Below are 56,796 nucleotides of genomic sequence, written 5' to 3'. Positions count from 1 at the left end.
GAACACGGGCCTGACCGGCACCGAGATCGCCGAGATCATCCAGCTTCCGCCGGCCCTCGAGAACGCCTGGAACGCGCGCGGCTACTACGGCTCGGTCAGCCACAACGTCAAGGCGGTCTACCAGCGGTACATGGGATGGTTCGACGGCAACCCCGCTCGACTGTGGCCGCATCCTCCCGCCGAGCAGGCGAAGCGATACGTCGACGCGATGGGCGGCATCGATCGTGTCGTGACCCTCGCACGCACCGCCTTCGACGGCGGCGACTACCGGTGGGCGGCGACGCTGCTCGATCACGCGATCTTCACCGACGCCGACCACGCCGCAGCCAGGGAGCTGTACGCGCAGACGCTGACGCAGCTCGGCTATGGCTCCGAGAACGGCACGTGGCGCAACTTCTTCCTCTCCGGAGCGACCGAGCTGCAGTCGGGGAGCTTCGGAACACCCCAATCGACGAGTGCGCCGACGATCGTGGCGCAGCTGACGCCGGAGCAGCTGCTCGACGCGTTCGCCATCACTGTCGACGGGCCGAAGGCGTGGGATCTCGACCTCGTCACCGACCTGACCTTCACCGACCTCGGCCGCAGCTTCCGGGTGACGCTGCGCAACGGCGTGCTGATCTACCTCGAGAGGGAGCCGGGATCGGATGCCGCGCTGCACCTGTCGCTGACGAAGGCCCGCATGATCGCCCTCGCCGCCGGTGACACGTCGTCGCCGGGGCTGCAGATCGACGGCGATGCAGGAGTGCTGGAGTCGCTGTTCTCGGTCCTCGACCCCGGCGATCCCGACTTCGAGATCGTGCTGCCTTAGGAGGGGTGCCGGCCCGCGCCGAGCTGTCGCCCGTCCCCGAGGACATCCAGCGCCAGCGAACCCAGACGCCGCCGCTCCCGCGGCTTTCGCCTTGACCCATTCACCTGTCACGCGATGTCGCATCCCCGCCCCATACCGACAACCCTCGGCAACCGAAGCCCCGCCTGCCTTCGTCTTGACCCATTCACCTGTCACCGGATGTCGCATCCCCGCCACATATCGGCAGCCAGCGTCAACCGAACCCGCGCAACCGACGTTCACCTGTCACGGGATGTCGCATGCACGGTCCGAGACGACAACACCCGTCAACCGAAGCCCTTCCGGCCGTTGAGCGAGGAGCGGAGCGACGAGACGACACGCGGGCCGCGGATCAGCGCACCGGCAGCAGGTGCGTCGGCGAGGGCACCGTCGTGCGGTGCCGGATGCGCCCGGGCACTCCGGTACGCGGATCGAGGGTGAACGAGACCACCTCGTGCGAGCGCTCCCCCTCCACCAGCAGCGTGTCCCGCACCACGACGTGGTTGCGTGGCCACACCACGCCGGTCTCGACAAGCGCCACCGGCTCGAGCGCATCGCCCCCACCCCGCACGCGGAGCACGGCCATCGTGTCGCTGCCACGCAGGCCCGCATAGACGAAGGCGGCGTCGCGCCCCAGCGCGATCTCCGCTCCCGTGTCGCCGGCGAGGCCGCCGAGCGGCACGCCGCCGAGGACGCGCCACGCTCCGGTCGCATCCGGGGCGAGCACGAAGACCTCGCGCGAGAACTCGGTGACGACGTACAGGTGCCCGCTCGGATGCCAGACCGTGTGCCGGGGGCCGGAACCGCGAGGAAGCGCGACCTGCTGATGCGCACGCAGTCGCCCGTCGACCGGCCGCCACACCCGCACGAGATCGAGGCCGAGGTCGGTCGTCACGACCGTGCCGTCCGGAAGATAACGGGACTGGTGCGCGCGGGAGGGACGCGCCGAGGGCACCTCACCCGCCTCTTCGGCCGTCGCCCCGAGGACCTGAGTACGGATGGCGTCGACGTCGGGTTCGGCGTCGTAGGGGTCGGATGCGGCAGGCGCACGACGCGGGTCGGTCGGGCGGCCCTCCGCGTCGAGCGTCATCCGCACCACCGAGCCGTCGCCCCAGCAGGCGGCGAGCAGGCTGCCACCGTCGGGCGCGACCGCGACGTGACACGTCGCTGCGCCGGCCGGAACCGCGGCGCCGAGCGGCACGAGCGTGGATTCACCGGTGCGGGCGTAGGCCTGCACGGCGCCGGTCTTCTCCAGCGCCGCATAGATGACGTCGCGGGTGGGATGCGCCGCGAGCCACGACGGAGAGTCGGCCGCCACCACGTCGCCGCCGAACCCGAGGGCGCCGTCGACGTAGGCCGTGTCGGCCGAGCCGGCGTGCAGCATCCCTATGCCGGTGGCCTCACCGCCCATGTCAGCGGTGTAGCCGCCCGTGAAGAACCGCATGCGGCGAGCCGTCAGACGAGGTCGTGCCGCACGACGACCGCGTCTCGAGCCGGCCCGACGCCGATCACCGAGATGCGGGTGCCGCTCATTGCCTCGAGCGCGAGCACGTAGTCCTGCGCGTTCTGCGGCAGATCGTCGAAGTTGCGGGCGCCGGAGATGTCTTCCTTCCACCCGGGGAAGTACTCCAGGATCGGCTTCGCGTGGTGGAAGTCGGTCTGGTTCACGGGCACTTCGTCGAAGCGCGTGCCGTCGACGTCGTACGCGACGCAGACCGGGATGCGGTCCAGGCCGGTGAGGATGTCGAGCTTGGTGAGCACCAGGTCGGTGATGCCGTTGATGCGCGTCGCGTAGCGGGTGATGGGCGCGTCGTACCAGCCGACGCGGCGCGGGCGGCCGGTGGTCGTGCCGAACTCGAAGCCGCGCGAGCGCAGGAAGTCGCCGTTCTCGTCGAACAGCTCCGTGGGGAACGGCCCCGAGCCGACACGGGTCGTGTACGCCTTCACGATGCCGACGATGCGGTCCAGGCGCCCCGGTCCGACGCCCGATCCGGTCGCGGCTCCCCCGGCGGTCGCCGACGACGAGGTCACGAACGGGTAGGTGCCGTGGTCGACATCGAGCATCGTGGCCTGGCCGCCCTCGAAGACGACGACCTCGTCGCGCTTCAGTGCCTCGTCGAGCAGGAGGCCGGTGTCGGCGACCATCGGGCGCAGCCGCTCGGCGTACGACAGCAGCTCCTCGACGACCTCGTCGCACGTGATCGCGCGGCGGTTGAAGACCTTCACGAGCAGGTGGTTCTTCTGATCGAGCGCGCCCTCGACCTTCTGACGCAGGATGTTCTCGTCGAACAGGTCCTGCACGCGGATGCCGACACGGTTGATCTTGTCGGCGTAGGCCGGGCCGATCCCGCGCCCGGTGGTGCCGATCTGCCGCTTGCCGAGGAAGCGCTCGGTGACCTTGTCGAGGGTGCGGTGGTAGTGCGTGATGATGTGCGCGTTCGCGCTGACCTTCAGACGCGATGTGTCCAGGCCCCGGGCCTGCAGGGCGGTGAGCTCGTCGAAGAGCACCTCGAGGTCGACGACGACGCCGTTGCCGATCACGGCGTTCACGCCCGGGGAGAGGATGCCGGAGGGCAGCAGGTGCAGCGCGTACTTCTCATCGCCGATGACGACGGTGTGGCCGGCGTTGTTGCCGCCGTTGAACTTCACGACCCAGTCGGTGCGGTCACCGAGCAGATCGGTGGCCTTGCCTTTGCCCTCGTCGCCCCACTGGACGCCGACGATCACGATGCCTGGCATGGGAGAGCCCCCTCGAATGGCGGTCCGACGCCGCACGACGCCGGCAGGACGCGCACCGGCGGTGCCACCGTCCCGTCCCAGTCTAGTCAGCCGCACCGACGCGCCCCGCGGCGCTGTCAGGCAGGACCGATGCAGATCTCGCGCTCGGCGCGCGAGACGCAGGTGATGAGCTGGTCGGAGCGTTCGTGGTTTTCCAGCACGATGTCGCGGTGCTGCGCGGTCCCCGAGATCAGGCGCACGCGACACGTCCCGCACGTTCCCGACCGGCACGAGCTCGGAACGGCGATTCCGTTCTCGGTGAGCCGGTCGAGGAGGGACTGGTCACTGCCGACCGACACGCGTTCGCCGGTCGGCTGCCACACGGCGGTGAAGGGCTGGGCGAACGGGTCGACCGCGCAGACGCCGACGAAGTCCTCGAAGTGCAGCCGCGCGGGACGCCAGTGCATCGTCAGGGCCTGCACGGTGCGCATGAGCGGCGCCGGTCCGCAGCAGTAGACCTCGCTGTCGGTGGGGTCGGCCAGGAGTGGCCACAGGTCGAATCGTCGCCCATCGTGCTCGCGGGTGGCGTGCACGACGACATCGGGCGCATCGAGCTCGTCGAGGTAGGCCGCAGCGGATCGGTCCCTCACGAGGTAGACGAGAGTGCTCGCCACCCCCGCCTCCTGCAGGTCGCGTCGCATTCCGCGCACGGCGGTGATTCCCACTCCGCCGGCGATGAGAACCGCCCGGCGCGTCGTCGGATGAAGGTCGAACCCCGTGCTCGGAGAGGAGATCCGCACCGGCGAGCCGGTGGCGGCACGGTCGTGCATGCTCACCGAGCCGCCCTCGCCGTCGGCACGGCGATCCACCGCGATCGTGTACGCCCGCGGACGAGCGGCGGTCGGAGCGCACAGCGAGTAGCTGCGTCGATGGCCGCCGGGAGTCTCGACGTCGATGTGCGCCCCGGCCTCGAATGCGGGCAGCGCACCACCATGGGCCGCGGCGAGGGTGAACTCGTCGATCGTCGGGGCCAGACGGCGGCGGCCGGTGACGACGACCGGGATGTCGGTCTCACCGCGGGTCATGCGCACCCGGCTCCGATCCCGGCGGGAACCGCGACCGGCAGTCCCGGCGCCAGGTCGCCGCCCGAGAGGATGTTCGCGTAGATGCCGAGGTCGGTGTGGCCGTAGTGCTGCTTCAGGAGGCGGGGGATCGGCAGGTCGCGCTCGGTCGTCTCGAGGTTCACCTCGGTCGCCGCGCACCGCGCGGCCATCATCTCTCCGCGCAGCACGACCTCGCCTGCGCGGAACTCCTTCCCGATGAGGTCGCGCTCGATCCACGGCTCGCCGAGATCGACGTAGAGGTTGGCCCGGAAGCGTCGCGGGTCCACCTCGTGCGCGATGCGCTCTTCGAGATCACGGATCGACGCGAGGTTGACGAGGTGGCACGCCCACGTCAGATGCTCGGAGACCGAGGCCGTGTAGGAGAAGTTGAAGGTGCGATTCGCGCGGCGCACCAGGCGGGGTCGGTCCGCCTCGTCGAGGTCGAGCACCCGCGCGAAGAAGCGCTCGGCCTCCCGCACGTCGGTGTCATCTCGCAACGACACATCGAGCACGACGTGCTCCTGCACGTGCACACGCAGTCTCTCGGTCTCGGGATCCAGATGCGTCGAGACGCCTGCCAGACGCGGGAAGACCGTCAGCCCGTAGGCCTCGGCAGAGGTGAGCGGTCGGTCGCCTGATGCGGCCTCGGCCGCCTGACGCTTCGGCAGCGCCCAGCACCGGTCGAAGGGGAATCCCCGATCGGGGTCGACGGTCACCCGCTCGAGTCTCTGTCCGGACAGACCGCGGATCGGATAGATGTACAGGTCGCTGACCGCGCCGGCATCGACAAGGTCAGGGGTCGCGGCTGACTCTTCCACCGTCAAAACGGATGAACACCTCGCAGTGATCGACGTCGCCACCATTATCCCGGCATCGGCGCGATGCTCGCGTGCTCGCCGCGACGGCCGGAGCCGCGTGGGACGCGGATGGGAATACCCGGCGCTCGCGCCGCATTACCACCCGTGACGGCCGATGTGCCGTTCACCGCCGCACGCGAGAGAATCATCCCTGAACATGTCTGCCTCCGACCATGCCCGCTGGCTCGACCAGCGCGCCCGCACCGTGACCGCCGCCACCGGAAACCTCGCTCTCGTCGAGACCCGCTGGAGCGGCGCCACCCGCCCCGACGTCGACGCCGAGCGGGCCGTCGCCGGCCCGACCGTGACCGTCACCGAGCTCTCGCGCACGTCGATCGACACGGGTGAACCGGAATACGGGCTGCGTCGCTGGGATGCCGATTCCGCGGCGATCCGCGCTTTCGAGCACATCGATGCCTTCGGCTACGACCCGGACTGGGTCATCGAAGGCCGCTTCACCCCGGTCGAGGGCGACGGGTCCGCCCGCACGGTGCCCTTCGAGCACATCCGCGACAACGGCGGCACCCGCGATCTCGTCGTCCCCGGCGACATCCATGTGACGATCCGCGGCGAGGAATTCACCCTCGCGGCCTTCGACGACGGCGGCACGCTGCTGCTCGTGTTCGCCGACGCGACGAACGGGTCGGAGACCTACGGGCCCGGACGATTCCTCTTCGTACCGCGCGATGCCGACGCGGCGGGCGATGCGGGAACCGTCGTGCTCGACTTCAACCGCGCCTTCGTCCCGCCGTGCGGGTTCTCGGCGCAGTTCAACTGCCCCCTGCCTCCGGCGTCCAACCGGTTCCCCTTCCGGGTGCCCGCCGGCGAGAAGAACGTCGTGTTCCGCGACGGCTTCGACATCTCCGCGGCCTGAGCCGCATCCTCCCCCGCACCACAGCATGCACAGCACTGGAGTATCCGTATGAGAAAGCCCCTGCTCGCCCTGTCCGCCGTCGCCGTCTCGGCGCTCGTGCTCGCCGGATGCAGCACCGGTGGCGACGCCGCCGGCGACGCCTCGTCGGACGACGCCACGATCTCCATCGGCTCGCTGTACGAGCCGCAGAACCTCAGCAACACCCAGGGCGGCGGCCAAGGCGTCACCGAGGCGCTGAACGGCAACGTCTACGAGGGTCTGTACAAGCTCACCGACGACGGCGAGGTCGAGCCGCTGCTGGCCGAGTCGGCCGAGCTGAGCGAAGACGGCCTCACCTACACCGTCACGCTGCACGAGGGCATCACGTTCCACTCCGGCGCGCCCCTCACCTCCGCCGACGTGAAGACCAGCGTCGAGGCGGTCATCGCCGAGGACTCCCAGTCGGCGCGCAAGTCCAGCTTCGGACCCATCAGCGAGATCACCACCCCCGACGACCAGACGGTCGTGTTCGAGCTGTCCGAGCGATCGATCTCGTTCCCCTACAACCTCAGCTACGTGTGGATCACCGGTCCCGAGGCGAGCGCCGAGACCACCGACGGCACCGGTCCGTACACGCTCGACGAGTGGCGCCAGGGCTCGACCCTGACCCTCCTCCGCTGGGACGACTACTGGGGCGAGGCCGCGGCGAACGCCGAGGTCGTCTTCACCTACTTCACCGACGCGACGGCCGAGAACAACGCCCTGCTCAGCGGCGAGATCGACCTAGTCACGAGCATCCAGAACCCCGACTCGCTCGCGCAGTTCGAGGACAACGCCGACTTCACCGTCAGCGAGGGCACCTCGACCACCAAGGAGCTGCTCGCCTTCAACGACCGCGTGGCCCCCTTCGACGACGCCCTCGTGCGCAAGGCCGTCTACTCCGCGATCGACCGTGAGCAGCTGCTCACCTCGATCTGGGGAGACTACGGCACGCTCATCGGCTCGATGGTCCCCCCGACCGACCCGTGGTACGTCGACCTGACCGACGTGAACCCGTACGACCCCGAGCTGTCTCGCGAGCTTCTGGATGCCGCCGGCTACGCCGACGGGTTCACCTTCACCCTGGACACGCCGAGCTACGACCCGCACCCGGTTGTGGCCGAGTTCCTGCAGGCGCAGCTGGCCGAGGTCGGCATCACCGTCGAGATCAACACGATCAGCGCCGACGAGTGGTACACCAAGGTCTTCGCCGAGCGTGACTTCGAAGCCACCCTGCAGGAGCACGTCAACGACCGCGACGTCGTCTGGTACGGCAACCCCGACTTCTACTGGGGCTACGACAACGCCGACGTGCAGCAGTGGGTCGCCGAGGCCGAGCAGGCCGAGACGGTCGAGCAGCAGACCGAGCTGCTCACGCAGGTCAACGAGCAGATCGCCGAAGACGCCGCGAGCGTGTGGCTGTACCTGTACCCGCAGATCGTCGTCGCCGACAGCGACCTGTCGGGCTACCCCGTCAACGGCCTGAACTCGCAGTTCTTCGTCTACGACATCGTCAAGAACTGACCCGCCGCCGGTGCCGGGCGCACGCGCCCCGGCACCGGCGCATCCTCCCCTCATGCTCATCTACCTGCTGCGCCGTTCCGCCCTGCTCGTACTCTCGCTCGCGGTGGCGATGGTCGTCATCTTCGTGCTGCTGCGCCTGCTGCCCGGCGACCCCGCGAACGCGCTGCTGTCGGTGGACGCGACTCCGGAGCAGATCGCGGCGGCACGCGCGCAGGTCGGCTCCGACCAGCCGGTGTGGCAGCAGTTCGCCACGTGGTCGGCGCAGCTGCTGCGGGGCGACCTCGGGGAGTCGTTCATCAGCTCGCGCGAGGTCGGCCCCGAGATCTCCGCGCGGCTGGGGGTGACCATCCCGCTGACGCTGCTGTCGTTCGCCCTCGCCCTCGTGCTCTCCCTGGTGATCGGCGTCACCGCGGCGATGAAGGCCGACCGGTGGTACGGCATCGCCCTGTCGGGCTTCTCGCAGCTCGGCGTGGCCGTGCCGGTGTTCTGGGTGGGCGTCATCCTCGTGTGGATCTTCGCGCTGCAGCTCGGGATGCTCCCCTCCGGCGGCTTCCCCCGCGACGACTGGGAGGACCCGGCCGACGCCCTCCGCTCCCTCGCCCTGCCCGTGATCACGATCGCGTTCGTCATGAGCGCGTCGCTGTCGCGCTACGTGCGCTCGGCGACGGTCGACGTGCTGGGCAGCGACTACCTGCGCACCGCCCGCGCCGGCGGGGCGAGCATGCGCGAGGCGCTGCTCCGGCATGGTGTGCGCAACGGCGCCGTGCCCGTGATCGCCGTGCTCGGCATCGAGCTGTCCACGACACTGCTGGGCGCCGTCGTCGTGGAGAGCGTGTTCACCCTTCCGGGGCTCGGGAACATGCTGCTGACCGGTATCGAGCAGCACGATTTCGCCAACATCCAAGGCGTGCTCGTGGTCAGCACGCTGTTCGTCGTGCTGGTCGGCTTCGCCGCCGACATCGCTCAGCGCCTCATCGATCCGCGTCTGCGTACGAGCATCTCGGGGAACCTGCGATGACCGCGCCCGTGCAGACCGCTTCCGGACCGGCCTCCACCGCGCCGCGAGCCGCTGCCGCGCGCCCGCCGCGGCGCCGGCGCGCGACCCTCGTCATCGGCCTCGTCCTCACGGCGACGGTCGTCGTGGTCGCCCTCGTGTCGCTCGTGTGGCTGCCCTATCCCCTCACCGACATCAGCGGCGGACGCCTGAGCGCTCCCAGCCCCGCGCATCCGCTCGGCACCGATCGCCTCGGCCGCGACCTGCTGTCGCAGCTGATGGTCGGCGCCCGCATCGCCCTGGCCGTCGGGGCCGGCGCCGTTGCGATCGCCGCCGTCCTCGGCACCGCGATCGGCCTCGCCGCCGCCTTCGCGCGGCCGTGGCTCGATGACACCCTCTCGGCCGGGCTCGACGTCGTGATCGCCTTCCCGGTGCTGCTGCTGGCGATGCTCGTCGTCGCCGTGCAGGGTCCGTCGCTCGGCTCCGCGATCCTCGCGATCGGCCTCGCGATGTCGGCGGTGATCGCTCGCCTCACGCGCATCCTTTCGCGCCGCGTGCTGCAGGAGCAGTTCGTGACGGCCGCGCGCACGAGCGGCACGCGAACCGCCGGAATCGTGTGGCACCACATCCTGCCGAACATCGCGCCCACCCTCGCGGTGAGCCTCGCGCTGCAGTTCGGCGTGGCGGTGCTCGCCGAGGCGAGCCTGTCGTACCTCGGCCTGGGGGCACCTCCGCCGAACGCGTCGTGGGGCCGGATGCTGCAGGAGGCGCAGGGCACCGTGCTCACCGCCCCGGTCGGGGCCATCGCGCCCGGCGTCGCGGTGATCGTGCTCGTGCTCGGGGTCAACTTCCTCGCCGACGGCCTGCGCGATGTCGCCGATCCGACGAGACGGAGGGGCCGATGACCCTCCTCGATGTCTCGCACCTCGCGCTCCGCGCCGGCGACACGACCCTCGTCGACGACGCGACCTTCGCCCTCGGCGCCGGCGAGCGCGTCGGCCTGGTCGGCGAGTCCGGCTCGGGCAAGTCGATGACCGCTCTAGCCGTCCTCGGCCTCCTTCCCGATACCGTCGTCGCGACCGGATCCGCCCGGCTCGACGGACACGAGATCGTCGGATCGACGGATGCCGCAACGCGCCGCCTGCGCGGCCCCGTCGCCGGGATCGTCTTCCAGGAGCCGCTGTCCGCCCTCGACCCGCTCATGCGCGTGGGTCGACAGATCGCCGAGCCGCTCCGCCGTCACCGCGGACTGCGCGGTGCCGACCTGCGCGAGGCCGTCTCCCGCTCGTTGGCCGACGTCTCACTCGTCGACGCGCGGATCGCGCGGGCCTACCCGCACGAGTTGTCCGGCGGGCAGCGCCAGCGCATCGCGATCGCAATCGCCCTCGCGGCCGACCCGCGTCTGCTGATCGCGGACGAGCCGACCACGGCGCTGGATGTGACGGTGCAGAACGACGTGCTCGCCCTCCTCGAGCGCCTGGTCGCCGAGCGCGACATGGCCCTGCTGTTCATCAGCCACGACCTCGCCGTCGTCTCGCGCATGGTCGATCGCGCCCTCGTGCTGCAGCACGGACGCGTGGTCGAGGAAGGCGCCGTGAGCCACGTGCTGCGCGACCCGCAGCATCCATACACGCGGGCGCTCGTCGACAGCGCCCGCTATCTCGACGCCGCACTCGATGCGACCCCGGGGGCAGGAGGCGAATCGCCATGACCCTTCTCGCCCTCGAGAACGCGGCGTTCGGCTACGGCGCCACCCCGGTGCTCGACGACGTCTCCCTCTCGGTCGGAGCCGGCGAGGCGGTCGGCCTCGTGGGAGAGTCCGGTGCCGGCAAGTCCACCGCGCTGCGCCTGCTGCTCGGCCTCGACTCACCGGACGCCGGCCGCGTCGTGTTCGACGACGCTTCGCTCGATCGCCGCGACCGTCGGCTCATGCGTCGTTTCCGTCGCACGGTGCAGCCGGTGTTCCAGGATCCGTACTCGTCCCTCGACCCCCGCCAGCGCATCGACCGCATCGTCGGGGAGCCGCTGCGCTCCCTGCGGATCGCGTCGGGCGACCGTGCGCGCGCATCCGTCGCCGAGGCCCTCGCCTCGGTCGGCCTCGACGCCGACACGATGCGGCGATACCCGCACGAGTTCTCCGGGGGTCAGCGTCAGCGCATCGCGATCGCGCGCGCCCTGGTCTCGCGCCCGCGCGTGCTGCTCGCCGACGAGCCCGTCTCGGCGCTCGACCTCACCACTCGTGTTCAGGTGATCGACCTGCTCGCACACCTGCGCCGCGAGACCGGGCTCGCCCTCGTGCTGGTCTCGCACGACCTCAGCGCCGTCGCCGCCGTCTGCGAGCGCACCGCGGTGCTGCGCGACGGGCGCATCGTGGAGCAGGGAGCGACGGTCGACCTGCTCACCGCGCCGCGCACGGCGTACGCGCGGCAGCTCGTGGCCGCGGTCCCCCGTCTGCCACGCTGACCTCGCGCACCGCGCACCGCGCACCACGCACCACGCGTTTCCCCTGTCACCATCGGTCGCTTCAGCGCGCTGTGGGGGCGTTCGGTGACGAGCGAAGGCGAACTCGCCGCCTCAGCGGCCCCGCGGCGGGATCTGATCCACGCCGTGACGGTTGGGCTTGTCGGGCTCGGCGGCGGTCTCGGGCGAGACACCGGCCTCGCCCTCAGGGGCGCCGCCGTCGGGATACGTCTCCTGGGGAACGTCGTGCTCGCGCTCGTCGCGCGGCGGGAGGTGGTCCTTCGGCTGTGGGAGGTCGTCTTCATCGCTCATGCCGTCACGATCGACGACCTTCCGCTTCGGTGCCAGGGGGTTGCGCGCGCCCAGCTCCCGTGTTTTCCTCGCGCGTCCGGCCAGGTGCTCAGCCGGCATCGGCGCGGGAGCGGGCACGCACCGTGATGATCTGGGCGACGAAGATCACCGCCGCGACCGCCGCGGCGATCACGACCGTGAGCAGATCGCTCTGAACCTTGAAGATCGTGAACGGGACCAGGATCGCCAGGTCGAGGATGATCGTGATCGCCGGCAGCCACGGCTTCGCGTCGATCTCGTCGCGGAGATGACGGATGACGCCCCACTGCACGGCGATGTCCATCGTCAGGTAGAGGAACGCACCCATCGATGCGATCTGCGTGAGATCCAGGAAGGCCGTCGCCACGATCGCGAGGCCGGCGGTGATGAGAAGCGGCTGCCGCGGGATGCGATCGGGCAGCGCGGGCGCCTGCCGCATGTCCTGCAGCATCGCGTACAGGCGCGACACGGAGTACAGGCTCGCGAGCAGACCGGAGAGCGTCGCGACCACGGCGATCGCGACCGTGATGCTCACGCCCCACGCGCCGAACAGCGGCTCGGCAGCCTGTGCGAGCGCGTAGTCGCGCGCATCCACCGCCCCCTCCGCGCCGATGCTCGCATCCACCGACAGCGTGATGAGCAGGTAGAGCACGGTGCAGATGAGGATCGACAGCACGATCGAGCGGCCGAGGTTCCTGCTCGGGTCGCGGATGTCATCGCCCTGGTTCGTGATCGTGGTGAACCCCTTGTAGGCGAGCACGCACAGCGTCGACCCGGCCAGCAGGCCCCACAGGCCTGATGACTCGCCCGAGCCCCCGCTCGAGAAGAGGCCGCCGGACGCGGCGGCGCCGATGAGCCCGGCGACGGCGAGCACCCCGATGCCGAGGATCTTCAGCACCGCCGTGGTGGTCGCCGACCCCTCGACGAAGCGGTTGCCGACGAGGTTCACGATCGTCGCGGCGACGATCGCGGCGATCCCGAGCACGGGCACGAGGACGGGGGAGTCCTGCAGCCCGAACGGACGCAGCAGATAGGTGCCGAAGGTGCGCGCCAGCAGGCTCTCGGCCACCACCATCGAGACGTACATGAACAGCGAGAACGACCCGGCGATCACGCCCGGGCCGTACGCGCCCTTGAGCAGCATCGCGATCCCGCCCGACGACGGGTTGACGCTCGAGTACCGGATGTAGGAGTACGAGCTGACGCCGGCGACGACCGCGCCGATGAGGAACGCCAGCGGGAACCACGGACCGACGATGCCCGCCACCTGTCCGACGAGGGCGAAGATCCCCGCGCCGATCATCACGCCGGTTCCGAGGGAGATCGATCCGACCAGCGAGATCTTCTTCGTGTCCGCTGCCATGGATTCCTCTCGCGTCGGGTGCCGTGCACGCGGAACTCATGCCGCGCCGCCGGCCACGCTAACGTGCGGGAGGCGGTCGGGCGGACCCCCTTGCGCGCAGTCAGGCACCGCGTGCTACAGAAAGGGGGCGCGGTGGCGGCGCCGGTCTGGCAGGGTGTGAGCGGGTGCGCAACGAGCGCGCCCTTCTCATGAGGGGGTTTCATGGAAGTCGCCGGACTCGTCGGCATTCTCATCATCGTCGGGATCGCGGTCGTCGCGGTCATCATCGTCGGCCTCATCCTGCTGCTGTTCGCACGCAGCTGGATCAAGGTCGCCCGTGCCGACGAGGCGCTGGTCATCTCGGGTCGCAAACAGAAGGTGCAGAGCACCGTGCTGGATGCCGACGGCTCCAGCCGCTCCGAACTCTCGGAGTCGCCGGTGACGGTCATCGTCAACGGCAAGTCGCTCGTGAACCCGATCACGCAGCGGCACGAGATCATCTCGCTGCGATCGCGGCAGGTGATGCTCAACGCCGAGGCGCAGTCGCTCGACAATGTCACGTTGAACGTCGACGGCGTGGCGATCGTGAAGATCGGCTCGGATCCCTTGTTCGTGCGGCGGGCCGCCGAGCGCTTCGCCTCGCAGGACGCCGCGATCGAGCAGTTCACGACCGAGCAGCTCGAGGGAGCACTCCGCGGCATCGTCGCGACGCTGTCGGTGGTCGAGCTCATGCGCGAGCGCAAGAAGTTCTCGGATCAGATCGCCGCCGACGTCTCGCACGAGCTGGCCGAGCAGGGTCTCATCCTCGACTCGTTCCAGATCAAGGGCATCACGGACTCCGTCGGCTACATCCAGTCACTGGGCTCACCGGAGATCCAGGCCAAGCGTCAGGCCGCCGAGATCGCCCAGACCAACGCCGACCGCGCGATCAACCAGAAGAACATCGCCAACGACGAAGCGAACCTCATCGAGCAGACCGCGCTCGACACCAACACCGCCAACGCGGCGGCAGGTGTCGGTCGCGCCCGCGCCGAGGCGGAGCAGGCCGAGCAGCTGGCGCGCGCGAAGGCCGAGCAGGCGGTGCTGCAGCAGCAGGCCGAGAACAAGCAGGCCCAGCTCGACGCCGACGTCAAGCGCGTCGCCGACGCGCAGCGCTACGAGGCGGAGACCCGCGCACAGGCCGACCTCTACACGCGCGAGCGCTCGGCCGAGGCCGCCGCGATCGAGCAGGTCAAGCAGGCCGAGGCGCGCACGCGCATCGCCGAGCAGCAGGCGGAGGCCGACAAGGCCCGCGCCGCCGGTGAAGCGGCGGCCGCCGAGGCGAAGGCCGCCGGTGAGGCCGGTGCGCTGCGCGCACGCGCCGACGCCGAGGCCGAGGCGCGTCGCCTCACCTCGCAGGCCGAGGCCGGGGCGATCCGTGCCGAGGGTGAAGCCCGTGCCGCGGCTGTCCAGGCCGAGGCGGAGGCCATCGCGTCGAACCAGGAGGCGTTCCTGTCGCAGCGCGTGCTCGAGGTGCTGCCGGCCATCATGACCGAGTTCGCCAAGGGCTACGCCGCGATCGGCAACGTCTCGATCATCGGCGGCTCCGGCGACGACGGCGCATCCAGTGTCATCGGCGGCGACAGCGCCAAGGCGATGCGATCCGTCTTCGACAGCGTCGAGGCGGCCACCGGCATCGACCTCGCCGCGCTCATCCAGGGCCAGACCTTCGGCCGCGGCGTGGGCGAGGGCCTCGCCGAGGCGACGAGCCGCGAGCAGGCCGCACCCACCCGCACGAAGCCCGCGGACGCCGGCGCCGAATGACCCTGGCCGGTGACCCCGGCCTGTGACCCCGAGGTCGGAGAATCGGCCCGATGTCGGAGGATTCCTCGCAGATCCTCCGACATCGGCGCGATTCTCCGACCTTGGCGGGCCGCGAAGCGGATAGCGTGACGCCCATGTCACCCGAACGCGTCTGGACGGTACTGCGCGGCGTGATGGCCGTGGTCATCCTCGCCGCCGTGGTGCGTCAGCTGGCCGCATCCATCGCATCCGCCCTGGAGTACGGCCGCGACCTCGGCGTCACCGTCGCGAACTTCTTCAGCTTCTTCACCATCCTCTCCAACGTGTCGTCGGCGATCGTGCTGACGTGGGCGGTCGTCTGGTTCCTCACGCGCGGGAGGGATGCCGGCGGCGAGCGCCGCCGCGAACCGCGCGCCCTCGCGATCGCCCTCGTGTCGGTGACGACCTACATGGTGATCACCGGCGTCGTCTACAACATCCTGCTGCGCGGCGTGGAGCTGCCGCAGGGGTCCGAACCGGTGCCGTGGTCCAACGAGGTGCTGCACGTGGTCGCTCCGCTGTTCCTGCTCGCCGATGCGTTCGTCGCAGTGCGGCGCCGCCCGCTCGCCTGGCGCGACACCCTGTGGGTGCTCGGGTTTCCGATCGCATGGGTGATCTACACGCTCGTGCGCGGTCCGCTCGTGACAAACCCGACGATCGGCCCGGGGTACTGGTATCCCTACCCGTTCCTCAACCCGAACAACCCCGGCCTCGTGCCGCCCGGATACGCGGGAGTCGCGGTGTACGTCGTCGGGATCGCCGCAGCGATCGTCGTGGTCGCCTACGGCGTCGTATGGGTGGGCCGGCGCCGCGCACGCGTGGATCGGCCGGTGCACGCGGATCGGTAGGGTGGAGGACATGTCGAAGGTCCTCCAGTCCCTGCCCGTCGGCGAGCGCGTCGGCATCGCCTTCTCCGGTGGTCTCGACACCTCCGTGGCCGTCGCGTGGATGCGCGACAAGGGCGCGATCCCCTACACCTACACCGGCGACCTCGGTCAGTACGACGAAGACGACATCGCGTCGATACCGGGCCGCGCCACCGAGTACGGCTCCGAGGCCTCGCGACTGCTCGACTGCAAGACGATGCTCGTCGAGGAGGGCTTCGTCGCGCTCGCGTGCGGGGCGTTCCACATCCGCTCGGGCGGACGCACCTACTTCAACACCACCCCTATCGGCCGCGCGGTGACCGGCACGATGCTCGTGCGGGCGATGAAGGAGGACGGCGTCGACATCTGGGGCGACGGCTCCACCTACAAGGGCAACGACATCGAGCGGTTCTACCGCTACGGTCTGCTCGCCAACCCCGCGCTGCGCATCTACAAGCCGTGGCTGGATGCCGACTTCGTCACCGAGCTCGGCGGCCGCCAGGAGATGAGCGAATGGCTCGTCGAGCACGGCTTCCCGTACCGCGACTCCGCCGAGAAGGCCTACTCCACCGACGCGAACATCTGGGGCGCCACCCACGAGGCGAAGACCCTCGAGCACCTGAACGTGTCGCTCGAGATCGTCGAGCCGATCATGGGCGTGAAGTTCTGGGATCCGTCGGTGCAGATCGACACCGAGGAGGTCACGATCGCTTTCGACGCGGGCCGCCCGGTCGCCATCAACGGCGTCGAGTACTCCGACCCGGTCGACCTCGTGCGGGAGGCGAACACCATCGGCGGCCGCCACGGCCTCGGCATGAGCGACCAGATCGAGAACCGCATCATCGAGGCGAAGTCGCGCGGCATCTACGAGGCGCCGGGTATGGCGCTGCTGTTCATCGCGTACGAGCGCCTGGTCAACGGCATCCTCAACGAAGACACCCTGGCGACCTATCACGAGCAGGGCCGTCGGCTCGGGCGTCTGATGTACGAAGGACGCTGGCTCGAGCCGCAGTCGTTCATGCTGCGCGAGTCGATCCAGAAGTGGGTCGGGTCGGCGATCACCGGCTCCGTCACCCTGCGTCTGCGCCGCGGCGAGGACTACACCATTCTCGACACGTCGTCTCCGATGCTCTCGTACGCCGCCGAGAAGCTGTCGATGGAGCGCGTCGGGGATGCCGCTTTCGGCCCGACCGATCGCATCGGCCAGCTCACCATGCGCAACCTCGACATCGCCGACTCGCGCTTCCGTCTCGAGCACTACGCCGCCGCCGGGTTCATCGGCGGCGCGACCGGAGAGCTGGTCGGCGAGCTGGAGAAGGGCGGCGCGCAGGAGATCACGGAGCACGCCGTCGACTACGACGCCGACCGCGAGGAGCTCGCCGAGGCCGTCGACGAGGCCAACGAGGCCGCGTCGTTCGATTTCGGCGCCGACTGACGCCCGCATCGTCCGACTGATCCGCCCCGCGACGTCGGACTGCTCCACCTGCGACGTCGGAGATTCGGCCCGATGTCGGAGGTTTTCGGCCGAATCCTCCGACATCCGCGTGATTCTCCGACATGCGTGCGGGTGTGATGCCCGCATGGGCCCGGGCCGGGGATGGCGCTCGGGCCAGGGGCGGCGCTCGGGTGGATGCCGCTCGCGCGGGTCAGCCGCCGGCGCCGGGGGGCGTCTGGGTCGACCCGCCGAGCTCGTCGACGATCAGGCCGGGCTCGTCGACGGTCCCGTTGCGATAGGCCTGCCGGCCGATGACGTGGGCCGACAGCGGAGACGTGGCCATCTGGATGAGCACGACCGGCAGCAGGAAGGCCACGACGGGCCACGAGCGCAGCGACAGCGCGACGGCGATGCAGATGAGGATGAGGCCCAGCACCTGCGGCTTGGTCGCCGCGTGGAGGCGGGAGGGCACATCCTTCAGCCGCAGCAGGCCGATCGCGGCCGTCAGGCACAGCCCGGCGCCGACGAGGATGAGCACGAGCGCGACGACGTCGATCCAGCCGTCGGCGGGGTAAGCCGATCCCACCGTCTCGGCGGCAACGGCGAAGGGCAGCGACGTCGTCATCGTTCCACGTTGTCCCTTCTCGCGACGAAGCGGGCGACCGAGATCGACCCGAACACCCCGACCGCGGCGATGATGAGCATGACCGGCAGCGAGCGCGTGTGGCCGTTGAGCGCCATCTCGGCGCCGAGCACGCACAGGATCTCGGTGAGCAGCACGTCGGATGCGACGACACGGTCGAGGATCGACGGGCCGACCACGATGCGCCACAGCGCCAGCAGCGCAGCGGCGGTGAAGACGGCGTAGATCGCGAACAGCAGGATGTCGGTCATCGTCCCTCCCGGTTCCGGGCCGGGCGGGCCGCCTCCGCGGCCGTGCGCTCGGCCTCGCGGATCTGCTCGACCTGGGCGCGCGATCCGACGGCGCGGACGATGCGCCGCTCCCACACCAGCACGTGCTCGCGCTGGTGCTCGACGTCGGCGAGGTTGTGCACGCCGAGCACGTGCAGATACATCACGCGTCTGTCGCGGTCGATGTCGATCACGAGCGATCCCGGGATGAGCGAGGCCGTGATCGCGGTGTGCGTCATGATGAGGTCGTCGGCCACGACCGAGGGCACGGCGATGATCGCCGACCGGGGCACCGGCCGAGGCGAGATCACCTGCCACGCCACGGTGAGCGAGCCGCGCACCAGGGCGGCGAGGAACGTGACGATGAAGATCGCGCCGTACCAGAGGTTGACCCGGCCCGACAGCTCGACAGCCGGCAGCCGGAAGACGCGCGTCACCAGCAGTGCCGCGACGAGGCCGGTGAGGAACGCCAGGAGCGTGAACTGCCCCCACAGCAGCATCCAGACTGCGACCAGCCACAGCAGGAACGGCAGCTGACGCCAGGCCCGCGCCAGGGCGCCACGGCGGGCCGTGCGTCGATCCACGGGTGTCGAGGTCATGACTCCGACTCCTGCTCGTCCTGCTCGAGCTGCACGAGCGTCATCGGCTCGAGGAGGGCCGATCCGATCCGCGTGCAGACGTCGTAGATGGGCCCGGCGAACACCGTCAGCGCGACGGTGATGGCCACCATGCCCGTCGTCGAGGCGGTCATGATGCGCGGGATGACGCGTCGCTCGGTCTGCACGGACGCCTCCGGGGCGGCATCCAGGTACGAGATGCGCGCTTCGGTCTCGGCCGAGTCGTCCTCTTCCCGCCAGAACGACAGGTTCCACGCCCGCATGAGGGCGTAGAGGGTGAGCAGGCTGGTGACGATGCCGCCGACCATCATCACCATCATGATCGGGGTCCCCACCTCGGCGGCGGCGTCGAAGAGCGCGAACTTGCCGATGAATCCGGAGAACGGCGGAAGGCCGCCGAGGTTGATGGCCGGGATGAAGTAGAGCGCCGCGATCAGGGGCGCGCCGCGCATGAGGCCCTTCACGCGCAGGATCGAGGTCGACCCCGCCTGCCGCTCGACGAGGCCGACGGCGAGGAACAGCGTGGTCTGCACCACGATGTGGTGGACCATGTAGTAGATCGTCGCGCCGATCGACAGCGGTGTCGCGATCGCGAGTCCGAACACCATGTATCCGATGTGGCTGACGAGCGTGAACGACAGGATGCGCTTCAGCTCGGCCTGGGCGAGGGCGCCGAGGATGCCGACGATCATCGTCGCCAGCGCCGCGATCAGCAGCAGCAGGTTGAGGTCGTTGTCGAGGAACAGCTGCGACTCGGTGCGGATCATCGCGTAGACGCCGACCTTGGTGAGGAGCCCGGCGAACACCGCCGTCACCGGGGCGGGAGCGGTCGGGTACGAGTCGGGGAGCCAGAACGACAGGGGGAAGACAGCGGCCTTGATCGCGAAGGCGAGGAGCAGGAGCAGGTGGAGCACCGTCTGCGTCTCCTGAGGCAGCTCCCCCATCCGCTCGGCGATCTGCACCATGTTCACGGTGCCGAGCGCGCCGTAGATCATCGCGATCGCGGAGAGGAAGAGGATGGAGGACACCAGCGACACGACGATGTAGACGACGCCGGTGCGGATGCGGGATTCCGTGCTGCCCAGCGTGATCAGCACGTACGAGGCCACCAGCAGGATCTCGAAGCTGACGTAGAGGTTGAACAGGTCACCTGCGATGAACGCGTTGAAGATGCCCGCGGCGAGGATCAGGTACGACGGGTGGAAGATCGACACCGGGGTGTCGTCGTCGCCGTCCGCCGCGCCCTGACCGACCGAGAAGAGCAGAACGGCCAGCAGCACGATGCTCGAGACGACGATGAGCAGCGCCGACAGCCGGTCGACGTAGAGCACGATCCCGAAGGGGATGGGCCAGCCGCCCACCGAGACCGCGAGCGGGTTGCCGCCGATGTCGACGACGACCAGCAGCACCGCCGCGATCGCACACACCACCGTGAGCGTGACGACCGAGACCCCCACCTGCACGCGGCGATGCTTTCCCGCGATGAGCGCGATCGCCGCGCCGAGCAGTGGCAGCGTGACCAGGAGCGGAACGAGGGCGATCATGCGCCGTCCTCGCTCTCGGATGCCCGCGAGGGGTCGGCGGGGCCGCGCCGCGGGCGATCGACGGGGGCGTCGTCGCGCACGCCCGGGAAGTCGCGGCTGTGCACGACGCGGATGGGTGAGGTCGCGGTGCCGATGAAGTCGGTCGTGGCGTCGTCGTCTTCGAGCTCGGTCTCGTCGTCCATGACCTCTTCGGCCTCGGCGTCGCGGGCCCGCACGGCGAGGTCGGCCTCGTCGTCCTGCACCGTGTCGGCCTGCCCGAGCTGCCAGGAGCGGTAGATGAGGGCGAGCAGGAAGGCCGAGATCGCGAACGTGATGACGATGGCCGTCAGCGTGAGGGCTTGCGGGAGGGGATCCGACATCTGGTCGGCCTCGCCCGCGCCGTAGAACGGGGCGATCCCGGGCTGGCCGATGACGATCAGCAGCAGGAGATTCGCCGCGTTGCCCAGCAGCAGGAAGCCGATGAGCACACGGGTGAGGCTGCGCTCGAGCATCGCGTAGACGCCACAGGCGAAGAGCACGGCCATGATGACGATGAGGACGAGCGAGACGGTCACCGGACGCTCACCGCCTCGCTGCGCTGGGCGGTGGCCTGCCGGTCGACCTCGGCGCCGAGGCTGCGGAGCACATCGAGCACGAGTCCGACGACGACGAGATAGACCCCCACGTCGAACAGTGTCGACGTGACGAACTCGACGTGACCGAGCAGTTCGGTCTCGGCCTCGATGAACCAGCGGGTGAGCGGCGGCGCGCTGAACACCAGGGGCAGGATGGCGCACCCGACCGCGATGGTCATGCCGATGCCCAGCAGGCGTCCGGCGTCGGTCGGAGCGGCGGCGCCGAGTTCGTACCGTCCTCCCGCGACGTATCGCATGACGAGGGCCATGCCCGCGACGAGCCCGCCGGCGAAGCCGCCGCCGGGCAGGTTGTGCCCCGCGAAGAGCAGGTACAGCGACACGATGATGATCGTGTGGAAGAGGATGCGGACGACGACCTCGAGCATCATCGAGCGGTTCTCCGCCCGCACGCGCGTGCCGCCGAGCAGCCAGGCCAGGCGGCGGCCCTCGGAGCTGTCGGTGCGGGGCTTCACGCCCTCGTCCGTCTCGATGAGGGGCTGACGCCGCGCGTCCAAGCGCGGCAGCGGCTCGGTGAACTCCGACAGCGTGTCGGAGCGGTGGGTGACGAAGACGAGCGAGGCGACACCTGTCGCCGCGAGAACGAGCACCGTGAGTTCGCCCATGGTGTCCCACCCGCGGATATCGACCAGCGCCACGTTGACGACGTTGCGACCGTGCCCGATGTCATAGGCGAGGTCGGGCCACTCGCGCGAGATCGGGTCGGCCACGCGCGACGCTGTCGCGACGATCGCGATCGCGGCCATCGTCACGCCCACCCCGGCGGCGAGCACAGCGCGCGCGATCGGCCGGACCGAGGCGTTGTGCTGCCCCAGACGCGAGGGGATGCGGCGCAGCACGAGCGCGAAGGCGACGAGGGTGACCGTCTCGACGAGGATCTGCGTGAGGGCGAGGTCGGGCGCACCGCTCGAGGCGAACAGGAGCGCCATGCCGAAGCCGGTGACCGATACGAGCGCGACGCCGGTGAAGCGTTTGCGGGCACGGACCGCGATCAGCCCCGCGATGATCATGATGGGCGCGACGAGCAGCTGCACGGGGGTCTGGAACGCGTCGAGCTCCGCCTGCCACTCCGATCCGGCGAACAGCGCCACCGCCTCACCGACCACCAGTACGACGAAGATGGTGCCGACGTAGATCGGGAGCGAGCCCCGCTGCGTGAGGCTCGTGACCTCCACCGAGAGCCGTGCCACGCCGCGGAGCGCGGCGTTGTAGACATCCGGCGCGCTGAACGGCAGCATCCGCGAACCCCAGGGTCGGCGCTTCGTGCTCCAGAACACCGGGGCGCCGAGGGCGAGCGTGCCGAGCGAGAGGAACAGCGCCGGCTCGAGCCCGTGCCACAGTTCGAGATGGTAGGTCTCCTCGGGGGCGGTGAGACCCGGGGCGGCCGCCGGCGCGGTGTCGGCGTAGGGGGCGAGCACGGCGTCGAGGAGGGGGGAGGCGAACCCCGCGACCACGGTGAGCACGGCCAGCACGACCGGCACGGCGACGAAGCCGATCGGCGGGCGGGGCCACTCGACGGGCGTGAGCGCGTCGCCCTCGGCGTCGCGCTTGGTCCAGAACGCTCCCCAGATGAAGCGGATGCCGTAGGCGACCGTGAACACCGAGCCGAGTGTGACGCCGGCCAGCGCGATGATCGCGAAGGGGGCGCCCTGCAGGGCATCGTTCAGCAGCGCAGTCAGCGCGGCCTCCTTGGCGACGAAGCCGAGGGTCGGGATGACGCCGGCCATCGAGGCGATCGTGACGATGCTGACCGTCGCGAGCACGGGCGTCTGACGTCCGAGTCCGCTGATCTCGCGGATGTCGCGGGTGGACAGCTGGTGGTCGATGATGCCGACGACCAGGAACAGCGCCGACTTGAACAGCGCGTGCGCGAGCAGCAGGGCGAGACCGGCGAGGATCGCGTCGCGCGTGCCGTATCCGAGGACGACGGTGAGGAAGCCGAGCTGACTGACGGTTCCGAAGGCGAGGATGCGCTTGAGGTCGGTCTCGCGGAGCGCCTGGAATCCGCCGAGGAGCATCGTGAAGACGCCGAGTCCGATGACGATCGGCTGCCAGACGGGTGAGAACGCGAACACGGGTGCGAAGCGGGCGATGAGATAGATGCCCGCCTTCACCATCGCCGCGGCGTGGAGATACGCGCTGACGGGCGTGGGGGCGGCCATCGCGCCCGGCAGCCAGAAGTGGAAGGGGAAGATCGCGGACTTCGACAGGGCGCCCACGAGGAGCATGACGACCGCGGCGTCGACGATCGGCCCCGTCGGGGCCTCGGAGAGGATGGTCGAGATGCTCGAGGTGCCGGCGTCGACCACGAGCAGCACGACGCCGATCAGCATCACCAGACCGCCCAGCGTGGTCACGAGCAGCGCCTGCAGGGCGGCGCGACGGCTGGACGCGCGCCGGTTGTAGTACCCGATCAGCAGGTACGACAGCACGCTCGTGACCTCCCACAGCATCACGAGCACCACGAGATCGTCCGTGAGGACGAGCCCGTACATCGCCCCGGCGAAGGCGAGGAACACGGCGCTGAACTGCCCGAGCCCGGAACCGCCGTCGGCGAAGTACCACCGGCAGTAGACCAGCACGAGAGCACCGATGCCGGTGACGACGAGGGTCATCAGCCACGACAGCGTGTCCATGCGCATCGACAGGTCGACGCCGAGCGGCGGGATCCACGCGACGGATTCGAACGGGATCTCTCCCGACATGACCGGCACTGTCTGCGCGGCGGCCTGCACGAACGCGGCGGTCGGGAGCAGCGCGGCGATGAGGAACGCGCGCGCCCCGAGGCGGTGTACCAGCCACGGCATCACCAGCGGGACGACGGCGAACGCGGCAAGGAGGACCAGCATGGCGGCCTCCTCGAAAGTCGTCAGCCGGGAACGGTGATCACCGTCGGCTCGGGCGATAGGGGGTCTGTACGTCCACTCTACCGGGAGGGGAGGCGCGCGTGGCCTCGTCGAGCTGCCGACGTCGCGCGCCCGTCGACCAGCTCAATCCCGGAACGCCGCCGGCTCGGCCGTAGTATTCCCGACGCGGAATTCGCACGTGAACGTGATCGTCGGCGGCGATGCGTCCTCGAGCATCGCGGCGACCGCGCGACCGGCGGCACGGCCCTTCTCCAGCGCAGGCTGCACGAGTGTCGTGAGCTCATGGGGTGCGAGACCGTCCACGGCGACGCCGTCGAACCCCGTCACGCTGACGTCGAAGGGCACCCGGAGCCCCAGGTCTTCGGCCGCCCGTACCGCCCCGGCGGCGAGCAGGTCGCTCTGAGCGATGATGGCCGTGGGGCGGCGATCGATGGGTACGTTCAGGATGTCGCGGGCGGCATGGAAGCCCTCGTCCATCGAGCTGGCCCCCGCGGCGTACACCGACGCGTCGGGGAACACATCCCGCGCGCCGGCGAGGCGGTCGCGCGTGACGTCGACCTCGACCGGCTCGTCGGCGGCCACCCATCCGCGCGGACGCTGAGACCGCGTGGGAAGCGAGAGCACCACGACGCGGCGGTGACCGAGCGAGCGCAGGTGACTGGCGGCCTGGCGCTGCGCGTCGCGGTTGTCGAGCATGATGCGCGGCACGCTCTCGCCCGCGTCGCCCTCGATCACGACCACGGGGAGGCCGCGGGCGGTCACGGTCGCAAGCGATTCGCGCAGCATCCCGCTGCAGCCGATCAGCACGGCGGCATCGATCGGCGCCGTCGTCAGCGACGGGCCGGCGCCGGAGGGATCGTGGTCGCGGAGCAGCAGCAGGCCCGCGCCGAGGGGCGCGACCTCGTCGGTGAGCCCATCCATCATGAGGGTCTTCACCGGGTCGAGGAAGGCAGTGCCGAGGTGCTCCTCGAACACCACCGCGACGATGCCGCTGCGCCCGCGCCGCAGGGAGGCCGCGCGGGGGTCGGGTCCGGCGTAGCCGAGGCGGGCTGCGGCGGAGCGCACCTTCGCCCGCGTCGCCTCGGTGACCGGGGTCTTGCCACTGAAGACGACGGAAGCGGTCGACGGCGAGACGCCCGCCTCGCGGGCGACGTCGGCGATCGTGGCTCTGCGCGCGCTCATCCTGCGTCGATCGTAGCGCTCGGCCTCTCCCGTCTCGAATCGTTTCGATGCGAATCGTTTCACCGGTACCATGAACGTCATGGATCTGCCCCTGACCCGCGCGCAGTACGTGCGCTGGCGCACCGCCGTCTTCGCGATCTTCCTCGCGAGCGGACTGAGCATCGCGACGTGGGCGTCGCGCGTCCCGGACATCAAGATCGCGCTCGGGATCGAGAACAGCCAGATCGGTCTGCTGCTGCTCGGAATGGGCGTCGCATCGATCGTCGGGCTGTCCCTGGCATCCGTGATCATCGCCCGCTTCGGCACCCGTCGCGGCATGTTCGGCGCGATGCTCGTCTTCGCCGCCGGCGTCGTCTTCATCGGCCTCGGCACCGACGTCTGGGGATCCTTCCCCGTGGTCATCATCGGGCTCGCACTCTTCGGCTTCGGCAACGGCGCCGTCGACGTCATGATGAACGTCGAGGGAGCCGCGATCGAGACCCAGTCCGGCAAGACGATCCTGCCGCTGTTCCACGCGTTCTTCTCCTTCGGCACCGTGATCGGCGCGGGACTCGGGGCGCTGGCCGCGGGCCTCGACGTGACCGTCGCCGTGCATGCCGCCGTGATCGCGGCGATCGTGGTCGTCATCGCTGCAGCATCGTTCGCCAACGTGCCGCGGCGCGAGGTCGCGGGCGATCCCGCCGTCGACGACCGGCCCGGCTGGCGGGCGCGGCTCGCCCTGTCCCTGTCGGCGTGGCGCGAGCCGCGCACCTACGCACTGGGCGTGATCATGCTCGGGATGTCGTTCGCCGAGGGCGGCGCGAACGACTGGCTGGCCCTCGGCGTCAGCGAGGAGCACGGCGGCGGCGCCACGCTCGGGGCCGCCGCGCTGGCGGTCTTCTCCGTCTCCATGACCGTCGTGCGCGTGTTTGGCGGCCCGCTTGTGGATCGCTTCGGCCGGGTGGCGACCCTGCGCGTGCTCTCGGCGACGGCCGCCGTCGGCATTCTGCTGTTCATCCTCGCCCCGAGCCTGCCCCTCGTCTTCGTCGGCGCGGCGCTGTGGGGTCTGGGCGCCTCGCTCGGGTTCCCGCTCGGGATGTCCGCCGCCGCCGACGACCCCGCCAAGGCCGCGGCCCGCGTGAGTGCGGCGGCGACGATCGGCTACGTGGCGTTCCTCGCCGGTCCGCCGGCGCTCGGATTCATCAGCGACCACATCGGACTGCTGAACACGCTGTTCATCCTGGTCGCGCTCGTGGTCGCCTCGGGTCTCGCGTCCGGTGCCGCCCGTCCCATCGCCGGCGCCACCGTCGGAGCAGGCCACCCGCATGAGGGTGCGGGTCGGGTTTAGGCTCGTCGGGTGCGTCTTGTCATCGCCCGCTGCTCGGTCGACTACACCGGGCGCCTCACCGCCCACCTGCCCCTCGCGACGCGCCTGCTCGTCCACAAGGGCGACGGCAGCCTCCTGGTGCACTCCGACGGCGGCTCGTACAAGCCGCTCAACTGGATGAGCCCCCCGTGCCGTCTCGAGGTCGAGGAGCCCGACGAGGAGTCCGCGCGCGCCGGCGTTCTCGAGCACTGGCGGGTCACGCACGCCAAGAGCGGTGACGCCCTGCTCGTGCGGATCTACGAGGTGCTGCACGACACCTCGCACGAGCTCGGTCTCGACCCGGGCCTGCAGAAGGACGGCGTCGAGGCGGATCTGCAGCGCCTCCTCGCCGAGCAGGTCGACGTGATCGGTGACGACCTGACGCTCGTGCGCCGCGAATTCCCTACCGCGATCGGCCCCGTCGACCTGCTGCTGCGCGACCCCGCAGGCGGCACGATCGCCGTCGAGGTGAAGCGGCGCGGCGACATCGACGGCGTCGAGCAGCTCACGCGATACCTCGAGCTCCTCGGACGCGATCCGCACCTCGCCCCCGTCACCGGCGTGTTCGCCGCGCAGGAGATCAAGCCGCAGGCGAAGGTGCTCGCGACCGACCGCGGCATCCGCTGCGTCACCCTCGACTACGAGGGCATGAAGGGCATCGAGTCGGGCGCACCGCGGCTGTTCTGAGCGGTCCCGCGCGCCGGCTGCCGACGCGAGGCCGCTTCCCGGCCCCGTAGTCTGGGAGCATGGCGACACGCTCCCCCTGGACCTGCATCCTCTGGGATGTCGACGGCACCATCGTGGATGCGTCCGACGGCATCCTGCGTCGCCTCACCGTGGCCCTCGAGCACTTCGGCAAGCCCAAGCCGACCCGCGCCGAGCTGGTGCACTGGATCGGCCCTCCCATGTACGAGTCGTTCCAGACGAACGTCGGCATGAGCCCCGAGCAGGCCACCGAGGCCGTCGCGTTCTACCGCACGCTCGGCAAGGCCGACGGATACACGACCGGCGCGAAGCTCTTCCCGGGGGTCGGTGAGCTGATCCAGGAGGCGCACGCGTGCGGCATCCCGCAGGCGACCGCCAGCTCCAAGCCCGAGAACCAGGTCGCGGCACTCATGGACCACTTCGATCTGGCCCCGTGCTTCACCGCCACGGTCGGGTCCACCCCCGACGAGAAGACGCTCGCCACGAAGGCCGACATCGTCGCCGAGGCGCTGCGGCGGCTCGCGGCGGCCGGTGTCGACACGTCGCGACCGGTGCTCGTCGGCGACCGGCACCACGACGTCGAGGGCGGGGCGGCGCACGACGTGCCCGTGATCTTCGTCGGCTGGGGCTTCAGCTGGCCGCACGAGGCTGAGGGTGCCCAGGCCGCCGTCGACGACGTGGCTCAGCTGCGCGACCTGCTGCTCCTCACCGACGCCGATGGATGACGTCGCAGGCACGGTGATCGGCTGGGTCATCCCGGCTGTTGTGGTCTTCGGCGTCGCGGCGCTGGCGGTCGCCGTGCTGGTGTGGGGAGTGCGCCGCGCACGCCGCTCGCCCGCCGCGCGGAAGCGCGCGGAGGCGGAGCGCCTCGAAGCGGGCGCGGTTCTGGTGCGCCTGGACGACGCGATCGCCGAGCTCGAGCTCGAGGTGGGACTGTCGGGCGCGCTCTACGGCGGTGACGCCCCGGCCTCGCTGCGACGCGCGCGCCTGACGGCGCAGCACACCCGCGACGCGGGTTTCGACCTGTACCGCACGATCTCCCTGCCGGCCGCGACGCCGGTTGAGGTGCGCCGTGGCGCCGCGCGCATCCGCGAGCAGGCCGACAAGGCCGCCACGGCCATCCGCCACGCCCGTTCCGACCACGTCGAGTGGATGGGTCGCCACGTCACCGCGGGCTCTCAGCTGGCCGCCACGCGGCGACGCCTCGACGATCTGCGCGCCTCGATGGGCGACCCCGCCCCGCTCCTGGATCAGCTCGCGGCGAGCTTCGCCGAGGATGAATGGCGCACCGCGTCGGATGCCGCGACCAACGCCGTCACCGAAGCCGCCGAAGCGCAGGTGCGACTCGATGCGGCGGCCGCGGCCGCCGAGGACCCGTCGCGCAACGCCCTGGCCGACATCGCAGCGGCGGAACGCGCGTTGCGCCAGGCCGAGGCCGACGCCCGCGCCTTCGAAGAGTCGTATCGCCTCATCACGCAGGCCTCGCAGGCCCTCTCGGGCGAGTTCGAGGCCACGCGCACGGCGATGCGGCAGGCGGTGCTGTCGCGAGGATCGCTGCCCCCCGACGACGCCGATCGCCTGGCCGATGAGGTGAGGGCGATCGAGGCGGACCTGAACGCCCTCGAACGGGATGCCGCCCGTCGCCCGACGTGGACGATCGACCGTATCGCCCGGCTGCGCGATCGACTCGACCTCGCGCTGGGCGATGCCCGCACGGCGCAGCAGCGACTCCGTGGCGCGCGCACGGCCCTGCCCGGAACCCTCGCGGCCGCCCGCAACGCGGTGGCGATGGCCGAGGCGGTCGCCACGCACACCCACGGCAGCGCGGACGCGCGATCGCGACTCCGCTCCGCGCAGCGCGAGCTCGCCAACGCCCGCGCATCCGCCGACCCGGTCGCCGCGCTCGACGCCGCGCGCCGCGCCATGCGCGAGGCCGAGGACGCGAAGGCCCTCGCCGACTACGACCGCCTGCACGGCCACTGATCCGAAGGCCTGATCCGCAGCCACGCGCGCCGCATCCCGCTCGATAGGGTGAGGGCCATGAGTGAGGCCTCGACGAAAACGTCCCGCCCCGTCTTCGCCGTCATCCGGCGCATGCCCGCCACTCTCACCTTCATCGGCGTGATCCTCATCGTCGGCGTGGTGTGGGGCGGACTGTGGTCTCCGTTCGAAGAGAACGACCTGTTCGATGCGGTCGCCTACGGCCTGCCGGCGTTCGCCGAGGGACGATGGTGGACGGTCGTGACGGGCACGTTCTTCGTCAACCAGCCGTGGGTCTACATCTTCACGATCTCGAGCTTCGCCGGCATGGCCTACCTGGAGTACCGCCGCGGATCACGCGTCGCACTCCTCTACTACGCCATCGGGCAGGCCTTCGCGGTGCTCGCGACCGCGCTCGTGCTGTGGCTGGCCGCGATGGCTCCGTGGGAATGGGCGCAGACGCAGGCCGCCGCGCTCGATGTCGGCGCCTCGGGCGGCACGATGGCCTGCATCGCCGCGGCCGTCGGTCTCTTCGTCTCTCCCTGGCGAGTGCGCGCGTGGCTGCTGCTGATCGCGCTGTCCTTCCTCGCGCTGCTCTTCTGGGGCCAGATCGCCGATGTCGAGCATCTGCTCGCCGTGCTGCTCGTGCTGTTCGTCGATCGGTCCCTCACCGTCCAGCGCTCCAGCGTGCGGGAGCAGCGGTTCCTGGCGTTCTTCGGCATGGTCGTCATCGGCGCCGTGCAGGTGGTCGTGCTCCTCGTTCCGACCGACGGGATGTTCGGTCCCACCGAGCCGGCATCCGGCGGCTACCTCGATGCGGCGATCGACGTCGTGATCATCCTCCTGGTCGCCAACGGCATGCGCCGCGGCCGGCGATGGGCGTGGGTGGTGAGCATCGTGCTGGCGTCGCTGAACGTGCTCACCGGCGCCCTGGTCCTCGCCGTCATCATCGTCGCCAGCGAAGCGCAGCTCGAGGCCGTCATCGACGCCGAGACCGAACTCGCGATGACGAGCGCCGTCATGTGGCTGCTGATGCTCGTCTACATCCTGTGGGTGCGTCGCGCGTTCGCGGTTCGCCGGCGCACCGGCCTCGGCACGGCGACCCCACCCACCGTGGCCGAGGTGAAGGACGTGATCCGCACCGACGGCGGCGGCACACTGTCGTGGATGACGACGTGGTCCGACATGTCGTACGCGACGATCGCCGGCGGTGTCGTCGGATTCCAGAACCGCCGCGGTGTCGCCATCGCGCTCGGCGATCCCCTCGGTCCGGAAGCCGGTCGCCCCGATGTGGTGCGGGGCTTCATCGACGCGGCCGAACGCGCGGCGCTCACACCGTGCTTCTTCAGCGCGGGAGAGGCGACGCGCGCCGCGATCCCCGCCGGGTGGCGCTCCCTCGTTGTCGCCGACGACACGATCGTCGATCTTCCTGGTCTGGAGTTCAAGGGCAAGGCGTGGAACTCGGTGCGGTCCTCCCTGAACCGCGCGGGTCGCGAGGAGATGACCTTTCGGATGTCGCGGTACGGCGACGAGGCGTGGGGGGTGCAGCAGCAGATCCGCGCGATCTCGGAGATGTGGGTGGGCGACAAGGGCCTTCCCGAGATGGGCTTCACGCTCGGAACCCTCACCGAGGCCCGGGATCCCGAGGTGCGGCTGGCGCTCGCGCTGTCGCCGAAGGGAGATGTCGACGGGTTCCTGTCCTGGTTGCCGGTGTACGGCCCGGACGGTGTGGTGCGCGGGTGGACCCTCGATCTCATGCGCCGCCGCGAGGGCGGCTTCGGGCCGGTGATGGAGTTCCTGATCGGCTCGTCCGCCAAGCACTTCGCTGAGGAGGGGGCGCAGATCCTGTCGCTGTCGGGAGCACCGCTCGCGCACGAGAATCCCGCCGACGCGGGCCTCATCGCCGACCTCACCGACCGGCTCGCCGAGACGCTGGAGCCGGTCTACGGCTTCCGGTCACTGCACCGCTTCAAGCAGAAGTTCAATCCGCGGTACGAGACCATGTATCTGCTTTACCGCGACGAAGGGGATCTGCCGGCCATCGCCGCCGGGCTCACGAAGGCCTTCCTGCCCGACGCGACGCTGCGTCAGTTCGCCGGCGCGGGCCTGGAGCTCGTGCGCGGCGAGCGCGACTGAAGCCCGGTCCGAGGATACGGACCGGGCTCCGCCGCGAATCCGCGGACGGGCCGCGGATTCAGGTTCAGAGGGGTCGGATGGCCTCAGCCTGGAGACCCTTGGGCCCCTGGGCGATCTCGAACTCGACCCGCTGGTTCTCTTCGAGGGAGCGGTATCCCTTGGACTCGATCGCGGTGTAGTGGGCGAAGACGTCTGCGCCGCCTTCATCGGGAGCGATGAAGCCGAAGCCCTTCTCCGCGTTGAACCACTTGACCGTACCCTGCGTGCTCATGACGTGCCGTTCTTACTGGGTGTCCGCGCACGTTCGGCGCGAATCACGGTACACGCTACTGAACGTGGCCCTCCGGCACACCCCCCGTTTGAGACAGTGACCCAAACGTTGCGAAGGCAGGGTCGCTCTCAGACCCGCGGCCTACACTGGCCGACGACATGTCCGAGTCGCTCCGGCCCTTCGATCCTCGCGGCACCGTCCTCGGTGACGAGGTGTACGCGCGCGTCGGCGAGGCCATCATCGACGGCACCCTCGCACCGGGCGAGCGCCTGCGAGATCACGAACTCGCCCGACGCCTCGGGGTCTCGCGCACCCCCGTGCGCGAGGCGCTTCAGGGCCTGGAGCGCGTGGGCCTGGTCGAGGTCGCGCCGAACCGCTACACCCGCGTGTCGATCCCCTCGCAGAAGAGCCGCGAAGACGTCCGGGAGTTCCTGGTGCTCTCGGCCGCGAACGCCGCGCGATTCGCGATGAAGCGCGGGAGCGACGAGGACATCGCCACCTCCGTCGATCTCGCCGACGTCGTCGTCGAAGCCTCCGCCTCCGACGACTACCCGGCCATCGTGCAGGCGTCGTGGCGCCTGTTCTCACACCTGATGTTCACGGCCGGCAACGTCATGCGATTGAAGGTGATGAAGGAAGCGCAGCTGGCGATCCGCCGATACACCAGCCAATGGCAGCCGTACTTCACCGATGTCGAGGAGCGCACCGCGAAGTACCGCGAGCTGCGCGACGCCCTTCTGGCTCGCGACGGCATCCGCGCCGAGCGCGCGGTTCGCGCCGTCTACGGACTGGACTGACGCGCGACCGCGTGGTCGATGCGGTCGGGGACTAAATTGGTGTCGTGGCTGCACACGTGGAACTCCGCGACCTCGGCGACGACGACCTCGACGCCGTCTTCGAGATGATGCGCACGCCCGATGCGGTCGATATGGCCGCCTTCACCGCGGCCGACCCGAGTGACCGGGAGGCCTTCGACGCCTGGATCGCCCGCGAGCGAGCCGCCGACGGCGTGCAGATGTACGTCGTGACCGAGAACGGCGGCTTCGCCGGGACGGCGGCGCTGTTCACCGTCGACGGCGACCGCGAGGTGACCTTTTGGATCGCGCATCACGCATGGGGACGTGGGGTCGCGAGCGAGGCGCTGCGCCTGCTCATCTCGCGGGAGCCCGAGCGCCCGCTGTTCGCCCGCGCGGCCGCATCCAACACCGCCTCTCTGGCGGTGCTCGCCAAGGCCGGCTTCACCGAGGTGTCGCGCACGATGTCGTTCGCACCTGCCCTCGGACGCGAGGTCGAGGAGATCACGCTCACCCTCGCTCCGGTCCTCGAGTGACCCGCCCGCGACCACAGCGAGAAACCACATTCCGCCCGAGAAACCACGCGTCGCGCGGTGTCTCGCGCGGAAAGGCGTTTCTCGACAGGCCGGGCCGGTCGGGCCGGGGGGCGGGAACGACGGGAGGCGGGAACGCGAAAACCCCCGGGGAACCGGGGGTTTCTCTGGGTGCGCGAGGGGGGACTTGAACCCCCACGCCCTTGCGGGCACTGGCACCTGAAGCCAGCGCGTCTACCTATTCCGCCACTCGCGCGAAGCGCTCGAATACACATCGAGCGCGTCAACCAACCGAGAATAACACGAGGGAACGCGGCCCGACGCATCGGGCGACCCGCCACGGGATGACACCACCATGGTGCATTCAGCGTGTGCAATTAGCATGTACCGAACCGTCTGCCTGCCTGAGGAGCCCCGTGGGACTACTGGACAGCTTCGAGAAGGGACTCGAACGCGCTGTGAACAGCGCCTTCGCGAAGACCTTCCGCAGCGGAATTCAGCCTGTCGAAATCGCCTCGGCGCTGCGGTCCGAGCTCGACAAGAAGGCCGCCGTCGTGAGCCGCGACCGCATCCTCGCGCCGAACACCTTCACCGTGCGGCTGTCTCCCGCCGATGAGGAGAAGATGGCCGCGGTCGGACCCGCGCTGCTCGACGAGCTCGACGGCCTCGTCAAGAAGCACGCGCGTGCGCAGGGCTACAGCTTCGCGGGCGCGGTGACCATCGAGCTCCGCCGGGACGAATCGGTCTCGACCGGCACGCTCCGCGTCGATTCCGAGACGGCGCAGGGGCGCGTGTCGTGGCGCGCGGTCGTCGACGTCGAGGGTAGACGTCACCCGCTCACCGCGTCGCGCACCGTGATCGGGCGCGGCAGCGACGCCGACATCACGATCTCCGACAGCGGCACCAGCCGCAAGCACGTCGAGATCCTATGGGACGGCGAGCGCGCGATGGTGCGCGATCTCGGCTCGACCAACGGCACCAAGCTCAACGGTGTGAAGGTCGGCGAAGCCTCCCTCGCCCCGGATTCCACCATCACCATCGGCCGCACCGATATCGTGTTCCATGTCGTCGCACACGCGGCGCCGTCACGCCCGTCGCGTCCCGTGAGCGACGCGACCCGGGTATTCGACCAGCGCGAGGGACTGTCGTGAGCGAACTGACCCTGCTCCTCCTGCGCATCGGATTCCTGGTGCTGATGTGGTTCTTCGTGTTCGCGGTGGTCTACTCCCTGCGCGCCGACCTGTTCGGGGTCAAGGTGCGCCGCATGCCGGAACCGGCTGCGGCGGGCGCCGCGACGAAGGCTCCCGCGTCGTCGCCCGACGCGCCGACCGCCGCCGTCGCCCGTTCCACGGCGCCGTCCAAGGCGGGTGGCATGGCCACGCGCGACGCCGTGTCGCGCATCGTCATCACCAGCGGCCCGAAGGCCGGTCTGGAGGTGCCTCTCGGCGACGACACCGTCACGATCGGCCGCTCCAGCGAATCGGGTCTCGTGATCCGCGACGACTACACCTCCAGCCACCACGCGCGTCTCGTTCAGCGCGGGGAGCAGTGGATGATCCAAGACCTCGACTCGACCAACGGCACGTGGCACGACGGCACGCGGGTCAGCGCCCCGGTGCCCATCAAGATCGGCGCGCCCATCAAGGTCGGGGCGACGACCTTCGAGCTGCGGAAGTAAGCAGCGGAGTCGACACGGATGGTCTTTCAGGGCTCGAGCGCGGCGATCTCCCACACCGGGAAGGTCCGCTCCAACAACCAGGATTCCGGATACTCCGGGTCGAACCTGTTCGTCGTCGCCGACGGCATGGGCGGGCACGCGGGCGGCGACGTCGCCTCGGCACTGGTCATCCATCGCCTGAAGCACCTCGACGACGACCCGTTCGATTCGCCGACCGACGCGGAGCGGGCCCTGCGCGATGCGATCGCCGACAGCGCCACCGAACTGATCGACACCGTCGGCCGCCGTCCTGAGCTGGCCGGGATGGGCACCACGGTCAGTGCCCTGGTGATGGTCGACGATCTCGCGGTGATCGCGCACATCGGCGATTCCCGCATCTATCTCTACCGCGACGGCTCGCTCACCCAGATCACCACCGACCACACGTTCGTGCAGCGCCTCGTCGAGTCTGGTCGCATCACCCCTGAGGAAGCCCGCTACCACCCGCGCCGCTCGGTCCTCATGCGCGTGCTCGGCGACATGGATCCCGATCCCGAGATCGACACGTTCATCATGCCCACCCAGCCCGGCGACCGCTGGCTGCTGTGCTCCGACGGACTCTCGGGAGTCGTGGACGACGCGCACACCGAGAAGGCCCTCGCCGCCGGCAACGCGCCCGGGCGAACCGCCGACGCGCTGCTCAAGCAGGCACTCGACGGCGGAGCGCCCGACAACGTCACGATCGTGATCGTCGACGTGGGCGGCGCGCATCCGATCTTCACCGGCACCGCGACGATCGTCGGATCGGCCTCCACACCGGCCGGCATCGAGGTGCCCGCGGCTCGCCCCGGCCGCTCGAGCTGGCTGCATCCGAACCGTCAGGCGGCGAACGAGCCGACGCACTTCGAGCCCGACGCCGACTTCCTCGAAGAGCTCATCGAAGAGGATCGCCGGCGTGGGCGCCGGCGACGCATCGGCTGGATCGTCGGTCTCGTGCTCGTTCTCGGGCTGCTGGCCACGGCCGGTGTCGTGGCCTATCAGTGGACGCAGACGCGGTACTTCATCGGCGCCGACGAGGACACCGTCGTGATCTACCGCGGCATCCAGCAGGACATCGGTCCGATCTCGCTGTCCACCGTCTACCGGGACACCGGGATCGATCTCGAAGATCTGCCGTCGTTCACCCGCAGCACCGTCGAGCGCACGATCTCGGCCGATTCGCTCGAGGCGGCCGACGTGATCGTCGATCGTCTGCGTGACACCGCGGAGGCCTACGGATGAGCGCGCCCACCGATCAGACCGGCCAGGTCTCCACCGACACCGCGGTCGTGCGGGCGCTGCGCAAGATCCGCGTTCCGCAGACCCGACGCAACCGCGAGCTGGCCCTCATCCTCTTCGCCACCCTCATCAACGGCTCCGCGGTCGCTCTGGTGCAGCTGGGCGCGCTCGGGGCGATCGACGGCACCTTCCTCATCTACACCGGCGCCGTCACCCTGCTGGTGCTCGCACTCCACGTCGTGCTGCGGTTCGTCGCGCTGTCGGCCGATCCGTTCGTCGTGCCCATCGCGACGCTGCTGACCGGTCTCGGCCTCGCGATGATCTACCGCATCGACATCGCCAAGGACGCGACGGGGTGGGATGCCTTCTCGACCCGTCAGCTCGCGTGGGCGGCGATCGCCCTGGCCGGCGCCATCGCTCTCGTCCTGGTGCTGCGCAACTACCGCGTGCTGTTCCGCTACCCGTATCTGTCGGGCCTGATCGGTCTGCTCCTCCTTCTCCTCCCGTTCATCCCGGGCCTCGGAACCGACGCCAACGCCGACGTGTGGGTCTCGCTCGGTTTCGTGTCGTTCCAGCCCGGTGAGCTCGCCAAGATCGCCCTGGCGATCTTCTTCGCCGGCTATCTCGTGCGCACCCGCGAGTCGCTCACCTCCACCGGCACCCGCTTCCTCTGGATGACCTGGCCGCGCGCGCGCGAACTCGGCCCCGTGCTCGTGGTCTGGGTCGTCTCCCTCGGCATCATCGTGATGCAGCGCGACCTCGGCACCGGCATCCTGATCTTCGGCATGTTCATCGCGATGCTCTACGTCGCCACCGGCAAGACGAGCTGGGCGCTCATCGGGGTGGCCCTCGCCGCACTCGGGGCCTTCCTCGCCTCGCGCGTGCTGCCCTACGTCGGCGAGCGCTTCTCGAACTGGCTCGACGCCTTCAACCCCGACACGATCGAGGGCCCGAGCTATCAGCTCGTGCAGGGCATCTTCGGCCTCGCGCAGGGCGGCCTCATCGGCACGGGCCTCGGTCAGGGCCGGCCCCAGCTGACCCCGGTGGCCGAGAGCGACTACATCCTCCCGAGCCTCGGCGAAGAGCTCGGCCTCGTCGGCGTCTTCGCGATCCTCTGCCTGTACATGGTCTTCATCAGCCGCGGCATCCGCATCGGACTCGCCGGACAGGATGACTTCGGCAAGCTGCTCGCGACCGGACTCGCCTTCACCATCGGCCTCCAGGTGTTCATCATGGTGGGCGGTGTCACCCGGGTCATCCCGCTGACGGGTCTGACCACGCCGTTCCTCGCGGCGGGCGGATCCTCCCTCGTGGCCAACTGGCTCATCGTGGCCCTCCTCCTGCGCATCTCCGACGCCGTCCGCAACAAGCCCCGGGTGGTGATCGGATGACCCGCGAACTGCGCCGCCTCAGCATCGTGCTGCTGGCGATGTTCCTCGCCCTGTTCACGTCGGTGAGCGTCATCCAGGTCGTGCAGGCCGATGCGCTGGCGGAGAATCCCGCCAACACGCGCGCGCTCTACGACTCCTACGAGGTGCAGCGCGGATCCATCATCGCCAGCGGCGCGGCGATCGCCTCATCGGTGCCGTCCGACGACGTCTACTCCTGGCAGCGGGTCTATCAGAACGGCAACGTCTGGGCGCCGGTCACCGGATACATCAATCCCGTCCTCGGGTCGGCGACGGGCATCGAGCAGGCGATGAACGCGGAGCTCAGCGGCACCGGCAGCACGCAGTTCCTCTCGCGCATCGAGCGGATCATCACGGGGCAGCCTGCGGCGGGCTCGAACGTCGTGCTCTCGCTCGACGCGACGGCCCAGCAGGCCGCTTACGACGCACTCGGCGACCTGACCGGCGCCGTCATCGCCATCGAGCCCGAGACCGGCCGCATCCTCGCCATGGTCACGAGCCCCGACTACGATCCGAACGCGCTCGCCGCGCACGACACCTCGGCGGTGCTCGACCTCTACGACCAGCTCGAGTCGGACCCGGCGCAGCCGCTGTCCAACCGCGCGATCGGCGGCGACCTCAACCCACCGGGATCGACCTTCAAGCTCGTGACCGCCTCGGCCGCCCTCGCGACGGGGGACTGGACCCCCGAGTCCGAGCTGCCGAACCCGTCGACGTACACCCTCCCCGGCTCGTCCAGTGTGATCCGCAACGCCTCCGGCGGCGCGTGCGGGTCGGGCGACACGGTCACGATCGCGGATGCTCTGCGCCTCAGCTGCAACATCCCCTTCGCCGAACTCGCCGTGGAGCTCGGCGACCAGACCATCCTCGAAGAGGCGGAGAAATACGGCTTCAACGTCGCCTTCGAGACGCCGCTCGCCTCGACACCCTCCAGCTACCCCCGTGGTCTCGACGACGCGCAGACCGCGCTCAGCGGCTTCGGACAGGGACAGGTCACGGCGACGCCGCTGCAGATGGCGATGGTGTCGGCCGGGATCGCCAACGGCGGCATCGTGATGAATCCGCGCATGGTCGACCGGGTCATCGGTCCGGACCTGTCGGTTCAGCAGACGTTCGAGGACACCGAGTTCGGCCGTGCCCTCGAGTCCGACCTCGCCGCGGAGATGGTGACGATGATGGTCGACAACGTCGAAAACGGCGTTGCGGGCGGTGCAAGAATAGACGGAGTGGATGTGGCCGGGAAGACCGGCACCGCAGAGAACGGGACGGATGACCCGTATACGCTCTGGTTCACAGGCTTCGCCCCCGCCGAAGATCCGGAGATCGCCGTAGCGGTCGTGGTCGAAGACGGTGGCGGTCAAGGGCAATCCGGGAGTGGCGACACGATCGCCGCGCCCATCGCGAAGCAGGTCATGGAGGCGGTGCTGGGACAATGAGACCGACGCAGGGTGCGACCTTCGGCGGGCGCTACGAACTGGATTCGCGGATCGCCGTCGGCGGTATGGGCGAAGTGTGGGAGGCCACCGATCACGTCATCGGGCGTACCGTCGCGATCAAGATCCTCAAGGACGAGTACATGGGGGACCCCGGGTTCCTCGAGCGCTTCCGCGCCGAGGCCCGGCACGCCGCGCTCGTGAACCACGAGGGGATCGCGAGCGTCTTCGACTACGGCGAGGAGAACGGCAGCGCCTTCCTCGTGATGGAGCTCGTTCCCGGCGAGGCCCTCTCGACGATCCTCGAGCGTGAGACGTCCCTCTCGACCGACAAGACCCTCGACATCGTCGCCCAGACCTCGGCCGCCCTGCAGGCCGCACACGCCGCCGGTCTCGTGCACCGTGACATCAAGCCGGGCAACCTGCTGATCACCCCCGACGGCCGGGTCAAGATAACCGATTTCGGCATCGCCCGCATCGCCGACCAGGTGCCGCTGACCGCGACCGGCCAGGTCATGGGCACGGTGCAGTATCTGTCTCCCGAGCAGGCCTCGGGTCACCCGGCGTCGCCCGCGACCGACATCTACTCGCTCGGGATCGTCGCCTACGAGTCGCTCGCCGGCAAGCGTCCCTTCACGGGCGAGTCGCAGGTCGCCATCGCGATGGCGCAGATCAACGAGCAGGCGCCGCCGCTTCCGGCGACCGTGGCGCAGCCCGTGCAGAACTTCGTCTCGGCGATGATCGCGAAGAAGCCCGAGGAGCGTCCCGGCTCGGCCGCGACGGTGGCCCGCGCGGCGACGGCGCTGCGCCGCGGCGACCTCGCCGCGGCGGCATCCGCCGTACCCGCCATCGCGGGCGGCGAGGCCGGTGACGACGTCACTCAGCTGCTCACCGCCGGGGGCGCGACCGCCGCGGCGACACAGCTGCTGCCCACCGACACCGCCGCGGCACCGCTCGCCGACGGCGAGGAGGAGCCGGAGAAGAAGAAGCGCAGCCCCTGGACGTGGCCGCTGATCGCCCTGATCATCCTCCTCATCCTGGTGCTGGGCGGCACGCTCTGGGCGCTCTTCTTCGCCGGGGATCCGGAACCGGAGCCGACCGCCACGACGTCGTCGGCCACGCCCACCCCGACGCAGACCACGCCCACCCCCACGCCGACCGAGGATCGGGTCGACGTGAGCGCACTGGGCTTGACGGGCCAGACCTGCGACGCCGCGCGCGGCGTGCTCGAGGAGAACGACCTCGTGGCCGACTGCCAGACCGGGAACGCCGCCGGCACCGCCGACCAGGTCGGGATCATCTACGAGGTGAACCCCACCGGCCGCGTGGAGCCGGGGACCACGATCACCCTCACCGCCTACGGTGACCAGGTGGAGATGCCCACGCCCGCGACGCCGTCGCTCGACGCGCAGACCGTCGCACCCGGCGACACCCTCACGGTCACGTGGGAGGGATACGGCTGTCCGGCCGGCGAGGGGTCGCCGAGCTCCTACAACTTCACGGCGACCAACGGCACCTTCTCCAACGGGCAGTCCGAGTCCTCGTTCGGGCAGAGCGAGCGCAACGCGCAGCTGACCGTGCCGAACAACGCGACGGGAACGGTCATCGTGACCTACACCGTCACGTGCAGCGGCGGTGAGGCCGGTCAGCGTGAGTCGCCCGTTTCCGGCGAAGCCACCGCGACGATCGAGCCGGCACCGACGGCTTCCCCCACATCCTGACGCCACCTGGCGGACCGCTATCCCGGGATCGAGGTCGACTAGGCTGGGGACGGAACACCGGGGGAGTGAACGTGACTGCTGAACCACGCGTGCTTTCGGGACGCTACCGCGTCGACGAGAACATCGGTCGTGGCGGCATGGCCACCGTCTTCCGCGGGTACGACCTGACGCTGGGCCGTGAGGTCGCCATCAAGATCCTCGATCGCGAGCTCGCCGACGACAACTCCTTCCGCACCCGGTTCCGGCTTGAGGCGCAGGCCGCGTCCCGCATGTCCCACCCGGCGATCGTGCGCGTCTACGACGCCGGCGAAGACACCGAGCGGAACCCCGACGGGTCCACCCGTGCCGTGCCGTTCATCGTCATGGAGCTCGTCAAGGGCCACCTGCTCAAGGATGTGATCGCCCAGGGTCCGGTACCCGTCGACGACGCCGTGCGCTACGTCGACGGCATCCTCGAAGCACTCGAGTACTCCCACCGCGCGGGTGTCGTGCACCGCGACATCAAGCCCGGGAACGTCATGATCACCGAGGCCGGCCAGGTCAAGGTCATGGACTTCGGGATTGCCCGCGCCGTCTCGGATTCGTCGTCCACCGTCGCCGAGACGACGCAGATCCTCGGCACCGCCGCGTACTTCTCGCCGGAGCAGGCCAAGGGCGACCCGGTCGACGCGCGCGCCGATCTCTATTCGACGGGTGTCGTGCTCTACGAGCTGCTGTCGGGCAAGCAGCCCTTCCGCGGTGAGACGCCGGTGGCCATCGCGTACCAGCACGTCAGTGAGACTCCTGTGGCGCCGAGCGAGATCAACGAGTCGGTTCCACGCTCGCTCGACGCGATCGCGCTCCGCGCCCTCGCGAAAGACCCCTATCAGCGCTATCAGGATGCCGCCGGCTTCCGTGAGGCCCTCGACGCCACCGTCGACGGGAAGGCCCCGTCGAAGCGGCAGGTCGGCGCTCTCACGAGCGAGCTGTACGGTCCGAACCCGCGACAGGCCGCGGAGACCGCGCGGTCCCTGCGTCAGCTGAGCACGGACACGACGATGAAGCGCACCCAGCCGGGTCCGCCCATCGCGTGGATCTGGGCGGGCGTCGCCATCATCGCGGTGTTGCTGATCTCGGTGCTGTTCTGGGCGCTCTCGGTGCGGCCCACCACCGAAGCGCCGTCGACGGCTCGCGTCGTTCCGGATGTGTCCGGCATGACCTTCGAGCGCGCCGAGGAGTCCCTGGCCGCGCTCGATCTGGTCGCCGTCGAGCGGTCCGAATCGAGTGCGGATGTCACCGAGGGCAATGTCATCCGCACCGAGCCGGCGGCGGAGACCTCGGTCAATCCGGGGCAGGAGGTCGACGTGTTCGTCTCGACCGGGCAGGAGCTGGCCGAAGTCCCGGTTCTCGAGGGACTCGGTCAGGATGCGGCCGCGCAGGCGCTCGAAGACGCCGGTCTCGCCCTGGGCACGATCAATCGCACGAACGACCCCGACCTCGCCGAGGGCATCGTGATCTCGGCCGACGAGACGGCCGGCGACGAGGTTCCGGTCGGGACGACCGTCGACCTCACGGTCGCGAGCGGTCGCGTCGTCATCAACGACGTCACCGGCTATACGGTCGAAGCCGCCACGCGGGAGCTCGAAGACGTCGGGCTGTCGGTCCTCACGCAAGAGGATCAGTCCTGCGCGGCGTCCGCACCTCCCGTGGTGCAGTCGCAGTCACTCGCTCCCGGCGAGGTGCCTGTGCATTCCGAGATCACCCTGACCTACTGCTCCGGCTCCTCCTGATCCGGTCGCGGCGGCTACTCGACGGTGACTTCCTGCGGATTGACGAACTCGCTGATCCACGGGAAGGCATAGAAGAACAGCCCGTAGAGCACCGCGGCCAGCAGCACGAGGACCAGGAGCAGGCGGACCCACCACGGACCGGGGAGGATCCGCCACAGCGCGGCATACATCAGGCGGAGACTCCTTCGGTCAGTGCAGCGGGTTCCCCGGCGTCGCGAGGCGTGAACGATTCGAAGACGCCGTAGGCGACGATGCGCTCCGCGAGGGAGTACATCGGACTGCAGCTGGTCATGGTGATGTACTTGCCGTTCGCCTCGGCGTTCGGAACCTGCGGGACGGCCGCGAGCACATCCACCTCGGTCGGCGTGACGTACTCCAGGGTGCGGAAGCGGTAGGTGTACCAGCCCTCTTCCACCTCGACCACGATGGCGTCGCCGACCTGCAGATCGGCGATGCGGTTGAAGGGCTTGCCGTAGGTGGTTCGGTGGGCGGCGACGGCGAAGTTCCCCGTCTCGCCGGGCATGGGCGATCCGGGATAGTGCCCGATTCCGATCGGATCCAGGGTGCCCGCCCGCGAGGTTCCGCCGGCCATCTCGACTGCGTAGTCGTCTCCGAAGCGGGGGATGTGCATGACACCGAAGATCTCGGTGTCGGCCGGCTCCGGGAGGACGGGGATCTCGACGTCCTCCGTCGCATCTTCCTCGGCGTCATCCTCTGGCGAAGCGGAGGGCTCGGGGATGATGGGGGGCGCCTGCTGCGCCCACTGCTCGGACAGTTCCGCTCCGGCGGCGTTGCGCTGCGCACCGTAGATGAAGTCCCCGATCCACAGCTGCCACGCCACATAGAGCATCGCGATGATGCCGGCGGTGATCAGCAGCTCGCCGATCACCCCGGTCACAGAAGCGCGGCGACGCGGGCGCCGCCGTCGGGAACGGTCGCGCACAGCAGGGTCCGCCTGCTGCTGCTCGGCACTGGTCTGCTCGCCCACACGGCGAGTCTAATGACCGCATGCTGTGGCACGCCTGGCAGTTAGACTGTCGGCATGGCACGACCCGGACGAGAAGACGACGCGATGGCGGAACGCCCCGAGGGCGAACCGGCACCGAACCCGGTGTGGTTCAAGCCGATCATGCTCGGCCTCATGCTGCTCGGTCTCGCGTGGGTTCTGGTGTTCTACCTGAGCGGCACGCAGTTCCCGATCCCCGGCATCGGTGCGTGGAATCTCGTGATCGGGTTCGGCATCGCCTTCGTGGGATTCCTCATGACGACGCGGTGGCGCTGACCGCCCGGTCCGACGAACGACACCGTCCCCGATGGGGCGGTGTTTTTCTTTTCCCTCGACGGTAATTACACGCGTGTGATTCATCCCCACCTGTGGATGAAACTGTGGATAACTTCCGTCGTCAGAAGAAGAGAACCGGCGGAAGGAGGAGCAGCGCGACCAGGCCCAGCGCCACGGCGGCGAGCAGCGCGATCTGCAGAGCGCGCCGACGGGGGGACCGCGTCACCGAGAAGATCAGTCCGACGAGTGCCCCCACGACGAGCCCGCCGACGTGGGCCTGCCACGAGACGTTGAAGCCCGGGATGAACCCGATGACGAGATTCAATCCGAGGATGATGGCGATGCCGGTGACGTTCGCACCGAGGTGGCGTCCGATGACGAGCAGGGCACCGAACAGTCCGAAGATCGCGCCCGATGCGCCGACGACCTGGGTCGGGAACGACAGGAGTGCGACCGCGACCGAACCGCCCAGCGTGCTGAGCAGGTACAGCGTCAGAAACCGCCAGCGACCGAGAAGGGGTTCGAGGCTGCGGCCGATCAGCCACAGTGCCAGCATGTTCAGGCCGATGTGCCAGAAGCTCGAGTGCACGAGTGCGACGGTGAGGAGCGTCCAGGGCTGGAACGGCACCGGGAGCGTCGGATAGATGCTCGGCGCCCAGAACAGCAGCGAACCCCGGACGAGATCGCCGAAGCCGGGGATCAGCCCCAGCAGGAAGGCGAACGCGGTGATCGCGATGATCGCGTAGGTGACCACCGGACGGCCGCCGTAGGTGGCGACCGCCCGGGGTCGGGACCAGCGCCGCTCGGCCTTGCGCTGAGCGGGAGTCTGCTTCTTCCGCTGCTCGGCCATGCATTCCGGACAGATGACACCGACCGCCCCCTGGGTCTGGCACTCGGGACAGATCGTCCGCAGGCACCGCTGGCAGAGCACGAAGCTCTGCCGGTCCGGGTGGCGATAGCAGTAGTTGTCGGTGTTCCGCTGGAAGTCGGCCGAGGTCATGGAGGATCGCGGCGAGGCGTCAGGCTGCGACGATGTCGACCGACTCGAGCACGACCGGCTCGATGGGGCGGTCACCGGCGGCCGTGGGGACCTTGCTGATCGCATCGACGACCTTCTTCGACTCCTCGTCGGCAACCTCACCGAAGATGGTGTGCTTGCCCTGCAGCCACGGGGTCGGGTCGGTGGTGATGAAGAACTGCGAGCCGTTGGTGCCCTCGGGCTTGCCCGTGAGGGCGTTGCGGCGCAGACCCGCGTTGGCCATCGCGAGCTTGTAGGGCTCGTTGAAGTTCAGGTCGCCGTTGATCTCGTCGTCGAAGGTGTAGCCGGGGCCGCCGACTCCCTGTCCGAGAGGGTCACCACCCTGGATCATGAAGCCGGGGATGATGCGGTGGAAGACGACGTCCTTGTACAGCGGACCTTCTCCGGGCTGGCCCGTGGAGGGGTGAGTCCAGGAGCCGGTCCCGTCGGCGAGCCCGGTGAAGTTCTTCACCGTGCGCGGGGCGTGGTCTCCGAAGAGGTTGACGACGATGTCGCCGTGGTTGGTGTGCAGTGTGGCGACGGCGGTGTGCTGAGGCATGTCTATATTCTCTCAGAGTTGCGTGCAAGGCCCTCCGTCCACGGGATGCGTCTGGCAAGATGGGGACGAACTGACAGTCCCGGATTTAGGGAGGGCCCCGTGAGCCTGAGCCGCAAGCGCAAGAAGGAACTCCGCAAGCTCCAGAAGCACGCGAACAAGGTGTGGGATTCGCAGCAGGTGCTGGTGGACGAGGCTGCGGGCATCGCCCGCGAGGCCGGTCGTCAGCTCGGCAACTACAACCGTGAGCAGATCGTTCCTCAGGTGCAGCAGGCCTACGGCAAGTACGCGGCGCCGTACGTCGACAAGAGCCTGACCTACTCCAAGAATGTGTTGAGCGACAAGGTCGTGCCGGCCACCGGTGCCCTGGTGGGCTCGGCGCTCTCGGTATGGGATGCCGCCAACGACACCCGCGGCCGGCTCAAGGCCGGCAAGGGATTCGGCGAGATCGACTCGAAGAAGTACGCCAAGAAGGCCGACAAGTACGGCAAGGACGTGCAGAAGAAGCTCGCCAAGAAGCTCGCCGCTCTGGAGCCGCAGCGCAAGGGCATCGGTGCGGGTGGGGTGATCGCCATCATCCTCGGCGTCGCCGCCGCGGCCGGTGTGCTCTACGCTGCGTGGCAGACTCTTCGCGCAGATGACGAGCTGTGGGTCGCCGACGACCCGCTGCGCGCTCCCGACGCGTGATCGAGACGCCGCCTTCACTTCATCGAGCCCGTGACGCCGCCCAGGCGCGCGGGCTCGATGTGTCTTTCCGCGAACGCCCGGCCGCCAACAGTCTCGCGGAGGCTGCGGAGCTTCTCGGCATCCCGCCACGCGGGATCGTGAAAACCCTGGTGGTGAAGCGCTCGGATGACACGTACCTCTTCGCGCTGGTACCCGGGGACCGGGCGATCTCGTGGCCGAAGCTGCGTGCGCTGGTCGGCGTGAACCGGCTCCAGCTGGCTCCGCCGGAGCAGGCGCTCGCGGCGACGGGGTACGAGCGCGGCACGATCGTGCCGGTCGGGAGCAGCACGGCGCTGCCGATCTTCGTCGATGAGACCATCGTGGGGAAGCGCATCGCGATGGGAGCAGGCGCTCACGGATACAGCATGTTCGTCGAGGCCGACGAGCTCATCGCCGCCTACGATGCGATCGTCGCCGACATCACGAAGCCGCTCGAGAGCGCGTGATCATCCCTCGCCCGCCATCCGCAGGGCGATGTCGACCAGACGCACGCGCTGCAGGTTGCGCACGGTCCTCATCGGAAACCATTCGGCTCGGTCCGTCGAGCCGTCGACCTCGTTCCGCAGTCGACCGCCCGTGACATGGGCGCGGTAGACGATGCGCAACGTGTGCAGCGGGCCGCGCGCAGCGTCTGCGAGGCGCCGCCCCTCGGGGATGACACGGGAGTGGATACCGAGCAGCTCGTCGATGTCGACGCGATAGCCGGTCTCTTCCCGCACCTCGCGGCGTGCGGCTCGTTCGGGGTCTTCACCGGGTTCGAGACCGCCCCCGGGCATCGTCCAGGCTGCTCGTCGTCCCTCGATCCAGTGGGCCAGCAGCAGGCGACCGTCATCGACGATCACCGCGTAAGCCGCGACCCGCATGTCCATGACGACAGACTATCCGTCTGCATGGAGAGGGAATCGGACACGAAGACGGCCCGGCCGGAGCCGGGGCGTTTCATTGTGGAGCCTAGGAGATTCGAACTCCTGACATCCTGCTTGCAAAGCAGGCGCTCTACCAACTGAGCTAAGGCCCCGGGACCGTGAGTGGGGCTACCAGGACTTGAACCTGGGACCTCTTCATTATCAGTGAAGCGCTCTAACCGCCTGAGCTATAGCCCCGTGTGGAGTGACGACCGGGGCCGTCAACCTCCAAGACTTTACCCGATGTGCGCGATATTCACGAAATCGGGTGGACGCGGGTCAGTTCGAGGTGAACCCGACGAGGAGGCCGCCGGTGACCTTGACCGCGAGGTTGTAGACGCCGGCGACGACCGCACCCATCACCGTGACGACGACGAGGTTGAGGATCGCGACGACCGACGAGAACGCGAGCACCTGCGGGAAGCCGACGAACGCGCGGATCGACACCCCGCCGTCGGAGAAGCTGGTGAAGAACTCATCGACCTGGTCGATGATCCCCGTCGTCTGCACGATGGCGAAGACCAGGAGGTACGCCACGACCGTGGCGATCGAGATCGCGACCGCTGCCAGGAACGAGAGCTTCACGGCGGACCAGAAGTCCACGTAGACCAGACGCAGGCGTACCTGCTTCGCGCTGGCCTTGGAACTCGATTTCTTCGCGAGCTTGTCGGCTACCGTGCTCATGCGTCCATACTCTTCTCAGTCGACTGGGAATCGTCCGAGGGGGCAGACGGGTTCTCTTCCTCGGCGGCTTCTTCGGCCACGGCCCGCTCGATGTTTCGCGCGATCGCGAGGATCTTGTCATCCTCGCTGAGGCGGGCGAACACCACACCCATGGTGTCGCGACCCTTGGCGGGCACCTCGGCCACGGCAGAGCGTACCACCTTGCCGCTGGCAAGGACCACCAAGACCTCGTCGTCGCTGTGCACCAGCAGCCCGCCGGCGAGAACGCCCCGGTCATCGTGGAGTTTGGCGACCTTGATGCCGAGACCGCCCCGACTCTGAGTGCGGTACTGAGCCACTTCCGTGCGCTTGGCGTAGCCGCCGTCGGTCACCACGAACACGAACTCGTCGTCCTTGGCGACCGACGCCGAGAGCAGGCTGTCACGGTCGCGGAACGTCATTCCCTTCACGCCTTCCGTCGCGCGCCCCATCGGGCGAAGCGCATCGTCGGTGGCGGTGAAGCGCAACGACATGCCGTTCCGGCTGATGAGGAGGATGTCCTCGCCCTCGTCGATGAGAAGGGCGCTCACCAGTTCGTCCTCGTCGCGCAGCCGGATCGCGATGACCCCACCCTGGCGGTTGGTGTCGTAGTCGGTCAGACGCGTCTTCTTCACCAGCCCGCTGCGGGTCGCGAGCACGAGGTAGTCGGCGACGTTGTAATCGCGGATGTCCCGGATCTGCGCGATCTCCTCGTCGGGCTGCAGCGCAAGCAGATTCGCGACGTGCTGCCCCTTCGCGTCACGCCCTCCCTCGGGCACCTCGTACGCCTTGGCGCGATACACCCGTCCCTTGTTCGTGAAGAACAGCAGCCAGTGGTGCGTGGTGGTCACGAAGAAGTGCTCGACGACGTCGTCGGCTCGCAGCTGGGCGCCGCGTACGCCGCGTCCGCCCCGGTGCTGTGAGCGGTAATTGTCGCTGCGGGTGCGCTTGATGTATCCCGCACGGGTGACGGTGACGACCATCTCCTCCTCGGGGATGAGGTCTTCGACGGACATGTCTCCGTCGAACCCGTGCAGAATGTGCGTGCGACGGTCGTCGCCGAACTTGTCGACGATCGCCCCGAGCTCGTCGCGCACGATTCCTCGCTGGCGCGTGGGGTCGGCGAGGATCTCCTGATAGTCCGCGATCTGAGCTTCCAGCTCCGAAGCCTCATCGATGATCTTCTGGCGCTCCATCGCAGCCAGGCGTCGCAGCTGCATCGCGAGGATGGCGTCCGCCTGGATGTCGTCGATCTCGAGCAGCGATTTCAAGCCTTCGCGCGCGTCGTCGACCGTGGGCGAACGACGGATGAGTGCGATGACCTCGTCGAGCGCGTCGAGCGCCTTGAGATACCCGCGCAGGATGTGCATGCGCTCTTCGGCCTTGCGCAGCCGATACCGGGTCCGTCGCACGATGACATCGATCTGGTGTTCGATCCAGTAGCTGATGAACCCGTCGAGTGCGAGCGTGCGGGGAACGCCGTCGACGATCGCGAGCATGTTCGCCCCGAAGTTCTCCTGCAGCTGGGTGTGCTTGTAGAGGTTGTTGAGCACGACCTTCGCCACGGCGTCGCGCTTGAGGACGACGACCAGCCGCTGGCCGGTGCGGTCACTGCTCTCATCACGGATGTCGGCGATGCCCGTGATCTTCCCGTCGCGGGCCAGGTCGCCGATCTTCACGGCGAGGTTGTCCGGGTTCACCTGGTAGGGCAGCTCGGTGATCACCAGGCAGGTGCGGCCCTGGATCTCTTCGATCGCCACGACCGCCCGCATCGTGATGGAGCCGCGCCCGGTGCGATAGGCATCGCGGATGCCCCGGGTTCCGAGGATCTGCGCACCGGTCGGAAAGTCCGGCCCCGGAATGCGCTCGATGAGCGCCTCGAGGAGCTCTTCCCGAGTCGCTTCGGAATTGTCGAGCGCCCACAACGCTCCCGCCGCGACCTCACGAAGGTTGTGCGGGGGGATGTTGGTGGCCATTCCGACCGCGATGCCGACCGACCCGTTGACGAGCAGGTTCGGGAAGCGCGACGGAAGAACCGCGGGCTCCTGAGTCTGACCGTCGTAGTTGTCCTGGAAGTCGACGGTCTCCTCTTCGATGTCGCGGACCATCTCGAGGGCGATGGTCGCCATCTTGGTCTCGGTGTATCGCGGAGCGGCGGCGCCCATGTTGCCGGGCGAGCCGAAGTTGCCCTGCCCCTGTGCGAGCGGGTAGCGCATCGACCACGGTTGCACGAGACGCACGAGGGCGTCGTAGATCGCGGTGTCACCGTGCGGGTGGTACTGACCCATGACCTCGCCGACGACACGAGCGCACTTCGAGAAGGACTTGTCGGGGCGGAACCCGCCGTCGTACATGCCGTAGATCACGCGGCGGTGCACCGGCTTCAGGCCATCCCGCACGTCGGGAAGCGCACGGCCCACGATGACCGCCATCGCGTAGTCGAGGTAGCTGCGCTGCATCTCCAGCTGCAGATCGACCTGATCGATCTTGCCGTGATCATGTTCGGGGACGGGACGTTCTTCGTCAGCCATCGTTCATCTTCCGTTTCGTGCGTTTCGTCTCGTCGCTTCGCTCCTCGCTCGAAGAGCGAGGCTTCCCGGTCGTTGAGCGAGCGAAGCGAGACGAAACGCCAACGACCATGCTGTGTCTAGATGTCGAGGAAGCGGACGTCTTTGGCGTTTCGCTGGATGAACCCGCGACGCGACTCGACGTCTTCTCCCATGAGCACGGAGAAGATCTCGTCGGCTGCCGCGGCATCGTCGATCGTCACCTGCTTGAGGGTGCGGGTCGTGACATCCATCGTCGTCTCCCACAGCTCCTTGGCGTTCATCTCGCCGAGACCCTTGTACCGCTGCACGCCGCTATCCTTAGGGATGCGCTTGCCGCTGGCGAGGCCGTCGGCGAGGAGGGCATCGCGCTCGCGGTCGCTGAAGACGTACTCGTGCGGCGAGTTCGACCACTTCAGGCGATAGAGCGGAGGCTGTGCCAGATAGACGAAGCCCGCCTCGATCAGGCCGCGCATGTAGCGGAACAGCAGGGTCAGCAGGAGCGTCGTGATGTGCTGTCCGTCGACATCGGCATCGGCCATCAGCACGATCTTGTGATAGCGGGCCTTGGAGATGTCGAAGTCCTCGCCGATACCGGCGCCGAACGCCTGGATCATCGCCTGCACTTCCTTGTTCGACAGCGCCTTGTCCAAGCGTGCGCGCTCGACGTTGAGGATCTTGCCGCGCAGCGCGAGGATCGCCTGCGTGTGCGGATCCCGGCCCTGCACGGCAGAACCACCGGCGGAGTCGCCCTCCACGAGGAAGATCTCGCTGACCGAGGGGTCTTTGCTCGTGCAGTCCTTGAGCTTGTCGGGCATCGCAGCCGACTCGAAGACGCTCTTGCGGCGCGCAGTCTCACGAGCTTTGCGCGCTGCCATGCGGGCGCTGGCGGCGTCGATCGCCTTGCGGACGACGTTCTTCGCCTGCTGCGGATACCGGTCGAACCAGTCGCCGAGCTGGTCACCCACGACCTTCTGCACGAACGCCCGCGCTTCCGTGTTGCCGAGCTTGGTCTTGGTCTGGCCCTCGAACTGCGGCTCGGACAGCTTCACGGAGATGACGGCGGTGAGTCCCTCACGGATGTCCTCACCGGTGAGGTTGTCATCCTTCTCCTTCAGCATGTTCTGCGCACGCGCGTAGCGGTTGACCAGCGCGGTCAGAGCCGACCGGAAGCCTTCCTCGTGCGTGCCGCCCTCGTGCGTGTTGATCGTGTTGGCGAAGGTGAAGACGTTCTCGGTGTAGCTCGTCGTCCACTGCATCGCCATCTCCATGGCGATCTTGCGGTCGGTGTCCTCCGACTCGAAATCGATGATCTCGTCGTTGACGACCTCGGCGTGACGCACCTTGTTGAGGTACTCCACGTAGTCGACCAGGCCCCGCTCGTAGAGGAAGCTGTCGTGACGCGCATCCGGCGTCTCGGTTCCGGTGCTGGGCTCGACGTCTTCGACGTAGGCCTGAGCGCGCTCGTCGCGCAGGTCGATGCGGAGACCCTTGTTCAGGAAGGCCATCTGCTGGAACCGGGTGCGCAGCGTGTCGTAGTCGAACTCGACCGTGTCGAAGATGTCGGGATCGGGCCAGAACGTGATGGTGGTTCCGGTCAGCTCGCTGTCTTCGCCCTTCTCCAGCGGGGCGATGGGCTGTCCGCCGTCGCGATAGGACTGTCGCCATACCGATCCCTGCCGGTGCACCTCGACCTCGAGACGGTAGGACAGCGCATTGACGACGGATGAACCGACGCCGTGGAGTCCGCCGGAGACCGCGTACCCGCCCCCACCGAACTTGCCGCCGGCATGCAGCACGGTGAGGACGACCTCGACCGTCGACTTGCCCTCGGTGCGGTGCATGTCCACGGGGATTCCACGACCGTTGTCCACCACGCGGACGGCGCCGTCCTCGAGGATCGTGACCTGGATCGTGTCGCAATGACCGGCCAGGGCCTCATCGACGGAGTTGTCGACGATCTCATACACCAGGTGGTGGAGTCCGCGCTCCCCCGTCGAACCGATGTACATGCCGGGGCGCTTGCGCACCGCCTCCAGGCCTTCGAGCACCTGAATGGCGTCTGCCCCGTACTCGGTGGGTGTCCCCGTGGGGATGGGTGCGGCGTCGTCGGCCGCGTCCTCGGGAACGCTGTCGGGGTTCTGGGACGTCATGGGTGAAGGCGCTCCACATCTGTCGGAGGGATCGGCTCCACTCTACCAAGTTCGTCGCGCTCAGATCGGTTATACGGCCCTGTGGCGCGATGAAATCGGCACAGATATGGCGGGACGTGGGTCATCCGTAGGTATCGCGAGGGCCCCGCCCTGGAACGGCTCTGGTGCCCCATTTCCACGAGGGGACGTCCGGCCCGATGAATCGCACGGTCACGACCCCCGCCTCGGGATACCGACGCACGATCTCGGTGAGGATCTGCGCCCGCATCAGCTGAAGCTGCTTCGCCCAGGCCGTCGAATCGGCCTGGATGGTCAGCGTGCCGTCGTGGAACGACACCGGACGCGTGCGCTCGGCGGTGTCGGATCCGGCGACCTCGGCCCACGTGCGCACCACGTCCTCGCGCGCCAGCTGGCCCTCCCAACCCGCCTGGCGCGTGAGCTCCGTGAGCACGTCGGCCACACCGCGCGGGTCGCGCCCCGCTGTGAACGGCTGGTTCTCGTCGTCGCGCACCCGGCGCCGCCGGCGCCATGACTTCGACGACGGCTTCAGCCCGCGCAGCCGGAGGTAAGTCGCGACCGTCTCCGGCACCTGCTCCGACGAGACGTCATCCATCGTGCGGCTCCTCCTCCGGGAGGATACGACCCGCATCCACCCGCACCACCTGGGTGCGCAGCGGCGGCGGCACATCCTGCTCCACCGCCGCGGTGACCACGACCTGCTCGTATCCCCGGGCGACCTCGGCGAGGCGCACTCGTCGATCGGCATCGAGCTCCGCGAACACGTCGTCGAGGATCAGCACCGGATCACCGAGCAGCGAATCGGCGCGAAGGAGCTCCGCTGACGCGAGGCGAAGCGACAACGCGACCGACCAGGATTCCCCGTGCGATGCGTAGCCCTTGACCGGGAGCCCTCGCACCTTCAGCACCAGGTCGTCACGGTGGGGACCGACCAGTGTGACGCCGCGCTCGAGCTCCGCCGTGCGTCGCGCGGCCAGGGCGTTGCGGAACTGGTCTGCGATGGGCGTCGCCGACACCGCGCTCTCGCTTCCGGTCTCGTCTTCCTCCGGATCACCGCCTTCGACCGACAGCGCCCACTGCAGCCGAGGCCGATGGTCTGCGCCCGCGATGGCCGTATAAGCGTCGGCGACGGGGGTCGCGAGGTCATCGGCGAGGCGCAGGCGCGCCTCGATCACCTGGGCGCCGAGCGTCACGAGCTTGTCATCCCACACATCCAGCGTCGACAGACCGTCGCCCTTCACGCCGCGGGCACGCGCGGACTTCAGCAGTGCGTTTCGCTGCTTGAGCACGCGATCGTAATCCTGCAGCACCGAAGCCATGCGCGGTGCGCGCTGGATGAGGAGCTGATCGGCGAACCGGCGGCGAGCCGAGGGGTCACCCCGCACGATCTGCAGGTCTTCGGGAGCGAAGAGGACGACCTGCGCATATCGGGGAAGCTCGGCGGTCTTCACCGGTGAGCCGTTCACGCGCGCCTTGTTGGACCCCTGCCGGTTGACCTGCAGTTCGAGGGTGACGCGTCGCTCGCCGTGACCGAGTCGGGTGCGGATGAACGCCGACTCCTTGCCCTCCCGCACCATCGGGGCATCCTGCGACACCCGGTGAGAGCCGAGTGTGGCGAAGTAGGCGATCGCCTCGGCGAGGTTCGTCTTGCCCTGGCCGTTCCGACCCACGAACACGTTCGGACCGGGTCGCAGCGCCACATCGGCAGCCGCATAGTTGCGGAAGTCGACGAGTGAGAGCTGCTCCACGATCACCGGTACAGCCTAATGATCGCCTCGGACGTCACCCGGATGCGCTCACCTCAGCAGCAGGTTCGGCTGGAGCAGGTACTTGAACGTGTCCTCTCCGCCCTTGTCCACCGAGGTCTGGGGCGTGATCAGCACGGGGCTGAGCTTGTTCGCGTTCTCGCTCGAGGTGAAGGTCACGCGCGCGAACTCGCTGCGCACCGCACCGAGCGACTCGAGGAGGTACTGCGGATTCAGCCCGAGCGTGACATCGTCGCCGCCGGACAGGGTCGCGTCGACGGATTCGCTGGCCCGCGCCTGCTCGGTGCCGGAGGCATCCATCGAGACGCTGTCGGCTGCGAACGTGAACCGGAGCGGGGCGGAGCGGTCGAGAACCAGCGCCACACGACGCACGGCCTCGGCGAGATCGGCGGTGTTCACGACAGCGTGGTGCTCGGTCTGCTCCGGGAACAGACGGCGGACCGGCGGGAAGTTGCCCTTGATGAGGAGCGAGGTGACGGTCTTGTTCCCCGCGGTGAAGGCGATGATCTCGCGGTCGCCGCTGCCCGAGAAGGCGATCGAGATGTCACCCGAGTGCGCGAAGGTCTTGCCGACCTCGGTCAGCGTGCGCGCGGGCACGAGTGCCGTGGCGTCGGAACCGGTCGTTCCGCCGTCCCACGGGATCTCGCGGAGCGCGACGCGATAGCGATCCGTCGCCACCAGGCTCAGGCGACTCCCGGTCACTTCCAGCTGCACGCCGGTGAGAACGGGGGTGACGTCGTCACGGGACGCGGCGAAGGCGACCTGCGCGATGGCGGTCGCGAACTCCTCCCCGGGAACCAGCCCCGATTCACCCGACACCTCGGGAATCGCCGGGTACTCCTCGACGGGCATGGAGGACAGGGTGAAGCGTGCGGAACCGCACGTGAGCACGACGCCGTCTTCGGGATCGACCGAGATCTGAATCGGCGCGTTCGGCAGACGACTGGCGATGTCTGACAGGAGACGGCCGTGAACCAGGATCGTGCCCGGGTCGTCGACCGTCGCGTCGATGGTCGTTCGGGCCGAGGCCTCGTAGTCGAACGCCGACAGCGACAGCCCTTCGTCCGACGTCTCGATCAGCACGCCCGCGAGAATCGGCTGCGGGTTGCGCTGAGGAAGGAGCTTGACGACGAATGAGACGGCTTCGCTGAAGACATCGCGATTGACCTGGAATCTCACGTACGCTCCCTCGACCTCGGGCATGGGGTTTCTCATGCTACTGCCCTGTGCGGCCCATGCTAGTGCCCGACCGGCGCTCGTCCGCATCCGTGCCGGCGCATCCGATCCCTCGAGCTCGAACCCTTGAGGTCATCGAATCGCCCTCTGCTTAAGTTCTTGTTCTTCATCTTGTTAACAACTGTGGAAACTGTGGATAAGTCGGTGGATCCCAGTGCGCTCTAGAGAACTACAAACGTGTGAGATGTGGAATCGATGCGGAATCACGCGGGAAGCCGTCTGTGGGGAAACAGCGGGGTCACGGCGTCTTCCACAGGTGGATGCCGTTTCGTTCACATGTCGAGGCGATGCATCCCCAGTTATCCACAGGTTTTCCACACTGTGAAGAACGCACATGATGGCGTGGCTATGCGTCCGCTGTCAAGTGCGGATGTGAGGTGAGGGAACCCTCAGCGCATTCGGCCGAGCTGCGCGGTGATCTCGGTCACCTGGTTGTAGATCGAGCGACGCTCCTTCATGAGGTCGCTGATCTTCTTGTATGCGTACATGACGGTCGTGTGGTCGCGGTTGCCGAACAGCTGACCGATCTTCGGAAGCGACAGGTTCGTGCGCTCACGGCACAGGTACATGGCGATCTGCCGGGCGATGGCCACGGCCTGCGAACGGCTGGAGCCGTAGAGGTCGTCGACGGTGAGCTTGAAGTACTGAGCGGTCGCCTGGATGATGTCGGTCGGCGAGATGACGTTCGCGTCGTCCTGATCGACGATGTCGCGGAGCACCGTCTGTGCCAGCGACATGTCGAGGTTCGACCGGTTCAGACTGGCGAAGGCCGAGACGCGGATGAGGGCGCCCTCCAGCTCCCGGATGTTCGAGGACACGACCGTCGCGATGTACTCCAGCACCTCGTCCGGGATGTGCAGTCGCTCGCTCTGCGCCTTCTTGCGCAGGATCGCGATGCGGGTCTCGAGATCGGGAGCCTGCACATCCGTGATCAGTCCCCACTCGAAGCGGGAGCGCATCCGATCCTCGAAGCCGGTGAGGTGCTTCGGAGGCACGTCGCTCGTGATCACGACCTGCTTGTCGTGATCGTGCAGCGTGTTGAAGGTGTGGAAGAAGGCCTCCTGCGTCTCGGCGCGACCCTGGAGGAACTGGATGTCGTCGATGAGGAGGATGTCGACGTCGCGGTAGCGCGCCTGGAACGCCGAGCCGCGGTTGTTCGCGATCGAGTTGATGAAGTCGTTCGTGAACTCTTCGCTCGAGACGTATCGCACGCGAATGCCCGAGTACAGACTCATCGCGTAGTCGCCGATGGCGTGCAAAAGATGCGTCTTGCCGAGCCCCGAGTCGCCGTAGATGAACAGCGGGTTGTAGGCCTTCGCGGGGGCTTCGGCGACGGCGACCGCCGCTGCGTGGGCGAAGCGGTTGGACTGGCCGATGACGAAGTTGTCGAAGGTGTACTTCGGGTTGAGGCGGGTGTCGTTGCGAGATGTGCTTCCCGAAGACTCGACCGGTTCCTCGAAGACCTGTCGCGCGGCCGGCATGGGCGACATCGACGGCGCCGGGACCGCCAGCTCCTGGATCGGGACGGGAGCCGTCAGGTGGGCGTCGATGATGTCGGGATTGACGACGACACGGAAGGTCGCCGCCGGCGGGTCGTAGGCGCCGTTCTGCTCGACGTGGGCGAGCGCCTCCATGATGGGAGCTCGCAGACGCTTGTTCAGCTGAGCGGCGGTGAGGTCGTTGGGCACGTCGAGATAGAGGGTGCCGCCCATGACACCCTGAGGGACGGCGAGGTTCAGAAAGCCGTGGAGCTGAGGAGTGACACGGTCGTCGACGGCGAGGGCCTCCAGAACACGCCCCCAGACGGGGACATCTGGAATCTCGTGCTGCGACATGTAGCCCCCGGGGAAAGTAGATGTTCCACGCCCGCGAGATGACACCGCGCAACCTGTGGATAACTGACCGTGCCACGCTAGTCAGCGGCAGGGCTGCGAG

Annotated in this window: 53 protein-coding genes and 3 tRNA genes (1 of these 56 only partly in view); 27 read left to right on the top strand and 29 right to left on the bottom strand. The window is 68.8% G+C overall.

What is annotated here, in order from left to right:
• Window positions 1-808, top strand: partial view of an alkyl/aryl-sulfatase gene (locus IM777_RS00280; RefSeq protein WP_194384163.1) — the 3' end only. 1,067 nt of this gene lie to the left of the window's left edge; the window shows 808 of its 1,875 coding nt (coding positions 1,068-1,875); the start codon falls outside the window, past its left edge; it ends in the stop codon at window positions 806-808.
• Between the two features lie 370 nt (window positions 809-1,178).
• Here the strand turns inward: IM777_RS00280 and IM777_RS00275 are convergent, their stop codons facing one another.
• The 4 genes from IM777_RS00275 to IM777_RS00260 form a co-directional block, all read right to left on the bottom strand.
• A complete protein-coding gene (locus tag IM777_RS00275; protein WP_194384162.1) occupies window positions 1,179-2,270 on the bottom strand; it encodes a lactonase family protein in 1,092 nt (363 codons plus the stop codon).
• Between the two features lie 11 nt (window positions 2,271-2,281).
• Window positions 2,282-3,565: an adenylosuccinate synthase gene (locus IM777_RS00270; protein WP_194384161.1), complete on the bottom strand. Its 1,284-nt coding sequence runs from the start codon at window positions 3,563-3,565 to the stop codon at window positions 2,282-2,284.
• A gap of 116 nt (window positions 3,566-3,681) precedes the next feature.
• Window positions 3,682-4,629, bottom strand: coding sequence for a PDR/VanB family oxidoreductase (locus IM777_RS00265; protein WP_194384160.1), 948 nt, complete (start codon window positions 4,627-4,629; stop codon window positions 3,682-3,684).
• Window positions 4,626-5,465, bottom strand: coding sequence for an MOSC domain-containing protein (locus IM777_RS00260; protein WP_194384159.1), 840 nt, complete (start codon window positions 5,463-5,465; stop codon window positions 4,626-4,628). The genes IM777_RS00265 and IM777_RS00260 overlap by 4 nt, the downstream gene beginning before the upstream one ends.
• A 196-nt stretch (window positions 5,466-5,661) precedes the next feature.
• Between IM777_RS00260 and IM777_RS00255 the strand changes: the two genes are divergently transcribed.
• Genes IM777_RS00255 through IM777_RS00230 form a run of 6 tightly spaced genes read left to right on the top strand, consistent with a single transcriptional unit; the run spans window position 5,662 to window position 11,377 of the window.
• Window positions 5,662-6,378, top strand: a complete 717-nt coding sequence (locus IM777_RS00255; RefSeq protein ID WP_194384158.1) for a DUF1684 domain-containing protein — start codon at window positions 5,662-5,664, stop codon at window positions 6,376-6,378.
• Between the two features lie 48 nt (window positions 6,379-6,426).
• Window positions 6,427-7,920: an ABC transporter substrate-binding protein gene (locus tag IM777_RS00250; RefSeq protein WP_194384157.1), complete on the top strand. Its 1,494-nt coding sequence runs from the start codon at window positions 6,427-6,429 to the stop codon at window positions 7,918-7,920.
• A gap of 52 nt (window positions 7,921-7,972) precedes the next feature.
• On the top strand, window positions 7,973-8,938 hold the full coding sequence (locus IM777_RS00245) for an ABC transporter permease (RefSeq protein ID WP_194384156.1): 966 nt from the start codon (window positions 7,973-7,975) through the stop codon (window positions 8,936-8,938).
• The gene (locus IM777_RS00240) at window positions 8,935-9,819 is read left to right on the top strand and encodes an ABC transporter permease (RefSeq protein WP_194384155.1); all 885 of its coding nucleotides are present in this window, start codon (window positions 8,935-8,937) and stop codon (window positions 9,817-9,819) included. The genes IM777_RS00245 and IM777_RS00240 overlap by 4 nt, the downstream gene beginning before the upstream one ends.
• Window positions 9,816-10,625, top strand: a complete 810-nt coding sequence (locus tag IM777_RS00235; RefSeq protein WP_194384154.1) for an ATP-binding cassette domain-containing protein — start codon at window positions 9,816-9,818, stop codon at window positions 10,623-10,625. The genes IM777_RS00240 and IM777_RS00235 overlap by 4 nt, the downstream gene beginning before the upstream one ends.
• Window positions 10,622-11,377 (top strand): ABC transporter ATP-binding protein, encoded by a 756-nt coding sequence (locus tag IM777_RS00230; protein ID WP_194384153.1) that lies wholly within the window; start codon window positions 10,622-10,624, stop codon window positions 11,375-11,377. Before IM777_RS00235 ends, IM777_RS00230 begins: the two co-directional genes overlap by 4 nt.
• A gap of 111 nt (window positions 11,378-11,488) precedes the next feature.
• Here the strand turns inward: IM777_RS00230 and IM777_RS00225 are convergent, their stop codons facing one another.
• Both IM777_RS00225 and IM777_RS00220 read right to left on the bottom strand, forming a co-directional pair.
• Window positions 11,489-11,686: a hypothetical protein gene (locus tag IM777_RS00225; protein ID WP_071044347.1), complete on the bottom strand. Its 198-nt coding sequence runs from the start codon at window positions 11,684-11,686 to the stop codon at window positions 11,489-11,491.
• Window positions 11,687-11,774: 88 nt separating this feature from the next.
• A complete protein-coding gene (locus IM777_RS00220) occupies window positions 11,775-13,067 on the bottom strand; it encodes an APC family permease (protein ID WP_194384152.1) in 1,293 nt (430 codons plus the stop codon).
• A gap of 201 nt (window positions 13,068-13,268) precedes the next feature.
• Between IM777_RS00220 and IM777_RS00215 the strand changes: the two genes are divergently transcribed.
• The 3 genes from IM777_RS00215 to argG all read left to right on the top strand — a co-directional run bounded on the left by IM777_RS00215 (window position 13,269) and on the right by argG (window position 17,168).
• Window positions 13,269-14,849 (top strand): SPFH domain-containing protein, encoded by a 1,581-nt coding sequence (locus IM777_RS00215; protein ID WP_194384151.1) that lies wholly within the window; start codon window positions 13,269-13,271, stop codon window positions 14,847-14,849.
• A 134-nt stretch (window positions 14,850-14,983) separates the two neighbouring features.
• The gene (locus IM777_RS00210) at window positions 14,984-15,715 is read left to right on the top strand and encodes a Pr6Pr family membrane protein (protein WP_228480876.1); all 732 of its coding nucleotides are present in this window, start codon (window positions 14,984-14,986) and stop codon (window positions 15,713-15,715) included.
• Window positions 15,716-15,725: 10 nt separating this feature from the next.
• A complete protein-coding gene (gene argG, locus IM777_RS00205) occupies window positions 15,726-17,168 on the top strand; it encodes an argininosuccinate synthase (protein ID WP_194384150.1) in 1,443 nt (480 codons plus the stop codon).
• A gap of 211 nt (window positions 17,169-17,379) precedes the next feature.
• Here argG and mnhG read toward each other — a convergent pair whose 3' ends face one another.
• From mnhG to IM777_RS00170, 7 genes are all read right to left on the bottom strand, one after another.
• Window positions 17,380-17,793 carry a monovalent cation/H(+) antiporter subunit G gene (gene mnhG, locus IM777_RS00200; RefSeq protein WP_083336458.1) on the bottom strand — a complete coding sequence of 138 codons (414 nt, stop codon included), beginning with the start codon at window positions 17,791-17,793 and terminating at the stop codon, window positions 17,380-17,382.
• Window positions 17,790-18,062, bottom strand: a complete 273-nt coding sequence (locus tag IM777_RS00195; RefSeq protein WP_071044245.1) for an MrpF/PhaF family protein — start codon at window positions 18,060-18,062, stop codon at window positions 17,790-17,792. The genes mnhG and IM777_RS00195 overlap by 4 nt, the downstream gene beginning before the upstream one ends.
• The gene (locus IM777_RS00190) at window positions 18,059-18,679 is read right to left on the bottom strand and encodes a Na+/H+ antiporter subunit E (RefSeq protein WP_194384149.1); all 621 of its coding nucleotides are present in this window, start codon (window positions 18,677-18,679) and stop codon (window positions 18,059-18,061) included. The genes IM777_RS00195 and IM777_RS00190 overlap by 4 nt, the downstream gene beginning before the upstream one ends.
• Window positions 18,676-20,241: a Na+/H+ antiporter subunit D gene (locus tag IM777_RS00185; protein ID WP_071044243.1), complete on the bottom strand. Its 1,566-nt coding sequence runs from the start codon at window positions 20,239-20,241 to the stop codon at window positions 18,676-18,678. The genes IM777_RS00190 and IM777_RS00185 overlap by 4 nt, the downstream gene beginning before the upstream one ends.
• On the bottom strand, window positions 20,238-20,795 hold the full coding sequence (locus tag IM777_RS00180) for a Na(+)/H(+) antiporter subunit C (RefSeq protein ID WP_194384148.1): 558 nt from the start codon (window positions 20,793-20,795) through the stop codon (window positions 20,238-20,240). Before IM777_RS00180 ends, IM777_RS00185 begins: the two co-directional genes overlap by 4 nt.
• A complete protein-coding gene (locus tag IM777_RS00175) occupies window positions 20,792-23,722 on the bottom strand; it encodes a Na+/H+ antiporter subunit A (RefSeq protein ID WP_194384147.1) in 2,931 nt (976 codons plus the stop codon). Before IM777_RS00175 ends, IM777_RS00180 begins: the two co-directional genes overlap by 4 nt.
• Before the next feature lie 141 nt (window positions 23,723-23,863).
• Window positions 23,864-24,922, bottom strand: a complete 1,059-nt coding sequence (locus tag IM777_RS00170; protein ID WP_194384146.1) for a substrate-binding domain-containing protein — start codon at window positions 24,920-24,922, stop codon at window positions 23,864-23,866.
• A 79-nt stretch (window positions 24,923-25,001) separates the two neighbouring features.
• Here IM777_RS00170 and IM777_RS00165 point away from each other — a divergent pair, with 79 nt between their 5' ends.
• From IM777_RS00165 to IM777_RS00145, 5 genes are read left to right on the top strand one after another with little or no spacing between them, the layout of a single operon-like run.
• A complete protein-coding gene (locus IM777_RS00165; RefSeq protein WP_194384145.1) occupies window positions 25,002-26,249 on the top strand; it encodes an MFS transporter in 1,248 nt (415 codons plus the stop codon).
• Between the two features lie 9 nt (window positions 26,250-26,258).
• On the top strand, window positions 26,259-26,954 hold the full coding sequence (nucS, locus tag IM777_RS00160; protein WP_071044240.1) for an endonuclease NucS: 696 nt from the start codon (window positions 26,259-26,261) through the stop codon (window positions 26,952-26,954).
• 59 nt (window positions 26,955-27,013) lie between these two features.
• Entirely contained in the window at window positions 27,014-27,697 is a 684-nt protein-coding gene (locus IM777_RS00155) for an HAD hydrolase-like protein (protein ID WP_071044239.1), read from the top strand.
• Window positions 27,690-28,955 carry a hypothetical protein gene (locus IM777_RS17375; RefSeq protein ID WP_071044238.1) on the top strand — a complete coding sequence of 422 codons (1,266 nt, stop codon included), beginning with the start codon at window positions 27,690-27,692 and terminating at the stop codon, window positions 28,953-28,955. The genes IM777_RS00155 and IM777_RS17375 overlap by 8 nt, the downstream gene beginning before the upstream one ends.
• A gap of 57 nt (window positions 28,956-29,012) precedes the next feature.
• The gene (locus tag IM777_RS00145; RefSeq protein ID WP_071044237.1) at window positions 29,013-31,088 is read left to right on the top strand and encodes a bifunctional lysylphosphatidylglycerol flippase/synthetase MprF; all 2,076 of its coding nucleotides are present in this window, start codon (window positions 29,013-29,015) and stop codon (window positions 31,086-31,088) included.
• 64 nt (window positions 31,089-31,152) lie between these two features.
• On the opposite strand, the gene IM777_RS00140 is transcribed toward IM777_RS00145, so the two are convergent.
• A complete protein-coding gene (locus tag IM777_RS00140; protein WP_071044236.1) occupies window positions 31,153-31,359 on the bottom strand; it encodes a cold-shock protein in 207 nt (68 codons plus the stop codon).
• Window positions 31,360-31,517: 158 nt separating this feature from the next.
• Here IM777_RS00140 and IM777_RS00135 point away from each other — a divergent pair, with 158 nt between their 5' ends.
• Window positions 31,518-32,156 carry a GntR family transcriptional regulator gene (locus IM777_RS00135; protein WP_194384144.1) on the top strand — a complete coding sequence of 213 codons (639 nt, stop codon included), beginning with the start codon at window positions 31,518-31,520 and terminating at the stop codon, window positions 32,154-32,156.
• 44 nt (window positions 32,157-32,200) lie between these two features.
• A complete protein-coding gene (locus IM777_RS00130; RefSeq protein ID WP_194384143.1) occupies window positions 32,201-32,689 on the top strand; it encodes a GNAT family N-acetyltransferase in 489 nt (162 codons plus the stop codon).
• 169 nt (window positions 32,690-32,858) lie between these two features.
• On the opposite strand, the gene IM777_RS00125 is transcribed toward IM777_RS00130, so the two are convergent.
• Window positions 32,859-32,942 (bottom strand) — tRNA-Leu (locus IM777_RS00125).
• Window positions 32,943-33,102: 160 nt separating this feature from the next.
• Here IM777_RS00125 and IM777_RS00120 point away from each other — a divergent pair.
• The 7 genes from IM777_RS00120 to pknB all read left to right on the top strand — a co-directional run bounded on the left by IM777_RS00120 (window position 33,103) and on the right by pknB (window position 41,953).
• The gene (locus IM777_RS00120) at window positions 33,103-33,837 is read left to right on the top strand and encodes an FHA domain-containing protein (protein ID WP_194385374.1); all 735 of its coding nucleotides are present in this window, start codon (window positions 33,103-33,105) and stop codon (window positions 33,835-33,837) included.
• On the top strand, window positions 33,834-34,364 hold the full coding sequence (locus tag IM777_RS00115; RefSeq protein ID WP_071044233.1) for an FHA domain-containing protein FhaB/FipA: 531 nt from the start codon (window positions 33,834-33,836) through the stop codon (window positions 34,362-34,364). Before IM777_RS00120 ends, IM777_RS00115 begins: the two co-directional genes overlap by 4 nt.
• Before the next feature lie 18 nt (window positions 34,365-34,382).
• Window positions 34,383-35,624, top strand: a complete 1,242-nt coding sequence (locus IM777_RS00110) for a PP2C family protein-serine/threonine phosphatase (protein WP_194384142.1) — start codon at window positions 34,383-34,385, stop codon at window positions 35,622-35,624.
• On the top strand, window positions 35,621-37,012 hold the full coding sequence (locus IM777_RS00105; protein ID WP_194384141.1) for an FtsW/RodA/SpoVE family cell cycle protein: 1,392 nt from the start codon (window positions 35,621-35,623) through the stop codon (window positions 37,010-37,012). Before IM777_RS00110 ends, IM777_RS00105 begins: the two co-directional genes overlap by 4 nt.
• A complete protein-coding gene (locus tag IM777_RS00100; protein ID WP_194384140.1) occupies window positions 37,009-38,466 on the top strand; it encodes a peptidoglycan D,D-transpeptidase FtsI family protein in 1,458 nt (485 codons plus the stop codon). Before IM777_RS00105 ends, IM777_RS00100 begins: the two co-directional genes overlap by 4 nt.
• Window positions 38,463-40,184, top strand: a complete 1,722-nt coding sequence (locus IM777_RS00095) for a serine/threonine-protein kinase (RefSeq protein WP_194384139.1) — start codon at window positions 38,463-38,465, stop codon at window positions 40,182-40,184. Before IM777_RS00100 ends, IM777_RS00095 begins: the two co-directional genes overlap by 4 nt.
• Before the next feature lie 71 nt (window positions 40,185-40,255).
• Complete coding sequence (gene pknB / locus IM777_RS00090; protein ID WP_194384138.1) at window positions 40,256-41,953, top strand: Stk1 family PASTA domain-containing Ser/Thr kinase; 1,698 nt, start codon at window positions 40,256-40,258, stop codon at window positions 41,951-41,953.
• 14 nt (window positions 41,954-41,967) lie between these two features.
• On the opposite strand, the gene IM777_RS00085 is transcribed toward pknB, so the two are convergent.
• Complete coding sequence (locus tag IM777_RS00085) at window positions 41,968-42,123, bottom strand: hypothetical protein (RefSeq protein ID WP_194384137.1); 156 nt, start codon at window positions 42,121-42,123, stop codon at window positions 41,968-41,970.
• On the bottom strand, window positions 42,123-42,941 hold the full coding sequence (locus tag IM777_RS00080; RefSeq protein ID WP_194384136.1) for a class E sortase: 819 nt from the start codon (window positions 42,939-42,941) through the stop codon (window positions 42,123-42,125). Before IM777_RS00080 ends, IM777_RS00085 begins: the two co-directional genes overlap by 1 nt.
• A 54-nt stretch (window positions 42,942-42,995) precedes the next feature.
• Here IM777_RS00080 and IM777_RS00075 point away from each other — a divergent pair, with 54 nt between their 5' ends.
• Entirely contained in the window at window positions 42,996-43,235 is a 240-nt protein-coding gene (locus tag IM777_RS00075; protein ID WP_071044227.1) for a cell division protein CrgA, read from the top strand.
• 121 nt (window positions 43,236-43,356) lie between these two features.
• On the opposite strand, the gene IM777_RS00070 is transcribed toward IM777_RS00075, so the two are convergent.
• Both IM777_RS00070 and IM777_RS00065 read right to left on the bottom strand, forming a co-directional pair.
• Complete coding sequence (locus IM777_RS00070) at window positions 43,357-44,235, bottom strand: rhomboid family intramembrane serine protease (RefSeq protein ID WP_194384135.1); 879 nt, start codon at window positions 44,233-44,235, stop codon at window positions 43,357-43,359.
• A gap of 19 nt (window positions 44,236-44,254) precedes the next feature.
• Window positions 44,255-44,812: a peptidylprolyl isomerase gene (locus IM777_RS00065; RefSeq protein ID WP_194384134.1), complete on the bottom strand. Its 558-nt coding sequence runs from the start codon at window positions 44,810-44,812 to the stop codon at window positions 44,255-44,257.
• A gap of 99 nt (window positions 44,813-44,911) precedes the next feature.
• On the opposite strand from IM777_RS00065, the gene IM777_RS00060 reads away from it, so the two are divergent.
• Together IM777_RS00060 and IM777_RS00055 are read left to right on the top strand one after the other, a co-directional pair.
• On the top strand, window positions 44,912-45,496 hold the full coding sequence (locus IM777_RS00060) for a DNA helicase (RefSeq protein WP_194384133.1): 585 nt from the start codon (window positions 44,912-44,914) through the stop codon (window positions 45,494-45,496).
• Window positions 45,496-45,981, top strand: a complete 486-nt coding sequence (locus IM777_RS00055) for an aminoacyl-tRNA deacylase (RefSeq protein WP_228481158.1) — start codon at window positions 45,496-45,498, stop codon at window positions 45,979-45,981. The genes IM777_RS00060 and IM777_RS00055 overlap by 1 nt, the downstream gene beginning before the upstream one ends.
• Here the strand turns inward: IM777_RS00055 and IM777_RS00050 are convergent, their stop codons facing one another.
• The 10 genes from IM777_RS00050 to dnaA form a co-directional block, all read right to left on the bottom strand.
• Entirely contained in the window at window positions 45,982-46,404 is a 423-nt protein-coding gene (locus tag IM777_RS00050; RefSeq protein ID WP_071044223.1) for an NUDIX hydrolase, read from the bottom strand. It lies immediately after the preceding gene.
• Window positions 46,405-46,480: 76 nt separating this feature from the next.
• A tRNA-Ala gene (locus IM777_RS00045) sits at window positions 46,481-46,553 on the bottom strand.
• Between the two features lie 11 nt (window positions 46,554-46,564).
• Window positions 46,565-46,638, bottom strand: a tRNA-Ile gene (locus tag IM777_RS00040).
• Window positions 46,639-46,719: 81 nt separating this feature from the next.
• Window positions 46,720-47,124, bottom strand: coding sequence for a DUF3566 domain-containing protein (locus tag IM777_RS00035; RefSeq protein WP_071044222.1), 405 nt, complete (start codon window positions 47,122-47,124; stop codon window positions 46,720-46,722).
• Window positions 47,121-49,673, bottom strand: coding sequence for a DNA gyrase subunit A (gyrA, locus tag IM777_RS00030; protein ID WP_194384132.1), 2,553 nt, complete (start codon window positions 49,671-49,673; stop codon window positions 47,121-47,123). Before gyrA ends, IM777_RS00035 begins: the two co-directional genes overlap by 4 nt.
• A gap of 116 nt (window positions 49,674-49,789) precedes the next feature.
• Complete coding sequence (gyrB, locus tag IM777_RS00025; protein ID WP_194384131.1) at window positions 49,790-51,841, bottom strand: DNA topoisomerase (ATP-hydrolyzing) subunit B; 2,052 nt, start codon at window positions 51,839-51,841, stop codon at window positions 49,790-49,792.
• 121 nt (window positions 51,842-51,962) lie between these two features.
• Window positions 51,963-52,454 (bottom strand): DciA family protein, encoded by a 492-nt coding sequence (locus IM777_RS00020; protein ID WP_194384130.1) that lies wholly within the window; start codon window positions 52,452-52,454, stop codon window positions 51,963-51,965.
• Window positions 52,447-53,613, bottom strand: a complete 1,167-nt coding sequence (gene recF, locus IM777_RS00015) for a DNA replication/repair protein RecF (protein WP_194384129.1) — start codon at window positions 53,611-53,613, stop codon at window positions 52,447-52,449. The genes IM777_RS00020 and recF overlap by 8 nt, the downstream gene beginning before the upstream one ends.
• A 42-nt stretch (window positions 53,614-53,655) precedes the next feature.
• Entirely contained in the window at window positions 53,656-54,804 is a 1,149-nt protein-coding gene (dnaN, locus tag IM777_RS00010; RefSeq protein ID WP_194385372.1) for a DNA polymerase III subunit beta, read from the bottom strand.
• 446 nt (window positions 54,805-55,250) lie between these two features.
• Entirely contained in the window at window positions 55,251-56,696 is a 1,446-nt protein-coding gene (gene dnaA / locus IM777_RS00005; protein WP_194384128.1) for a chromosomal replication initiator protein DnaA, read from the bottom strand.
• Between the last annotated feature and the right edge of the window lie 100 nt (window positions 56,697-56,796).

Source organism: Microbacterium luteum (genome assembly GCF_015277875.1).
Lineage (GTDB): Bacteria > Actinomycetota > Actinomycetes > Actinomycetales > Microbacteriaceae > Microbacterium > Microbacterium luteum.
The sequence above is the reverse complement of the archived record's forward strand: the minus strand, read 5'-3'. Positions and strand labels throughout refer to the sequence as shown.

Excerpts from the sequence above, each read along its gene's own strand:
- IM777_RS00135 (WP_194384144.1), top strand. The coding sequence starts at position 31,518 with ATGTCCGAGTCGCTCCGGCCCTTCGATCCTCGCGGCACCGTCCTCGGT.
- gyrB (WP_194384131.1), bottom strand. The coding sequence starts at position 51,841 with ATGACGTCCCAGAACCCCGACAGCGTTCCCGAGGACGCGGCCGACGAC.
- IM777_RS00195 (WP_071044245.1), bottom strand. The coding sequence starts at position 18,062 with ATGACCGACATCCTGCTGTTCGCGATCTACGCCGTCTTCACCGCCGCT.
- IM777_RS00020 (WP_194384130.1), bottom strand. The coding sequence starts at position 52,454 with ATGGATGACGTCTCGTCGGAGCAGGTGCCGGAGACGGTCGCGACTTAC.
- IM777_RS00175 (WP_194384147.1), bottom strand. The coding sequence starts at position 23,722 with ATGCTGGTCCTCCTTGCCGCGTTCGCCGTCGTCCCGCTGGTGATGCCG.
- IM777_RS00255 (WP_194384158.1), top strand. The coding sequence starts at position 5,662 with ATGTCTGCCTCCGACCATGCCCGCTGGCTCGACCAGCGCGCCCGCACC.
- IM777_RS00070 (WP_194384135.1), bottom strand. The coding sequence starts at position 44,235 with ATGACCTCGGCCGACTTCCAGCGGAACACCGACAACTACTGCTATCGC.
- IM777_RS00225 (WP_071044347.1), bottom strand. The coding sequence starts at position 11,686 with ATGAGCGATGAAGACGACCTCCCACAGCCGAAGGACCACCTCCCGCCG.
- IM777_RS17375 (WP_071044238.1), top strand. The coding sequence starts at position 27,690 with ATGGATGACGTCGCAGGCACGGTGATCGGCTGGGTCATCCCGGCTGTT.
- IM777_RS00085 (WP_194384137.1), bottom strand. The coding sequence starts at position 42,123 with ATGTATGCCGCGCTGTGGCGGATCCTCCCCGGTCCGTGGTGGGTCCGC.
- IM777_RS00035 (WP_071044222.1), bottom strand. The coding sequence starts at position 47,124 with ATGAGCACGGTAGCCGACAAGCTCGCGAAGAAATCGAGTTCCAAGGCC.
- IM777_RS00215 (WP_194384151.1), top strand. The coding sequence starts at position 13,269 with ATGGAAGTCGCCGGACTCGTCGGCATTCTCATCATCGTCGGGATCGCG.
- IM777_RS00065 (WP_194384134.1), bottom strand. The coding sequence starts at position 44,812 with ATGCCTCAGCACACCGCCGTCGCCACACTGCACACCAACCACGGCGAC.
- dnaA (WP_194384128.1), bottom strand. The coding sequence starts at position 56,696 with ATGTCGCAGCACGAGATTCCAGATGTCCCCGTCTGGGGGCGTGTTCTG.
- IM777_RS00235 (WP_194384154.1), top strand. The coding sequence starts at position 9,816 with ATGACCCTCCTCGATGTCTCGCACCTCGCGCTCCGCGCCGGCGACACG.
- IM777_RS00230 (WP_194384153.1), top strand. The coding sequence starts at position 10,622 with ATGACCCTTCTCGCCCTCGAGAACGCGGCGTTCGGCTACGGCGCCACC.
- IM777_RS00155 (WP_071044239.1), top strand. The coding sequence starts at position 27,014 with ATGGCGACACGCTCCCCCTGGACCTGCATCCTCTGGGATGTCGACGGC.
- IM777_RS00220 (WP_194384152.1), bottom strand. The coding sequence starts at position 13,067 with ATGGCAGCGGACACGAAGAAGATCTCGCTGGTCGGATCGATCTCCCTC.
- IM777_RS00240 (WP_194384155.1), top strand. The coding sequence starts at position 8,935 with ATGACCGCGCCCGTGCAGACCGCTTCCGGACCGGCCTCCACCGCGCCG.
- IM777_RS00210 (WP_228480876.1), top strand. The coding sequence starts at position 14,984 with ATGTCACCCGAACGCGTCTGGACGGTACTGCGCGGCGTGATGGCCGTG.
- IM777_RS00190 (WP_194384149.1), bottom strand. The coding sequence starts at position 18,679 with ATGACCTCGACACCCGTGGATCGACGCACGGCCCGCCGTGGCGCCCTG.
- gyrA (WP_194384132.1), bottom strand. The coding sequence starts at position 49,673 with ATGGCTGACGAAGAACGTCCCGTCCCCGAACATGATCACGGCAAGATC.
- IM777_RS00185 (WP_071044243.1), bottom strand. The coding sequence starts at position 20,241 with ATGATCGCCCTCGTTCCGCTCCTGGTCACGCTGCCACTGCTCGGCGCG.
- mnhG (WP_083336458.1), bottom strand. The coding sequence starts at position 17,793 with ATGACGACGTCGCTGCCCTTCGCCGTTGCCGCCGAGACGGTGGGATCG.
- IM777_RS00110 (WP_194384142.1), top strand. The coding sequence starts at position 34,383 with ATGGTCTTTCAGGGCTCGAGCGCGGCGATCTCCCACACCGGGAAGGTC.
- IM777_RS00270 (WP_194384161.1), bottom strand. The coding sequence starts at position 3,565 with ATGCCAGGCATCGTGATCGTCGGCGTCCAGTGGGGCGACGAGGGCAAA.
- IM777_RS00265 (WP_194384160.1), bottom strand. The coding sequence starts at position 4,629 with ATGACCCGCGGTGAGACCGACATCCCGGTCGTCGTCACCGGCCGCCGC.
- argG (WP_194384150.1), top strand. The coding sequence starts at position 15,726 with ATGTCGAAGGTCCTCCAGTCCCTGCCCGTCGGCGAGCGCGTCGGCATC.
- IM777_RS00165 (WP_194384145.1), top strand. The coding sequence starts at position 25,002 with ATGGATCTGCCCCTGACCCGCGCGCAGTACGTGCGCTGGCGCACCGCC.
- IM777_RS00170 (WP_194384146.1), bottom strand. The coding sequence starts at position 24,922 with ATGAGCGCGCGCAGAGCCACGATCGCCGACGTCGCCCGCGAGGCGGGC.
- IM777_RS00140 (WP_071044236.1), bottom strand. The coding sequence starts at position 31,359 with ATGAGCACGCAGGGTACGGTCAAGTGGTTCAACGCGGAGAAGGGCTTC.
- IM777_RS00275 (WP_194384162.1), bottom strand. The coding sequence starts at position 2,270 with ATGCGGTTCTTCACGGGCGGCTACACCGCTGACATGGGCGGTGAGGCC.
- IM777_RS00245 (WP_194384156.1), top strand. The coding sequence starts at position 7,973 with ATGCTCATCTACCTGCTGCGCCGTTCCGCCCTGCTCGTACTCTCGCTC.
- IM777_RS00145 (WP_071044237.1), top strand. The coding sequence starts at position 29,013 with ATGAGTGAGGCCTCGACGAAAACGTCCCGCCCCGTCTTCGCCGTCATC.
- IM777_RS00050 (WP_071044223.1), bottom strand. The coding sequence starts at position 46,404 with ATGGACATGCGGGTCGCGGCTTACGCGGTGATCGTCGATGACGGTCGC.
- IM777_RS00250 (WP_194384157.1), top strand. The coding sequence starts at position 6,427 with ATGAGAAAGCCCCTGCTCGCCCTGTCCGCCGTCGCCGTCTCGGCGCTC.
- IM777_RS00100 (WP_194384140.1), top strand. The coding sequence starts at position 37,009 with ATGACCCGCGAACTGCGCCGCCTCAGCATCGTGCTGCTGGCGATGTTC.
- IM777_RS00075 (WP_071044227.1), top strand. The coding sequence starts at position 42,996 with ATGGCACGACCCGGACGAGAAGACGACGCGATGGCGGAACGCCCCGAG.
- IM777_RS00095 (WP_194384139.1), top strand. The coding sequence starts at position 38,463 with ATGAGACCGACGCAGGGTGCGACCTTCGGCGGGCGCTACGAACTGGAT.
- IM777_RS00105 (WP_194384141.1), top strand. The coding sequence starts at position 35,621 with ATGAGCGCGCCCACCGATCAGACCGGCCAGGTCTCCACCGACACCGCG.